General features: G+C 65.8%; 51 protein-coding genes, 1 tRNA gene and 1 pseudogene (2 of these 53 only partly in view). 18 read left to right on the top strand and 35 right to left on the bottom strand.

Annotation, left to right across the window (positions count from 1 at the left end):
- From P0M04_RS11460 to recQ, 3 genes are all read left to right on the top strand, one after another.
- Window positions 1–46, top strand: the end of a protein-coding gene (locus P0M04_RS11460) for a YkgJ family cysteine cluster protein (RefSeq protein ID WP_259450605.1). The gene continues 227 nt to the left of window position 1, outside the view; only the last 46 of its 273 coding nucleotides appear in the window; its start codon lies beyond the left edge, outside the window; its stop codon occupies window positions 44–46.
- Between the two features lie 108 nt (window positions 47–154).
- Window positions 155–988, top strand: coding sequence for an undecaprenyl-diphosphate phosphatase (locus P0M04_RS11455; protein ID WP_259450604.1), 834 nt, complete (start codon window positions 155–157; stop codon window positions 986–988).
- A gap of 22 nt (window positions 989–1,010) precedes the next feature.
- The gene (recQ, locus tag P0M04_RS11450; protein ID WP_259450603.1) at window positions 1,011–2,831 is read left to right on the top strand and encodes a DNA helicase RecQ; all 1,821 of its coding nucleotides are present in this window, start codon (window positions 1,011–1,013) and stop codon (window positions 2,829–2,831) included.
- A gap of 3 nt (window positions 2,832–2,834) precedes the next feature.
- Here recQ and trmB read toward each other — a convergent pair whose 3' ends face one another.
- A complete protein-coding gene (gene trmB / locus P0M04_RS11445) occupies window positions 2,835–3,515 on the bottom strand; it encodes a tRNA (guanosine(46)-N7)-methyltransferase TrmB (protein WP_259450856.1) in 681 nt (226 codons plus the stop codon).
- Window positions 3,516–3,700: 185 nt separating this feature from the next.
- Between trmB and P0M04_RS11440 the strand changes: the two genes are divergently transcribed.
- Both P0M04_RS11440 and P0M04_RS11435 read left to right on the top strand, forming a co-directional pair.
- A complete protein-coding gene (locus P0M04_RS11440; RefSeq protein ID WP_259450602.1) occupies window positions 3,701–4,342 on the top strand; it encodes a PEP-CTERM sorting domain-containing protein in 642 nt (213 codons plus the stop codon).
- A gap of 85 nt (window positions 4,343–4,427) precedes the next feature.
- On the top strand, window positions 4,428–5,546 hold the full coding sequence (locus P0M04_RS11435; RefSeq protein WP_259450601.1) for a succinylglutamate desuccinylase/aspartoacylase family protein: 1,119 nt from the start codon (window positions 4,428–4,430) through the stop codon (window positions 5,544–5,546).
- Between the two features lie 119 nt (window positions 5,547–5,665).
- On the opposite strand, the gene P0M04_RS11430 is transcribed toward P0M04_RS11435, so the two are convergent.
- The 3 genes from P0M04_RS11430 to P0M04_RS11420 form a co-directional block, all read right to left on the bottom strand.
- Window positions 5,666–8,350, bottom strand: coding sequence for a bifunctional diguanylate cyclase/phosphodiesterase (locus P0M04_RS11430; RefSeq protein WP_259450600.1), 2,685 nt, complete (start codon window positions 8,348–8,350; stop codon window positions 5,666–5,668).
- Between the two features lie 116 nt (window positions 8,351–8,466).
- Window positions 8,467–9,009, bottom strand: a complete 543-nt coding sequence (locus tag P0M04_RS11425) for a response regulator (protein WP_259450599.1) — start codon at window positions 9,007–9,009, stop codon at window positions 8,467–8,469.
- Window positions 9,010–9,142: 133 nt separating this feature from the next.
- Window positions 9,143–11,158, bottom strand: a complete 2,016-nt coding sequence (locus P0M04_RS11420) for a hybrid sensor histidine kinase/response regulator (RefSeq protein ID WP_259450598.1) — start codon at window positions 11,156–11,158, stop codon at window positions 9,143–9,145.
- A gap of 322 nt (window positions 11,159–11,480) precedes the next feature.
- On the opposite strand from P0M04_RS11420, the gene P0M04_RS11415 reads away from it, so the two are divergent.
- Window positions 11,481–11,984, top strand: coding sequence for a PEP-CTERM sorting domain-containing protein (locus P0M04_RS11415; protein ID WP_259450597.1), 504 nt, complete (start codon window positions 11,481–11,483; stop codon window positions 11,982–11,984).
- 62 nt (window positions 11,985–12,046) lie between these two features.
- On the opposite strand, the gene P0M04_RS11410 is transcribed toward P0M04_RS11415, so the two are convergent.
- The 4 genes from P0M04_RS11410 to P0M04_RS11395 form a co-directional block, all read right to left on the bottom strand.
- Window positions 12,047–12,120 (bottom strand) — tRNA-Gly (locus tag P0M04_RS11410).
- Between the two features lie 45 nt (window positions 12,121–12,165).
- Window positions 12,166–13,173, bottom strand: coding sequence for an acyltransferase family protein (locus P0M04_RS11405; protein ID WP_281042405.1), 1,008 nt, complete (start codon window positions 13,171–13,173; stop codon window positions 12,166–12,168).
- A 47-nt stretch (window positions 13,174–13,220) separates the two neighbouring features.
- On the bottom strand, window positions 13,221–14,543 hold the full coding sequence (locus tag P0M04_RS11400; RefSeq protein ID WP_259450595.1) for a putative O-glycosylation ligase, exosortase A system-associated: 1,323 nt from the start codon (window positions 14,541–14,543) through the stop codon (window positions 13,221–13,223).
- 20 nt (window positions 14,544–14,563) lie between these two features.
- Complete coding sequence (locus P0M04_RS11395; protein ID WP_259450594.1) at window positions 14,564–14,710, bottom strand: hypothetical protein; 147 nt, start codon at window positions 14,708–14,710, stop codon at window positions 14,564–14,566.
- Window positions 14,711–15,077: 367 nt separating this feature from the next.
- Here P0M04_RS11395 and epsC point away from each other — a divergent pair, with 367 nt between their 5' ends.
- Window positions 15,078–16,001: a serine O-acetyltransferase EpsC gene (epsC, locus tag P0M04_RS11390; protein ID WP_259450593.1), complete on the top strand. Its 924-nt coding sequence runs from the start codon at window positions 15,078–15,080 to the stop codon at window positions 15,999–16,001.
- A gap of 1 nt (window position 16,002) precedes the next feature.
- On the opposite strand, the gene P0M04_RS11385 is transcribed toward epsC, so the two are convergent.
- The 4 genes from P0M04_RS11385 to P0M04_RS11370 all read right to left on the bottom strand — a co-directional run bounded on the left by P0M04_RS11385 (window position 16,003) and on the right by P0M04_RS11370 (window position 20,895).
- Window positions 16,003–17,004 (bottom strand): TraB/GumN family protein, encoded by a 1,002-nt coding sequence (locus P0M04_RS11385; protein WP_259450592.1) that lies wholly within the window; start codon window positions 17,002–17,004, stop codon window positions 16,003–16,005.
- 16 nt (window positions 17,005–17,020) lie between these two features.
- Window positions 17,021–18,052, bottom strand: coding sequence for a TraB/GumN family protein (locus P0M04_RS11380; protein ID WP_259450591.1), 1,032 nt, complete (start codon window positions 18,050–18,052; stop codon window positions 17,021–17,023).
- A 114-nt stretch (window positions 18,053–18,166) separates the two neighbouring features.
- Window positions 18,167–19,666, bottom strand: coding sequence for a UdgX family uracil-DNA binding protein (locus tag P0M04_RS11375; protein WP_259450855.1), 1,500 nt, complete (start codon window positions 19,664–19,666; stop codon window positions 18,167–18,169).
- Entirely contained in the window at window positions 19,666–20,895 is a 1,230-nt protein-coding gene (locus P0M04_RS11370; RefSeq protein WP_259450590.1) for a putative DNA modification/repair radical SAM protein, read from the bottom strand. The genes P0M04_RS11375 and P0M04_RS11370 overlap by 1 nt, the downstream gene beginning before the upstream one ends.
- 168 nt (window positions 20,896–21,063) lie before the next feature.
- Here P0M04_RS11370 and P0M04_RS11365 point away from each other — a divergent pair, with 168 nt between their 5' ends.
- Complete coding sequence (locus P0M04_RS11365; RefSeq protein ID WP_259450589.1) at window positions 21,064–21,882, top strand: alpha/beta fold hydrolase; 819 nt, start codon at window positions 21,064–21,066, stop codon at window positions 21,880–21,882.
- On the opposite strand, the gene P0M04_RS11360 is transcribed toward P0M04_RS11365, so the two are convergent.
- From P0M04_RS11360 to P0M04_RS11350, 3 genes are read right to left on the bottom strand one after another with little or no spacing between them, the layout of a single operon-like run.
- Window positions 21,864–23,444: an SEL1-like repeat protein gene (locus tag P0M04_RS11360; protein WP_259450588.1), complete on the bottom strand. Its 1,581-nt coding sequence runs from the start codon at window positions 23,442–23,444 to the stop codon at window positions 21,864–21,866. The two genes, P0M04_RS11365 and P0M04_RS11360, sit on opposite strands and share 19 nt — an antisense overlap.
- Window positions 23,445–23,450: 6 nt before the next feature.
- Complete coding sequence (locus P0M04_RS11355; RefSeq protein ID WP_259450587.1) at window positions 23,451–25,670, bottom strand: putative bifunctional diguanylate cyclase/phosphodiesterase; 2,220 nt, start codon at window positions 25,668–25,670, stop codon at window positions 23,451–23,453.
- Between the two features lie 7 nt (window positions 25,671–25,677).
- Window positions 25,678–27,774: an HDOD domain-containing protein gene (locus P0M04_RS11350; protein WP_259450854.1), complete on the bottom strand. Its 2,097-nt coding sequence runs from the start codon at window positions 27,772–27,774 to the stop codon at window positions 25,678–25,680.
- Between the two features lie 416 nt (window positions 27,775–28,190).
- On the opposite strand from P0M04_RS11350, the gene P0M04_RS11345 reads away from it, so the two are divergent.
- Entirely contained in the window at window positions 28,191–28,580 is a 390-nt protein-coding gene (locus tag P0M04_RS11345) for a hypothetical protein (protein WP_259450586.1), read from the top strand.
- Window positions 28,581–28,593: 13 nt separating this feature from the next.
- The gene (locus P0M04_RS11340; RefSeq protein WP_259450585.1) at window positions 28,594–29,037 is read left to right on the top strand and encodes a DUF2846 domain-containing protein; all 444 of its coding nucleotides are present in this window, start codon (window positions 28,594–28,596) and stop codon (window positions 29,035–29,037) included.
- Window positions 29,038–29,040: 3 nt separating this feature from the next.
- Here P0M04_RS11340 and P0M04_RS11335 read toward each other — a convergent pair whose 3' ends face one another.
- From P0M04_RS11335 to P0M04_RS11290, 10 genes and pseudogenes are all read right to left on the bottom strand, one after another.
- On the bottom strand, window positions 29,041–30,315 hold the full coding sequence (locus P0M04_RS11335; RefSeq protein WP_259450584.1) for a multidrug effflux MFS transporter: 1,275 nt from the start codon (window positions 30,313–30,315) through the stop codon (window positions 29,041–29,043).
- A 2-nt stretch (window positions 30,316–30,317) separates the two neighbouring features.
- Window positions 30,318–31,492, bottom strand: a pseudogene (locus tag P0M04_RS11330) (THUMP domain-containing class I SAM-dependent RNA methyltransferase).
- 117 nt (window positions 31,493–31,609) lie between these two features.
- Window positions 31,610–32,023, bottom strand: a complete 414-nt coding sequence (locus tag P0M04_RS11325; RefSeq protein ID WP_036234455.1) for a CopD family protein — start codon at window positions 32,021–32,023, stop codon at window positions 31,610–31,612.
- Between the two features lie 238 nt (window positions 32,024–32,261).
- Window positions 32,262–33,527: a glutamate-5-semialdehyde dehydrogenase gene (locus P0M04_RS11320; RefSeq protein WP_259450583.1), complete on the bottom strand. Its 1,266-nt coding sequence runs from the start codon at window positions 33,525–33,527 to the stop codon at window positions 32,262–32,264.
- Window positions 33,528–33,549: 22 nt separating this feature from the next.
- Window positions 33,550–34,566 (bottom strand): DNA polymerase III subunit delta, encoded by a 1,017-nt coding sequence (gene holA, locus P0M04_RS11315; RefSeq protein WP_259450582.1) that lies wholly within the window; start codon window positions 34,564–34,566, stop codon window positions 33,550–33,552.
- Between the two features lie 15 nt (window positions 34,567–34,581).
- Entirely contained in the window at window positions 34,582–35,103 is a 522-nt protein-coding gene (locus tag P0M04_RS11310; RefSeq protein WP_259450581.1) for an LPS-assembly lipoprotein LptE, read from the bottom strand.
- Window positions 35,104–35,106: 3 nt separating this feature from the next.
- A complete protein-coding gene (leuS, locus tag P0M04_RS11305) occupies window positions 35,107–37,752 on the bottom strand; it encodes a leucine--tRNA ligase (protein ID WP_259450580.1) in 2,646 nt (881 codons plus the stop codon).
- Window positions 37,753–37,812: 60 nt separating this feature from the next.
- A complete protein-coding gene (locus P0M04_RS11300; RefSeq protein ID WP_259450579.1) occupies window positions 37,813–38,139 on the bottom strand; it encodes a barstar family protein in 327 nt (108 codons plus the stop codon).
- A 184-nt stretch (window positions 38,140–38,323) separates the two neighbouring features.
- A complete protein-coding gene (gene dapB, locus P0M04_RS11295; protein WP_259450578.1) occupies window positions 38,324–39,133 on the bottom strand; it encodes a 4-hydroxy-tetrahydrodipicolinate reductase in 810 nt (269 codons plus the stop codon).
- Between the two features lies 1 nt (window position 39,134).
- Window positions 39,135–39,752, bottom strand: coding sequence for an outer membrane protein assembly factor BamE (locus tag P0M04_RS11290; protein WP_259450577.1), 618 nt, complete (start codon window positions 39,750–39,752; stop codon window positions 39,135–39,137).
- An 81-nt stretch (window positions 39,753–39,833) separates the two neighbouring features.
- Here P0M04_RS11290 and fur point away from each other — a divergent pair, with 81 nt between their 5' ends.
- A complete protein-coding gene (gene fur / locus P0M04_RS11285; protein ID WP_036234473.1) occupies window positions 39,834–40,262 on the top strand; it encodes a ferric iron uptake transcriptional regulator in 429 nt (142 codons plus the stop codon).
- 15 nt (window positions 40,263–40,277) lie between these two features.
- Here fur and hrcA read toward each other — a convergent pair whose 3' ends face one another.
- Complete coding sequence (gene hrcA / locus P0M04_RS11280) at window positions 40,278–41,291, bottom strand: heat-inducible transcriptional repressor HrcA (protein ID WP_259450576.1); 1,014 nt, start codon at window positions 41,289–41,291, stop codon at window positions 40,278–40,280.
- 60 nt (window positions 41,292–41,351) lie between these two features.
- Complete coding sequence (locus tag P0M04_RS11275; protein WP_259450575.1) at window positions 41,352–42,062, bottom strand: HAD family hydrolase; 711 nt, start codon at window positions 42,060–42,062, stop codon at window positions 41,352–41,354.
- A 232-nt stretch (window positions 42,063–42,294) separates the two neighbouring features.
- On the opposite strand from P0M04_RS11275, the gene P0M04_RS11270 reads away from it, so the two are divergent.
- Window positions 42,295–42,897 carry a hypothetical protein gene (locus P0M04_RS11270; RefSeq protein ID WP_259450574.1) on the top strand — a complete coding sequence of 201 codons (603 nt, stop codon included), beginning with the start codon at window positions 42,295–42,297 and terminating at the stop codon, window positions 42,895–42,897.
- A gap of 23 nt (window positions 42,898–42,920) precedes the next feature.
- Window positions 42,921–43,628, top strand: coding sequence for a hypothetical protein (locus P0M04_RS11265; RefSeq protein WP_259450573.1), 708 nt, complete (start codon window positions 42,921–42,923; stop codon window positions 43,626–43,628).
- Window positions 43,629–43,994: 366 nt separating this feature from the next.
- Here P0M04_RS11265 and P0M04_RS11260 read toward each other — a convergent pair whose 3' ends face one another.
- Window positions 43,995–44,165 carry a hypothetical protein gene (locus tag P0M04_RS11260; RefSeq protein ID WP_259450572.1) on the bottom strand — a complete coding sequence of 57 codons (171 nt, stop codon included), beginning with the start codon at window positions 44,163–44,165 and terminating at the stop codon, window positions 43,995–43,997.
- A 20-nt stretch (window positions 44,166–44,185) separates the two neighbouring features.
- Complete coding sequence (locus tag P0M04_RS11255; protein ID WP_259450571.1) at window positions 44,186–44,380, bottom strand: hypothetical protein; 195 nt, start codon at window positions 44,378–44,380, stop codon at window positions 44,186–44,188.
- 215 nt (window positions 44,381–44,595) lie between these two features.
- On the opposite strand from P0M04_RS11255, the gene P0M04_RS11250 reads away from it, so the two are divergent.
- Entirely contained in the window at window positions 44,596–45,351 is a 756-nt protein-coding gene (locus P0M04_RS11250; RefSeq protein ID WP_259450570.1) for a hypothetical protein, read from the top strand.
- A gap of 6 nt (window positions 45,352–45,357) precedes the next feature.
- Here P0M04_RS11250 and P0M04_RS11245 read toward each other — a convergent pair whose 3' ends face one another.
- A complete protein-coding gene (locus tag P0M04_RS11245) occupies window positions 45,358–46,092 on the bottom strand; it encodes a hypothetical protein (protein WP_259450569.1) in 735 nt (244 codons plus the stop codon).
- A 95-nt stretch (window positions 46,093–46,187) separates the two neighbouring features.
- Window positions 46,188–47,465: a S8 family serine peptidase gene (locus P0M04_RS11240; protein ID WP_259450568.1), complete on the bottom strand. Its 1,278-nt coding sequence runs from the start codon at window positions 47,463–47,465 to the stop codon at window positions 46,188–46,190.
- A gap of 92 nt (window positions 47,466–47,557) precedes the next feature.
- Between P0M04_RS11240 and P0M04_RS11235 the strand changes: the two genes are divergently transcribed.
- Window positions 47,558–48,046 carry an RNA polymerase sigma factor gene (locus P0M04_RS11235; protein WP_056123962.1) on the top strand — a complete coding sequence of 163 codons (489 nt, stop codon included), beginning with the start codon at window positions 47,558–47,560 and terminating at the stop codon, window positions 48,044–48,046.
- The gene (locus P0M04_RS11230; RefSeq protein ID WP_259450567.1) at window positions 48,043–48,753 is read left to right on the top strand and encodes an anti-sigma factor family protein; all 711 of its coding nucleotides are present in this window, start codon (window positions 48,043–48,045) and stop codon (window positions 48,751–48,753) included. Before P0M04_RS11235 ends, P0M04_RS11230 begins: the two co-directional genes overlap by 4 nt.
- Before the next feature lie 3 nt (window positions 48,754–48,756).
- On the opposite strand, the gene rsmA is transcribed toward P0M04_RS11230, so the two are convergent.
- From rsmA to P0M04_RS11210, 4 genes are read right to left on the bottom strand one after another with little or no spacing between them, the layout of a single operon-like run.
- Complete coding sequence (gene rsmA, locus P0M04_RS11225) at window positions 48,757–49,536, bottom strand: 16S rRNA (adenine(1518)-N(6)/adenine(1519)-N(6))-dimethyltransferase RsmA (protein WP_259450566.1); 780 nt, start codon at window positions 49,534–49,536, stop codon at window positions 48,757–48,759.
- Between the two features lie 4 nt (window positions 49,537–49,540).
- The gene (gene pdxA, locus P0M04_RS11220; RefSeq protein WP_259450565.1) at window positions 49,541–50,587 is read right to left on the bottom strand and encodes a 4-hydroxythreonine-4-phosphate dehydrogenase PdxA; all 1,047 of its coding nucleotides are present in this window, start codon (window positions 50,585–50,587) and stop codon (window positions 49,541–49,543) included.
- Window positions 50,588–52,015, bottom strand: coding sequence for a peptidylprolyl isomerase (locus P0M04_RS11215; RefSeq protein WP_259450564.1), 1,428 nt, complete (start codon window positions 52,013–52,015; stop codon window positions 50,588–50,590).
- 46 nt (window positions 52,016–52,061) lie between these two features.
- Window positions 52,062–54,176 (bottom strand): LPS-assembly protein LptD, encoded by a 2,115-nt coding sequence (locus tag P0M04_RS11210; protein ID WP_307734401.1) that lies wholly within the window; start codon window positions 54,174–54,176, stop codon window positions 52,062–52,064.
- 462 nt (window positions 54,177–54,638) lie between these two features.
- Between P0M04_RS11210 and P0M04_RS11205 the strand changes: the two genes are divergently transcribed.
- Together P0M04_RS11205 and murU are read left to right on the top strand one after the other, a co-directional pair.
- A complete protein-coding gene (locus tag P0M04_RS11205) occupies window positions 54,639–55,697 on the top strand; it encodes an aminoglycoside phosphotransferase family protein (protein WP_259450562.1) in 1,059 nt (352 codons plus the stop codon).
- 10 nt (window positions 55,698–55,707) lie between these two features.
- Window positions 55,708–55,710: the 5' end (the start) of an N-acetylmuramate alpha-1-phosphate uridylyltransferase MurU gene (gene murU / locus P0M04_RS11200; protein ID WP_259450561.1), read on the top strand. 723 nt of this gene lie beyond the right edge of the window; the window shows 3 of its 726 coding nt (coding positions 1–3); its start codon is at window positions 55,708–55,710; the stop codon falls past the right edge of the window.

Below are 55,710 nucleotides of genomic sequence, written 5' to 3'. Positions count from 1 at the left end.
GCACGCGATGTTTTTCCTGGCCGAACTGGAGCGCTTGACAGCCTGACATGGCGACACGGTAACTCGACGGCAGTCCCCTTCCTCATGGTAAGCTTGCGGCCCGCGCAATACCTGCCGCGCACGCGTCCCCAACCCTACCGTACCGCATACACCAATGGATATCATTCTCGCCCTGAAAGCGATCATCATGGGCCTCGTCGAGGGCTTCACCGAATTCCTGCCGATCTCGTCCACCGGACACCTGATCCTGGCCGGTAGTCTGATCAATTTCACTGGCGAAGTGGCCCAAGTGTTCGAAATCGCCATCCAGGCCGGCGCGATCCTGGCCGTGATGTGGGAATACCGTGCGCGCCTCGGTGCCGTGCTGGGTGGCATCACGTCCGATCCGCGCCAGCAAAAGCTCGTCATCAACCTGATCGTCGCGTTCCTGCCGGCGGCCGTGCTGGGCTTCCTGTTCAGCAAGGCGATCAAGGCGCACCTGTTCGCGCCGGTGCCCGTGGCCCTGGCGTTCATCGTCGGTGCGTTCGTGATCCTGTGGGCGGAACGCCGCCACAAGGTGCTGCCGGGCGCGCACCGCATCCAGACCGTGGACGACATGACCGTCCTCGACGCGTTCAAGGTCGGCTGCGCCCAATGCTTCGCGCTGATCCCTGGCACGAGCCGTTCGGGTGCGACGATCATCGGCGGGATGCTGTTCGGCCTGTCGCGCACGGCTGCGACGGAATTCTCGTTCTTCCTCGCGATTCCGACCCTGCTGGCCGCGACCGTATACTCCGTCTTCAAGGCGCGCCACGACCTGCATGCGTCCGACCTGCCGCTGTTCCTGATCGGCGGCGTGGCGGCGTTCATTTCCGCCTTCCTGTGCGTACGTTGGCTGTTGCGCTTCATCAGCACGCACGACTTCACGGGCTTCGCCTGGTACCGTATCGTGTTCGGTGTGGTCGTTCTGATCACCGCCCATTTCGGCTGGGTGGTCTGGGCCGAATAATCAGAAAGCAGCAAGCACCATCATGACGAGCGACATCGAGCAACGCGCGCTGCAAATCCTGCAGACGGTCTTCGGCTATCCCGCCTTCCGCGGGCAGCAGGCCGACATCGTCGAGCACGTGGCGTCCGGCGGCGATGCGCTCGTGCTGATGCCCACCGGCGGCGGCAAGTCGCTGTGCTACCAGATTCCCGCGCTGCTGCGCGACGGCGTCGGCGTCGTCGTCTCCCCGCTGATCGCGCTGATGCAGGACCAGGTCGACGCGCTGGCCGAAGTGGGCGTGCGCGCCGCGTTCCTGAACTCGACGCAGACGTTCGAAGAGACCCTGCGCATCGAACGCATGGTGCGCACCGGGGAGCTGGACCTCGTCTACGTGGCGCCCGAGCGCCTGATGACGCCGCGCTGCCTGGAACTGTTCGAGTCCGCGCACATCTCGCTGTTCGCCATCGACGAGGCGCACTGCGTGTCGCAATGGGGCCACGATTTCCGGCCCGAATACATCCGCTTGTCGATCCTGCACGAGCGCTTCCCGCACGTGCCGCGCATCGCACTGACGGCGACCGCCGACCAGCTCACGCGCGCCGAGATCGCCCAGCGCCTGCAGCTGGACGAGGCGCGCCAGTTCGTGTCGTCCTTCGACCGCCCGAACATCCGCTATTCCATCGTCGAAAAGACGAACGGCCGCAAGCAGCTGCTCGACTTCATCACGGCGGAACACCCGGGCGACTCCGGCATCGTCTACTGCCTGTCGCGCAAAAAGGTCGAGGAGACGGCGGAATTCCTGAACGAGAACGGCATCCGCGCCCTGCCCTACCACGCGGGCATGGAGTATTCGCTGCGGGCCGACAACCAGGCGCGCTTCCTGCGCGAAGACAACATCGTGATGGTGGCGACCATCGCGTTCGGCATGGGCATCGACAAGCCGGATGTGCGCTTCGTCTGCCACCTCGACCTGCCGAAATCGCTGGAAGGCTATTACCAGGAAACGGGCCGCGCGGGCCGCGACGGCCTGCCGTCCAACGCGTGGATGGCCTACGGCCTGCAGGACGTCGTGCTGCAGCGCCGGATGATCGACGAATCCGAGGCCGACGAGAATTTCAAGCGCGTGCTGTCGTCCAAGCTCGACGCGATGCTGGGGCTGTGCGAGACGCTCAGCTGCCGCCGCATGCGCCTGCTCGAATACTTCGGCGAGCGCTCCGGTCCGTGCGGCAACTGCGACACGTGCCTCATTCCGCCGACGTCGTTCGACGCGACCGTGCCCGTGCAAAAGCTGCTGTCGGCCATCTACCGCGTCGACCAGCGCTTCGCGGCCGGGCACGTGATCGACGTGCTGCGCGGCGTCTCGTCCGAGCGCATCGTCCAGTGGCACCACGATAAATTGACCGTGTTCGGCGTCGGCGCCGAGCGCGGCGAGCAGGAATGGCGTGCCATCGTGCGCCAGACGATCGCCCTCGGCCTCGTCACCGTCGACCACGACGCGTTCAGCTCATTGAAGCTGACGGAAGCGGCGCGGCCCGTGCTGAAAGGCGAGCAGAAGGTGCAGTTGCGCCAGTACCAGAAGCCCGTGAAACCCAAGCGCACGTCCACGCCGCGCGGCAGCTACGAGGAAGTCGAGCTGTCGAAGTCGGAACAGGCCATCTTCGACAAGCTGCGCTGGTGGCGCGTGGAGACGGCGCGCGCGCACGGCGTGCCCGCATACGTCGTGTTCCAGGACGCCACCCTGCGCGAGATCGCCAAGGTCAAGCCGGTGTCGCTCGACCAGTTGCGCGGCGTCTCGGGCGTCGGCGAGAAGAAGCTGACGTCCTATGGCGACGAGATCGTCGGGATCATCAGCGAAATGGTGTGACCGTTACTTCTTCGTGAAGACAAGGTCCCACACGCCGTGGCCGAGTTTCAGGCCGCGGTTCTCGAACTTGGTCAGCGGCCGGTACGACGGCTTCTCCGCATAGCCCTCGGCCGTGTTCTGCAGCGCCGGCTCGTTGCCCAGCACTTCCAGCATCTGGACCGCGTAATCTTCCCAGTCGGTGGCGCAGTGAATATAACCGCCCTGCGCCAGCTTCTGGCACAGCAGTTGGACGAACGGCGGCTGGATCAGGCGGCGCTTGTTGTGGCGCGCCTTGTGCCACGGGTCGGGGAAGAAGATGTGCACGCCGGCCAGCGTCCCATCGGCGATCATGTTGTTCAGCACCTCGACGGCGTCATGCTGGATGATGCGCAGGTTCTGGATGTCCTGCTCGCCGGCCAGTTTCAGCAGGCTGCCCACGCCCGGCGTGTGCACTTCGACGCCGACGAAATCCTTGTCCGGCGTCGCCTTGGCGATGTGCGCCGTCGTGTCGCCCATGCCGAAGCCGATCTCCAGGATCAGCGGCGCGGTGCGGCCGAACGGGGCGTGGAAATCGAATTGGGCCTTGCGGTACTCGATCAGGTAATGCGGGCCGTACGCTTCCAGCGCGCGCGCCTGGCCGGTCGACAGGCGGCCGGCGCGGGTGACGAAACTGCGGATGCGGCGTTCGGTCGGGTCGTAGAGCATGGCGCGGCCCTGCTCGTTGGTAGGCGTATCGGAAGACATGATCGGTTTGGACTGGACTGAAAGGGTCGACATTATAGCCCAAGCCCTATCGGAAACATGGGCACCGACGCAGCCTAAAAATTACTTCTTGACATGTAAATTGCCAATGTGAAAACATTCGGTTTTTACCTCAGAGAAGAACCGCGATGATTTCCTTTGTACGCAACCTGTCGATGGCCGCCTGCCTGGCCGCGCTGTCCCTGCCCGCCGCCGCGGGCGTCGCCAACATCTGGACGAACGACACCTATACGGATACGGGCGCGCTGGGCCAGACCTGGACCGTCTCGTGGTCGGGCTGGAATGCCTACGAAATGGGCAGCGACGTCGCGATCGAGGGCCCGGACCTGGGATACAGCTTCCGCTCGCCGCGCCCCGGCGACGCGTACAACGGCACCCCGACGCAGACCTATGTCTTCGCCACGACGGCTGCGCACAGCGGCGACCTGGCGCTGGTCATCGATCTGTCGTCGAACGGACTGTGGGCCAACTCGGCGACCGACATGTACATCTGGCAGGGCGATACCGATCACAAGACGCGCCTTGCGGGTGCCACCGGCGACGCCGTCGAACGCGCGGACGTGACGCTGAACCTGACCGCAGGCCAGGCATGGGGCTTCATGGCCGTCAGCGGCAGCATCGGCGACGACACCCATTATTCCGGCAACCTGTACGGCAACTTCAACGTGACCGCCGCCGGCCCGTCCGGCGACGTGCCGGAGCCGGCATCGCTGGCCCTGCTGGGCCTGGGCGCCCTGGGCGCAATCGCTGCGCGCCGTCGCAAGGGCTGAGCGCAGCGTCCGGCGCGGCCGGGTGGAATGGAGCGGGGTGCGGAGCCGATCTCGGACATAATGACGTGTCACCGAAGGAGCCCGCATGCAGACCATCATCCATCCCATCGCCACCGAGGACAACGTCGCGGCCTACCGCCTGACGTCCTTCCACTACGGCGCACCCGGCAGCGGAAAAAAGGTCTACATCCAGGCCTCGCTACACGCGGACGAGGTGCCCGCGATGCTCGTCGCGCACGTCCTGCGCCGTGAGCTCGACCGGCTGGATGCGGAACACAAAGTCACCGGCGAGATCATCCTGGTGCCGGCCGCGAATCCGATCGGGCTGTCGCAGGTGATCCACGGCGCGCCGTTCGGGCGTTTCGATCTCGCCACCGGCACCAATTTCAACCGCTCGTACCGGCACGTGGCCGCGGCGTTGAAGACGTCGCTTGAGGACAAGCTGGGTTCCGACCCCGCCGCCAACGCAGCTCTCGTGCGCGAGCACGCGCGCCGCGAGGTGGCGGCCTGGCTGCCGAAGAACGCGACGGAAGAACTCAAGAAGACGCTGCTGGGCATGGCGATCGACGCCGACATCATGCTCGACCTCCACTGCGACAACGAGGCCGTGCTGCACATGTACACGGGCACGCCGCTGGCCGAACGGGTGAAACCGCTGGCCGCGCTGATGGGCGCGCACGCTGTGCTGCTGGCGACCGAATCCGGCGGCGAGCCGTTCGACGAAGCCTGCAGCCGCGTATGGTGGGAACTGGCGGAACACTTCGGCGACCGTTTCCCGATTCCCTCCGGCTGCGTGGGCGTGACGGTCGAGCTGCGCGGCGAGAACGACGTGCGCTACGACCTGGCCGAGCAGGACGCGCACGCGCTGCTGCAATACCTGGCGCGCGAAGGCGTCGTCGACCTGCCCGTCGAGCCGCTGCCGGCGCCGCTGTGCGAGTCGACACCTTTGGAAGGCGTGGAACCGCTGCATGCGCCGCATGCGGGCGTGCTCGTGTTTTTGAAACAGCTGGGCGACCAGGTGCAGGCGGGCGACGCCGTCGCCGACATCGTCGACCCGGTCAGCGGCAGGACGACGACCCTGCGGCCCACGCAGTCCGGCGTGCTGTTCGCCAGCACGGCGCACCGGCACCTGCTGCGCGGGATGCACGTCTGTAAGATCGCGGGGGCGGATGCGTGGCGGACGGGGAGTCTGCTGGGCGCCTGAACGGAAACGCATGCACCGTCGCCCCTGCGAAGGCAGGGGCCCAAGTTTCATGCGCTGCGACGGCGCTTGCAACATTGGGTCCCCGCCTTCGCGGGACGACGTAGCAAGCGTTACGGGTGTTATGCGGCCAGCGCTTCCTTGAACAGGTACCGCTGCGCCAGCAACGGCGCGATGCCCGCCGCCGGCAGCGGCCGTGCGACGAAATACCCCTGCACCTCGTTGCAGTTCAGCGCCCGCAGGATCTGCAACTGCTCCTCGTTCTCGACGCCTTCCGCCACGACTTCCATCCCGAGCGCGTGCGCCATCGACACGATCGCCTGGAAGAACACCGTACCCTCGCGCGAGCGTCCCAGCTCGGCCGTGAACGAGCGGTCGACCTTCAGCACGTCCATCTTCATGCGCTGCAGTTGCGACAGCGACGAGTAGCCGGTGCCGAAATCGTCGACGTGCAGCTTGACGCCCAGCGCGCGGATCGCGGCCAGCTCGGCGAGGATCTCGGCCTGGTCGCCCATCATCGCGGATTCCGTGATCTCTACTTCGACCAGGCCGGCCGGCACGGCGTGGCGGGCCAGCGCGTCTTCCAGCTCGCGCTGCACGCTGCCGCGCAGGAACTGCTTCGGCGAGACGTTGATCGACACGGGCACCGGCACGCCGCCGTGCGCACGCCAGGCGGCCAGCTGGGCGCAGGCCTGGTCGATGACGATGGCGCCGATCGGCACGATCAGGCCGCTGGACTCGGCCAGCGGGATGAATTCGTCCGGGCGGATCATGCCCAGCTGCGGATGCTCCCAGCGCAGCAGCGCTTCCATGCTCAGGAGCTCGCCCGTGCGCGTGTCCACGCGCGGCTGGTAGTGCAGCACGAACTGGCGCTTGTCGATCGCTTCCAGCAGGCGCTGGCGCAGCTGGGTGCGCGTCTTGAGGATGTTCGACTGCGCGGGGTCGAAGAAGCGGTACTGGCCCTTGCCCTCGGCCTTGCCCGCGTACATGGCGATGTCGCCGTGGCGGATCAGGGTGGCCGCATCGAGGCCGTCGCGCGGGTACACGGCGATGCCGACCGAGGCGCCGATCATGTGCTGGTCGTCCGCGATCGGGAACGGCTTGCTGAAGGCGTCGACAATGCGCCCGGCGACGACGCCCACCTGCTGGTCGCTGTCGAAGGGGCTCAGGAGGACGACGAATTCGTCGCCGCCGAAGCGCGCCACGCTGTCGCCCGGACGCAGTTGCGACAGCAGGCGCTCGGCCGCCAGCTGGAGCAGGCGGTCGCCGACGGCGTGGCCGTGCGTATCGTTGACCTGCTTGAATTCGTCGAGGTCGATGAACAGCAGCGCCGCACCGTGGTCGCCGTCCTCCGCGCGCGCCAGCGCCACCGGCACGAAGTTCAGGAACCAGTGACGGTTCGGCAGGCCCGTGAGGCTGTCCTCGTTGGCCAAGCGCGCGAGCTGGGATTCGTGTTCCTTGCGCTCGCTGATGTCCTGCAAGGTGACGGCGAGGTTGTCGCCCACGCGCACGATGCGGCGGTGGCCCCAGCGGATGTTCAGCCGGTTGTTGTCGGGCATGCGCCGGTCTTCCTGGTGGAAGCCGACGGCCAGCGCCGTGCGGTAGTTGGCGGCCAGGTCGTCGAAGGACTTGCCGTGGTGGAGCGTCGACAGCAGGCTGCCGACGAGCTGCGCGCGCGTGCTGCCGTAGAAGAAGGCGCCGCGCTCGTTGCAGTCGACGATGCGGAAGTCGACCGTCTGGCCCTTGCGGTCGCGCACCGGCGCGACCATATAGAAGCCGTCGTTGCCGCTTTCCGTGGCCGTGCGGTAGGCGCGCTGGATCTCGGCCCGCTCGCGCGCCCGCGCCGCCGCGCGCAGCGACAGCATGCTCGCGCCCAGCGCCAGCAGGGTCAGCACGGCGGTCGCCACCAGCGCGTGGTTGCGGCTGTCCGTCCAGTAGGCATCGGCCGCTTCCAGCACGGCCGTGTGCGACAGCGCGACCAGGGCCACGAGCGGATACGCGCCGGAACGGCGCCAGCCCAGCACGCGCGGCTCGCCGTCGGCAAAGCCGCCCTGTCCCGCGACCAACTGCACGCCGCGCGCCACCGGCCAGCGGTCGGCGTTCGCCGGCAGCAGCGAGGCGGTGCCCATGGCCCGCACGGTGCCGCTGGCGTCCTGCTCGACGCGCAGGGCGTTGTCGGTGCCGACCAGCGCCAGCAGGCTGCCCGGCCCCAGCGTGGGCGAGCTGACGAACGACGTGAAATACGCGGCGTCGACGGCCATCAGCAGCACGCCGTCGAACCCGTCGTCTTGCGTGTCGAGCCGGCGGGTGAACAGGATCGTGCCGCGCGCTTCTTCCAGTTCCGGCGGCGGCGTGCCGATGCGCAGGGCGGTCGAGATGGCGTTGCGGTGCTGGACGAAGAAGTCGGCCCGGGACAAATTCAGCCCGCGCTGGTGGATGCGGCTCGAGGAGCGGACCGCGCCGTCGGGCCCGATCACGCTCACGTTGACGAAGGCGGCGTCGGTGAACATGCCGTCGCGGCGCATGTTCTCGATCAGGCTGCGGTCGTGTGCGTGCTCCCAGCTGTGCTTGAGCTGCATGGTGATCTGGTCGACCTGGGCGACCGAGCGCGTGACGTACTGCTCGTAGGCTTCGGCATACGCGTCGGCTTCCTTGAACGCCTGCTCCCCGGCGCGCCGGCGTTCCGCGCCGGCATGCAGGATGGTGGCGGTCCAGAGGGAAGCACAGACGAGCAGGGCCAGCGCGGGCCACAGCAGCGCGAGGAATCGGTGGGTGCGCGGGGCGGTGTGCGCACTGGACTTGGACATGCGGGTTCCGTCAGAAGGGCGTGCCGGGATGCACGCTCAATTACTGTTCAGCAACTCGCAGTGTAAGAAGTGAAAGTGACAGGATGATGACAGGCCCCAGAGTTCAGAGCCCCACCTCAGGCCGGGGTCCCCTTCGCCAGCGCCTTCGCCAACGCATCGACGTCGGCCGGCTTCACGAAATGGTAATGGAAACCCGCGGCCTTCGAGGCGTCGCGGTCCTGCTGCTGGCCATACCCCGTGAGCGCGATGAACAGCGCCCCGGCCGCCCGCGGCAGCGCGCGGATCTGGCGCGCCAGTTCGTGGCCGTCCATGCCCGGCAAGCCGATGTCGAGGACGAACGCGTCGAAGGACTGTTCACGCGCGACGGCGAGCGCCTGCAGCGGGTCGTATTCGACGGCCGTCTCGTGGCCCAGCACTTCCAGCAGCATCGCCACGGTTTGCGCGGCATCGGCGTTGTCGTCGACGACGAGCACGCGCCGCACGCCCGGCTGCGCCGCGGTTCCGCGCGCCATGTCGGCCGGCACGGACGCCGGCACCGGATGCGCCGGCCGGGACGCCGCCGCGTCCCCCATGCCCGGCCCCACGACCTGCGGCGCGGCCTGCCCGCCGCGCCGTTCGAGGAGGCTGCTGACTTGCGGTTCTTCGATGGTTTCGTACATACGCTGGTCCCCGTATTCGCCCGCTTTTACCATGGTACGAAAATACGCCGCCCCGGCGCGCAACGCACGCGGGAGGCATGCACCTAGGATAGCGCTCCTTGTTCCGCGCGGCAATACGCGCACGCGTGAACGTTCAGCGCCGCGCTTCCGCCTGGGCCAGCACCTCGTTGACCTCGTTCAGGTCGGCCGGCTTGACGAGATAATGGTCGAAGCCTGCCTGCTGCGCCTCCTCGCGGTCCTGGTTCTGGCCGTAGCCGGTCAGGGCGACGAGCGTGGCGCCCGCGTTCTCGGGCTGCGCGCGCAGGCGCCGCGCCAGTTCGTAGCCGTCCATGTCGGGCAGGCCGATGTCGAGCAGCAGGACGTCCGGATGCTCGCTTCTCGCCCGCGCCAGCGCCCCGCGCGCGTCGTATTCGACGCTGACCGCGTGGCCCTGCACTTCGAGCAGCGCGGCCAGCATCTGGGCCGCGTCGGCATTGTCGTCGACGACCAGCACGCGCAGACTGCCATTGTCCGGGGCCGTGCCCGCCGCTGCCCCGCCGCCATCGTTGGCCGCCTCCGCCGGCGCGCGCGCCGCGCACGGCAGGCAGATCGAGAACTCGCTGCCCTGCCCCAGCCCCTCGCTGTGGGCGTGCACGGTGCCGCCGTGCAGCGCGACGAGGCTTTTCACCAGCGCCAGGCCGATCCCGAGCCCGCCCTGCGACCGGTCCGGCGTGCGCTCGGCCTGGGTGAACAGGTCGAAGATGTACGGCAGGACTTCGGGCGCGATGCCGACGCCGTTGTCGCGCACGGACACGGTCACCTGCTCGTCGCCCACGGTCACGGCCAGCACGATGCGGCCACCGGGCGCCGTGTACTTGGTGGCGTTGTTGAGGATGTTCGAGATGACCTGCACGAGGCGCGTGCGGTCGCCCGTCACGTGCGCCGGCTGGCCCGAGAGCTGCAGGGTCAGCGCATGGCGGCGCGCGTCGATCAGCGGCCGCACCTGCTCGACGGCGGCGGACACGATCACGTTCAGGTCCAGCTCGTCCCTCTCCAGGGTGACGAGACCGCGCGTGACGCGCGAGACGTCCAGCAGGTCGTTGACGAGGTCCGTCATGTGCTCGGCCTGGCGCACGATGATCTCGCTGGCGTTGGCCACGCTCTTGGCGTCCAGCCGGCCGAGTTTCAACAGCTGGGCCGCCGTCATGATGGGCGCGAGCGGATTGCGCAGTTCGTGCGCCAGCATCGCGAGGAGCTGGTCCTTCTGGCGGTTGGCGGCGCGCAGTTCGTCCTCGACGAGCTTGCGGTCGGTGACGTCGCTGCCTTCCACGAAAATGCCGCTGACGGCCCCGTTCTCGTCGCGGATCGGCTGGTAGACGAAGTCGATGTAGCGCTCTTCCAGCGGCCCTTCCGGCTCGCGCTGCAGGCGCACGGGCAGCGCATGGCCGACGAACGGTTCGCCCGTCGCGTACACGCGGTCGAGCAGTTCGAGGAAGCCCTGGCCGACGATTTCCGGCAGCGCCTCGCGCGCGCGCCTGCCGACGATCTGACGGTGGCCGACCAGCTGCATGTACGACTGGTTCGTGAGCTCGAACACGTGCTCGGGACCGCGCAGCACGGCCATGATCCCCGGCGCCTGCGAGAACAGGCCGCGCAGCCGCTCGTTCTCCTCGTTGCGGTATTTCTCGGCGAGCACCTGGTCGGTGACCTCGACGCACGCGCAATAGATGCCGGCGATGGCCCCGTTCTCGTCGCGCGCGGGCGAATACGAAAACGTGAACCAAGTCGGTTCGTCGTAGCCGTGGCGGTTCATTACGAGGTACAGGCGGTCGGCATACGTGGCCTCGCCGCGCAGCGCGCGCTCGATCAGCGGGCCGATGTCGTGCCAGATCTCGGACCAGATGTCGTGGAACGGCCTGCCCAGCGCGGCCGGATGCTTGTCGCCGAGGACCTCGCGATACGGATCGTTGTACAGGAAGGCGAGTTCCGTCCCCCACGCAACGAACATGGGGAGTTTCGAGTTGAGCATCAGGCCGACCACCGTGCGCAGCGCCTGCGGCCACGTGCGCGGATGGCCCAGCGGCGACGTCGACCAGTCGTGTGCGCGCATCATCGCGCCGACTTCGCCGCCGCCGCTCAGGAACATCAGGGCGCCGGCGTGCTCGGGCATGTCCGGAGGGGTGATACGTTCATCAGACTGGCGTCCGTGTTCTTGCATGATTGATACTGGATGGAGCGACAACACCAGTGTGCCATAAGGGCTAGCCGCAGGGCGCGCACGGCGGGACGGCCGGGCCGAAACGCATTACGGGTAAAGACCGGCACCTTTTTTAATGCAGCTCAACCGAAGCCGGCCATGTGTCGGCTTTTTTTACATGCATATCTGCAATTAAAATTTCCCCTTGGATAAGTCCTTATAAATGCTAGGAAATAGATTTCTGGCACGGAAGATGCTTTTACCGTTTCATAACGATAATTTCCTGGAGAGTCTCATGAAAAAACTTTTCTCTGCCATCGCCCTGCTGGCCGTCAGCACCTCCGCGAGCGCCAACCTCGTCACGAACGGCGATTTCGCCGCCGGCGGCAGCAACTGGACGCTGACGGGCAATACCGGGTATTCCAACTTCAATAACAGCCGGTGGAACGACGGCGCCGTGGGCAGCAATGCCTTCCTGAACCAGGTCATCGCCACGATTGCCGGCGAAACCTATACGATCAATTTCGACATCGCGGTGAGCTGGGGCTCGATGGCCGTGGCACTGAATGGCACCCAATTCTTCAGCACCTCGACCGGCGGTCACTTTACGACGTCGTTCATCGCCGCGGCGGACAATGCCACGCTGAGTTTCATCACCCGCAACGACCCCGGCTATAACTCGCTGGACAACGTGGTCGTCGACCACGTCACCCGCGCCGTTCCGGAACCGGCCTCGCTGGCACTGCTGGGCCTCGGCCTGGCCGGCCTCGGCGCGCTGCGCCGCAAGCGCCAGGGCTGATCGCACGCGACTGTCGCTCCATAAAAAAATGCCTGCTGATGCAGGCATTTTTTATTTCAGACTGGAGCGGGTGAAGGGAATCGAACCCTCGTCGTAAGCTTGGGAAGCTTCTGCTCTACCATTGAGCTACACCCGCGTTGCCCGCATTCTACGCGGGTTTTGCATGGATTGACAACGTTGCCTAGCGCGTCGACAGGCGGCGCCGGAAGTATTTTTGGGACGGCATGTCCACGGCGTGATGCAGGAGCACCGACAGGACGAAGACGACCACGAACGACAGCCACAGGTACAACTGGTCGATGTGGTGCGGGTCGGACATGAAGACGGCTTTCAGCAGATCGTAGACGAGGTAATGCACCATGTACGTCGAATACGAGATTTCCCCCAGATAGACGAGCACCGGCGTGGACAGGATGGCGGTCATCCACGAGGTCGTCACGCTCAGGTACGCGATCAGGAGCGCAAAGATGATCGGAATCAGCGCGTAATCGGGCGTCGGCGTCGTGGCGTACAGCACGCACAGCGCGACGAAGCCCGCGAGCGCCACCCGGGCATTGCGCACCAGGAAATCCCGGTGGTTGACGAACAGCGAGCCGACGAACACGCCCATCAGGAATTCGAACATGGTGCGCACGAGGGCCATATGGGAAATGTCGGCGCCGATGGAATGGAGCCCGCTCAGCGAGTAGATCACGTGCAGGACGACGGCGGCCAGCGCAATGCTCAGCAGGTGCGCGACGATACCGCCGCGCAGCTTGCGCAGGCTGTATGCCATCAGCGGGAAGAACAGGTAGACGAACCATTCCGAACTGATCGACCACGACGGCACGTTCCAGGTGAGATCGCCACCGAACCACATGTGCACCAGAAACATACTCTGGACAAATGCGCCCCAGGTATAGGATTCCGGCGCGGTGTGGCTGGTCGACAGGAACGTGAAGGCGCCGAAGAGGATCAGGTAGCCCGCCAGCATGACGACGTGCAGCGGATAGATGCGCGAAAACCGGTTCCAGTAAAATTTGCCGACGCTGTGCGGAAAATTCGTCGACAGCGAGGCGTGATAGCTCAGGAAGATCACGAAGCCGCTCAGGAGGAAAAACAGGTCGACGGCCAGGTAGCCGTGCGAGATGAAGTGCTTGACCGGCAGCGGCACCGAATCATCCATCAACGCGAGGGAATGGTAAAACACCACCCACCAGGCACAGATCCCCCGCAATCCTGCAAGTTGGTTGAGCTTCACGATAACCCACGTCCTTTTGTCTTGAGTTCATCCCGCACCACGCGCGCCACATACTGGTCGAGTGCCACGGTCAGGCTGACGATGTAGAAAATGTAGGGCTGGTAGGCGATGCCGACGAACGAACCGCCGGCGAGGAATACCATGATCATGGTCACCATGGCATTGGCCAGGGCGGACACCCACCCCAGCCCGGGATCGTCTTTCCAGGTTCTCTTCAATTTGAAGAGTTTCATGAGCGCCAGCGCGATCATCAGGTAATACATGATGAAACCGGGGATGCCCTGTTCGCCCAGCACTTCGAAATAGATGCTGTGGAAAGCCTTGCCGCCGATTTGACCGTCCGGCAGATACTGCGTTTCGCCGTCGGGCCCGGCACCGAGAATACGGTTATGCAGATAGGCATCGAATCCGCCGCCCAGCGGATGGCTGCCTACATACTCGACCGTCCACTGCCACACCTTGATCCGGCCCATCGCGGACCCGTCGGAATTATAGGTTTCGATGGTCGACATGCGGTTGCCCCAGCGCGTCGACGACAGATCGAGATTCATGATGACGATGGCGGTGAGCGCAAAACCGGCAATCCACCACATTTTCTTTTTCGACTGTGCCAGCGACATCAGGCACATCACGCCGACCGCGATGATCCCCGTGCGTGCCGTCGTGCCGACCACCGCGGACAGCGCGATGACGATCATTCCCAGGAACAACGCTTGCGTCAGCTTGTTCCGCGGAAATATCATCGTATAGCGCATCAGGAACATGATCAGCGGGATCAGCATCACGCACACCACCGCCAGCGTGCTGCTCTCGGACAGGCCGGTGTTACCCGTTCCCAGCACGGCCAGCGTGCCGTAACCGCCGCCGCCGAGCAGCGTCTTGATGCCGGCCGAAAACAGGATCGTCCCCGAGGAAAACACGAACACCAGCAGAAACGCTTCGATCTGCACCCGCGAACGGAAGATATACGGAATCAGCAATGCAAAGATGACGACCTTCGATGCCCAGTCCCATTTCGACCAGGCTTGCGTCGGAAACGTCGACAGGGCGGTCGTAAACGTTATCCACACGAGGAACAGCGCGATCAGGGTCAAAATGGGGCCGAACTTCGGCGGCGCCTTCTTGTCTTTGGCGGCGAACAGCACCAGCGTGACCACCGCCGCGATGAACGACAGCGGCTGCCCATTGATGATCGAATAGGCGAGCTGCTGGGGCCGGACGATGTCGACCCAGATGAACCCGAGCGCGGCGGCAAACGGGGCGTAGGCACCCGCCACCATGAAAGCGGCAAAGACCGCCGACAAGAAAAGACTCTGCATAGTATGACGCCGAATTATTGTTATTTGCGGAAGCTCTTCTTCACCGGCGGAGGCGGTTGCTGGGCGTCTTTGGAAAACCAGGGAAGCAGCTTGTCGAATTTGATGGCCCGGATGACCGTATACACGACGAGCGAGCTGAAGAGCAATATTGCTGCAGTATCAATCATGCCTGACCTTAGAGAGGTAGCTATTCCGTACCGATGAGTTGCCTTAACGAACGGGCGTTAGAATAGCATGCAGGCCACGGCCGCACCGTTGCCTAAACGGACTTTGTATTATCAGGCCGTCTCTAAACCGAGCGCAACACTCTTTCCTGTCGCGTATCATCGCGTCAACACTATCCTTTGCAAACTGCCGTTGACGGCACACAAGCCACCTCGAACCCGCTTAGATGTTTTGAGCATGAGCTAGTGTCGAAAAATTCGTTGGGCTACCCATGGACGGGCTCGTATATTGAACACTCGTCCATCAGCACAGCGGAGGCACCGTGAAGCCATATCTTTCCTACGGGCACTACCTCCGGGAGCACGAATAATGGCCGACTTCGACATCGGCGCGATCGTGCGCGACTTGAACGAAGCGCGCCGGCAATGGCGCCAGGCCCATCGTCCGGCCGGCGAAGTGCGCGGCATCGAGTTTCCGTCACGCGAAGCGCTGGCGACCATCGTCGGGCAGCTGAAAGGCGTGCTGTTTCCGCTGCGACTGGGGCCGCCCGACCTGCGCCAGGAAAGCGAGGATTTCCATGTCGCCCACGCCCTCGACACCGCCCTGCACGCGCTGCTGCGCCAGGTGCGCATCGAACTGCGCTACGGCGCCGCGCTGCGCCACCTGACCCATACCGACATCGAACCCCAGGCGCTCGACGCCACGCGCGCGTTCGGCGCTGCGCTGCCCGGCATCCGCACCCTGCTCGACAGCGACGTGATCGCCGCCTTCCAGGGCGACCCGGCCGCACGCAGCGTCGACGAGGTGCTGCTGTGCTATCCGGGCATCCACGCAATGATCCACCACCGCCTCGCGCACTGCCTGTACGGGCTCGGCCTGCCGCTGCTGGCGCGCATCATCGCCGAGCAGGCGCATGCGGAAACAGGCATCGACATCCACCCGGGTGCGACGATCGGCGCCGGCTTCTTCATCGACCACGGCACGGGCGTCGTGATCGGCGAGACGGCCGTCATCGGCCAGCGCGTGCGCCTGTACCAGGCCGTCACGCTCGGCGCCAAGCGCTTCCCCGCGAATGTCGACGGCACGTTGCAGAAGGGCTTGCCGCGCCATCCCGTCGTCGAGGACGACGTCGTCATCTATGCCGGCGCCACCGTGCTGGGCCGCATCACGATCGGCAAGGGCGCCGTCATCGGCGGCAATGTCTGGGTGACGCACGACGTACCGCCGGGTGCCCGCGTGGCCCAGGCCGCGTCGCGCGAGGACGGCCTGGGGGTGCCGGGCGAACCTGCGTAGTTCATCTGGGACTTTCGACCGTGTAACCCCTGGCCTGCAGCCCGGCGAGGTAGCTCGTCGGGCCGACGATGTCCTGGATCTCCAGCACGGCGAAGGTGGTGGCGTTGCTGGCCAGCGCATTTTCCGCCGCCTTCAGCCAGGACGTGCGCAGACGCTGGCGCACCTGGCGCAAGGCCGCGGCATCCTTCGCGATCGAGCTGTTCATGACGGCGTCCAGGCACGCATCGCGGCGCTCGGCGAAATTCAGCCCGCGGATCTCGGCGATGTCGCCGTTGGCCCAGGCATTCGCGCGCACGCGCATCGTTTCGAGATCGGTGTCCAGGGTGTCGAGCGTCTTCGTGAAGCAGACGAGGTCGTCCACCTGCGAATTCTTGAAGTCCCGCACGAGCTTGCGGGGGTCGTCGACCATCACGTCGTAGCCCGAGTCGGTCATGTTGACCTTGTTCTTTTTCGCGATGTCCTCGATCTTGCCGAGCACCTCGTTGCCATAGGAGAGGCCGCTTTTCTTGAGGCCGGCGAGCAGCAACTCCTCGCCCGCGAAGACGGGACGATAATGCTCGATGCCGTCGTCGTCGCCGATGTATTTGGCCTTCAATACCGTCCAGTGCGCGTAGACGTCGGCCGGGACGACGTCGTGCAGGACCGCATTGTCCGGATTGCGCTTGATGCCGATGAGGCTCGGCAACGCCGTCAATCCGCTGAAGAAACCGATATGGGCTTTCGCGACGGGCGGCATCAGGACTTCCTGTGACTTCGCCACGAGACGCTCCACGCGCGACGCATCCCACTCCATCTTCCGCGGCAGCGGCGCATATGTCCCGAAGACCCACATCACGTGCGTTCCCTTCGACACCTTCCACACGCCCGGGCCGGGTCGGCGGCCTTCGACGACGACGGTCGCGGGGATGGCGTTCGGGTCGACGGCCTGCTCCAGGGTCTGCGCGAACGCCGGCAGGGCCAGCAGGCCCAGCCAGAGCACGTATCGGTTGGTTCTCTTCCTCATGGGCGTGATGTCCTTGTTATCTTGGGCTCTCGACCGTGTAGCCTTTCGCCTGCAGGTCGGCCAGGTAATTCGCCGGACCGACGAGGTCCTTCATCATCAGCAGCGCGAACGTCGACGTGTTATTGGCCAGCGATTTTTCGGCCATCTTCATCCAGTTGGCACGGATGCGTTCGCGCAGGTTCTGGAAGGCCGGCGTCGTCTTCGCCAGGTCGCTGTTCAGCAGTGCATCGCCGCATGCCTCGTCGCGTGCGGCAAAGTCCAGGCGGGCAATGTCGGCGATGTTGCCGTTGGCCCACGCGTTGGCACGGACCCGCATCGTCTCGATGTCGGTGTCCAGGCGGTCCAGCGTCTTCGTGAAGCAGCTCAGGTCCGCCATCTGCGTCTTCTTGAATTCCTTCAGCGTGCGGCGCGGATCGTCGAGTTCGAGCTGCAGGATGGTGGGCGTCAGCTTGACCTTGTTCTGGCTGGCGATCTTGCCGATTTCGCCGCGCACGTCGTTGTTGGGCGCGAGGCCGTTCTTCTTCAGGCCCGCGTGAAGCAGTTTGTCGGCCGCGAAGACCGGCCGGTCGCGCTCGATGCCGTCGTCCTTGCCGATGTATTTGTCTTTCAGGACTTGCCAGTGCGCATACGCGTCGGCCGGCACCAAGTCCTGCAGCCGGGCGCCGTCCGGATTCTTTTCCATGCCGATCATGGACGGCAGCAAAGTCAGACCCCGGAAGAACCCGACCTCGACGTTGGCGCCGGGCGGCAGCAGCACTTCCTGCGACCTGGCCACGAGACGTTCGACGCGCGACGCATCCCATTCCATCTTCTGCGGCAGCGGGGCGTAGAGGCCGAACACCCACATCACGTGGTCGCCCTTCGAGACTTTCCAGACGCCGGGACCGGGCCGGCGGCCTTCGACGACGACGGTGGCGGGGACGGCATCGGCGGCCTCGACGGTAACGGGCTGGGCTGTGGGTGCGGGTTCAGGCTGGGGCGTGGTCTGGGCCAGAACCGGCAGGGTCAGGAAACTCAGGTAAAGCGCACATGCATATCGTTTGCTCATCGGGCATCCCATCGTTGTTGTTGTGTGCGCAAAAGATTAGCGCCACGGATGAGCTTAGCCTATCGGGCAACGAAGTGTTACAACTTTGACATGCATATGTCGCAACAGCAATATTCACGCGTCGGGTACGTCGACCGGCCGCTCCAGGAGCTCGTGCGCCAGTTTCAGGCCCTCGACCATCGTGTTGAACGCCTCGCGCTTCGCCTCCTCGCCCGGCACGCGCAGCACGTACGACGGGTGGTACGTCGTGACGACCCAGTGCCCCTCGTGGCGCAGCGGTTTGCCGAGGGAATTCTTGAGCGTGACGTTGGCCGTGCGCAGCACGGATTTGAGCGCGGTGGCGCCCAGGGCCACGATGACGGTCGGCTTGACGCTCGCCAGCTCCTTGTCGAGCCAGTAGTGGCAGGCCTCGATCTCGCGCTGGACCGGCGTCTTGTGCAGGCGGCGCTTGCCGCGCGGCTCCCATTTGAAATGCTTGACGGCGTTGGTGACGTAGATCGTGTCGCGGTCGACGCCGGCCGCCTCGCACACGCGGTCCAGCAGCTTGCCGGCCGGGCCGACGAACGGTTGTCCGGCGAGATCTTCCTGGTCGCCCGGCTGCTCGCCGACGAACATGATCTTCGCGCGCCTTGGTCCCTCGCCGCCGACGGCCTGGGTGGCGAACTGCCACAGCTCGCAGCGCCGGCATTCGTCCAGTTTCGACGGCTGCTGGCGTTCCGGCTGGGCGTCCTCGGGGGCGATCGGGATCGTCGTGCCCTTGCGCTGGCCGACGGCTTCGTACTGGCCCACCTTGCGTGCGCCCAGCGCCGCTTCGCTGACCATGTGCGGCACGATCTTCGCCTCCGGCAGGTTCTTCCACCGGTCCGATTGGATATGCTGGTGCATCACGTTCGTGTTCAGGCGGGCGGGGTTGAACACGCTGCGGTAATACGTCAGCCACAGGGCCTCGCCAGTGTCTTCGAGGTCGGCCGCATCGCGCACGAGTGGTCCGGTATTGTGCAGCGTCTGGCCATCCCACAGGACGCTCGCCTCCGGTGTGGCGATCATCCAGCTGACCTTGCCCATGCGGGAAATAAAATGCTCGGCGACCTGGGGCAGCACGTCGTGGCGCGGCTCGTACCAGGCGACGAAGCGCGGCGGGCCGGCTTCTTCCGGGCGCTCGCGGAAGCGGATGTAGGCATGCATGTCGTGTTCCTCGCGGTGGACCGCCTTTACCATCGCGTGCAGCCGTGCGCCATCCTCGTCGGCCGGCGACTGCACGTCGTGCTCGCCCTGCTGCCAGCGCCAGATCACGCGGTACAGGAAAGCCCAGCGGTCCGGCACGCGGCAGCAGGCGGCCGACTGCAGCATCTCCATCAGCGAACGCGGGATGTGCGGCGCAGGGTGCAAAGGCTCGGTCGGCGGTATGGAAGGATTATGCGGTGCCCCGGCGGCGGCCGGCGCACCCGTGAACAGGTCGCCGCCCGCCAGCAGGTCGCCCATGTGCGGCGCGCCCCACGTCACCTGGTCGGGCGGTATGCCGTGGACGAGCAGTTCGCGCGCCGCTTCGCGCCACTCCGCGAACGTCTCGACCAGCACCGGCTGCCCTGTCCGGACCAGCGCATCCGCAGTCATCACGCCGCCTGCAGTTCCGGCCACAGGTTCATCTGCTGCGGGGCGTCGGCCAGGTTACGCCGCAGCAGGTCGGTCGATGCGGCGCCCTGCGCCGGCCTGTAGTCCGCCGTGATCACGAACGGCGCCAGCTTTTTCAGGCTGCAGCGCAGGCGCGACAGGTCTTCCCAGCGGATGCGCCGCAGCCGCCGCAGATCGATCAGGCGCTTCGCGGTGCGCAGTCCGATACCCGGCACGCGCGCGATCATGGACTCGTCCGCGCGGTTCAGGTCGAGCGGGAAGTGGTCGCGGTTCGCGAGCGCCCAGCCCAGCTTGGGGTCGATGTCCAGCGCCAGGTTGCCGGCCTGCGGCATCAGCTCCTTCGCCGTGAAGCCATAGCCGCGCAACAGGAAGTCGGCTTGATACAGCCGGTGCTCGCGCAGCAGCGGCGGCGGCGCGGACGGCACGCTGGACGGGCTTTGCGGGATCGGGCTGAAGGCCGAGTAATACACGCGTTTCAGCTTGTAGCTGCCGTACAGCGTCTGCGCGGTATTCAGGATCGTCTGGTCGTCGCTGGCATCCGCGCCGACGATCATCTGCGTGCTCTGCCCCGCCGGCGCGAACGTGGGCGCCTTGGGGTGGTCGTCCTTTTCGTCCAGCTTCGTGCGGATGGAACCCATCGCCAGCTTGATCGTGTGGACGTTCTTTTCGGGCGCGAGCTTCGTCACGCTGTCCTGCGTGGGCAGCTCGATGTTCACCGACAGGCGGTCGGCATAGCGGCCGGCCAGCTCGATGAGGCGCGGATCGGCATCCGGGATCGTTTTCAGATGGATATAGCCGCGGAACTGGTGCTCTTCGCGCAGGCGGCGCGCGACCTCCACCAGTTGCTCCATCGTGTAGTCGCTCGACTGGATGATGCCGGAGCTGAGGAACAGGCCGTCGATGTAGTTGCGCAGGTAAAAATCGCGCGTGAGCTTCACGACCTCGTCGACGGAAAAACGGGCGCGCGGCACGTTCGACGTGCGCCGGTTCACGCAGTACTGGCAATCGTAGACGCAGAAGTTCGTCAGCAGGATCTTGAGCAGCGACACGCAGCGCCCGTCCGGCGTATAGCTGTGGCAGATGCCCATGCCGTTCGTCGCCCCCAGCCCGTCCTTGTCGACGGAATCGCGCCTGGGCGCGCCGCTGCTGGCGCAGGACGCGTCGTACTTGGCTGCATCGGCCAGGATCTCGAGCTTGTCTTTGAGTTCCATCGTGGGATAAATACTGTATATATGAACAGTATATCGCGAATCGACCCCGCCGTGCCGTGCGCGAACGCACTGTTGCAGGGTTTGCGCCAGATCAAAGTGCGTTCATCTGGCTTTGATTTCACAATGGTAATATCGATGGATTGCTTCACGCTTCGACCAGGATTTGCCATGTCTGTACAGTTCCGCAACAACGTCCACGTCATCGGCACCGGGTCCACGACGATGGTGTTCGTGCACGGTTTCGGTTGCGACCAGACGATGTGGCGTTTTGTGGCGCCGGCGTTTGCCGAGCGCTTCCGCGTCGTGCTGTACGACCTGACGGGCAGCGGCCTCTCCGACTGGGCGGCCTACGACCGCACGAAGTACGCCAGCCTGCACGGCCACGTGGCCGACTTGCTGGACGTGCTCGATGCCTGCGTGGCCGGCCCGACCGTCGTCGTCGGCCACTCGGTGGGCGCGTCGATCGCGCTGCTGGCGACGGTGGCCGCACCGGAGCGCTTCGTGGCCCAGGTGCTCGTCGGACCGTCGCCCTGCTACATCAACGACGACGACTACATCGGCGGCTTCAACCGCGAAGACATAGACGGCCTGCTGCAGGCGATGGAGGCCAACTTCATCGACTGGTCGCGCAAGATGGCGCCTGCGATCATGGGCGCGCCCAACCGCCCGGAACTGGGCCAGGAACTGACGCGCAGCTTCTGCCGCAACGACCCTGCCATCGCCAAGCATTTCGCGCGCGTGACCTTCCAGACCGATATCCGCGCCGAGGTGGAGCGCTCCACGGTCCCCGCCCTGATCCTGCAATGCAGCGACGATTTGATCGTGCCGCGCGAAGTGGGCGAGTGGCTGCACGAGCACCTGGCGCACAGCACGCTGCAGGTCATCGACAACGTGGGCCACTGCCCGCACCTGAGCGCGCCGACGGCGAGTTCGGTCGCGATCGAAACCTTCCTCGCGCGTACGCTGCGCTACGCCGCACCTATGTAACCGTTGGCCTGCGCCAGCAACGCAGGTTCCATGCGCGCCGCCACGCGCCGGATGTAACCGGCGGCAGGTGCGATACCTGCGGCGCCCGCGCGGTGCAGCCATGCATAGGCTTCGACGAGATCGAGCGGCACGCCCTGCCCCGCCGCATACATCACGCCGAGGTTGAACTGGGCGCGCGCGTGGCCCTGGCGCGCGGCGCACAGGTACCAGAAATGGGCGGCCTCGTAATCGCGCTCGGCGCCGTGACCGCTGTCGTGGCGCAGGCCCAGCGCGAACTGCGCGAGCGCGTGGCCCTGCTCGGCCGCCTTGCGGTACCACATCGTTGCCTGGCGCGGATCGACCGTTCCCGTGTCGTCGCGGTCCAGCAGTTGGCCCAGCGCGTACTGCGCGGGCGCGTACTCCTGGTCGGCTGCCTTGCGGTACCAGTACGCGGCTTCGCGCTCGTCCTGCTGCACGCCGTTGCCGCTTTCAAAACGCAGCGCGAGATCGAACTGCGCGCGCAGGTGGCCCTGCTCCGCGGCCTTGCGATACCAGTCCAGCGCGATCGACGGATCCTGCGCCACACCGTGGCCCGCGTCATACAGTTGGCCCAGATGGTACTGCGCGCCCGCGAAGCCTTGCGCCGCCGCGAGGGCATACCAGTGCGCGGCCTGTGCGTGATCCTGCTCGACACCCTGGCCGCTCATTGTCCCCATTTCGTAACGCAGGCCCAGGTTGTCCTGCGCAGCAGCGTGCCCCTGCTCGGCCGCGCGCCGGAACCAGGCCAGCGCCAGCTGCCGATCGCGCGCGACGCCGTGGCCGGCATCGTAGATCAGCGCGAGGTTGAATTGCGAGCTGGCGTGGCCCTGTTCTCCCGCGCGGCCATACCACAGGATCGCCTTCTCGCTGTCCTGCGGCAGGTCCTGGCCCTTGTCGTAGCGGAGGCCCAGGTTGAACTGGGCCGGCGCATAGCCCTGCTCCGCAGCCTTGCGGAACCAGTGGATGGCCTGCTGCACGTCGCGCGCGATGCCCTGGCCGCTGTCGTACCGGAGCGCGAGATTGAACTGTGAGCGGGCGTAATTCTGTTCGGCGGCCTTGCGATACCACTCGACGGCCAGCGCGACGTCCTGCGCGACGCCCTTGCCGCCCTCGTACATCATGCCGAGATTGTGCTGGGCGCCGGGATCGCCCTGTTCGGCGGCCTTGTTAAACCAGTGCAGCGCCTCGTGCACGTCGGCTGGCGTGCCCTGCCCTTTCGCATACAGCCAGCCCAGGTTGTACTGGGCCTGCACGTAGCCCTGCTCCGCGGCTTGCCGGTACCAGTACAACGCCTGGCCCAGGTCCTGCGCCACGCCTTGCCCCTTCTGGTACATCACGCCGAGGTTGTACTGCGCCTGTTCGAGGCCGCTGCTGGCGGCCATGCGGTACCACGCGACGGCAAGCTCGAAATTGCGCGGCACGCCCTGGCCGTTCACGTACATGAAGCCCAGGCTGTGCTGGGCCGTGGCGACGCCGCGCTCGGCCAGCGCCTTCACCCGCAGGAACTCAGCGGTGTGGCGAGCGTCGATCTCGCTGGGGGTCATAACGCATCAGGCCTGGAAGGCGAGTACGTTCGACGCACCCGCCGGCAGCCCCTGCGTACGCAGCACGTCGATGAAGCGGCCGAGCGGCATCGGGCGGTGGTACAGGTAGCCCTGCATCGTCAGGCAGCCGTTGGCGCGCAGGTAGCGTGCCTGCGAGTCGGTCTCGACGCCTTCCGCGATCAGGTTCAGGCCCAGGCCGCGCGCGATCGAGATGATGGCCAGGACGACCGGATAGTGCCCGTGTTCGTCGTGGATCTCCTTGACGAACGACTGGTCGATCTTGATCGTGTGGACCGGGAAGCGGTGCAGGTAGGCCAGCGACGAATAGCCGGTGCCGAAGTCGTCGATCGCGACGGAGACGCCCAGCTGGCCGAGTTTGTTGAGCTGCTCGATCGCGTGCTGCGGGTTGCGGATGCAGATGTTCTCGGTGATCTCGACTTCGATCTGGCTCGGCGCGATCCCGTAGCGCAGCAGCGCGTTGCGCATCTTTTCGTAGAAATCGCCGCGGTCGAGGTATTGCGGCGACAGGTTCAGCGACAGCCGCACCTGGTTGCCGATGTTCTTCCACTGCAGCATGTCGCGGCACAGGGCGCCGATCATCCAGTCCGAGATCGGCAGCATCAGGCCGTTCTCTTCGGCGAACGGCAGGAATTCGCCCGGCGACACGATGCCGCGCGTGGGGTGGTTCCAGCGCATCAGCGCCTCGGCGCCGACGATGCGGCCGCTGATGGCGTCGATCTGCGGCTGGTAGTACATCTCCAGCTCGTTGTTCTCGAGCGCGCGGCGCAGGCTCTGTTCCAGCGCGATCTTCTGGTGCGACACGTCCTGCATCGACGGGTCGTAGAACGCGTGGCCGTTCTTGCCTTGTCCCTTGATCTGGTACATGGCGATGTCGGCGTGGCGCAGCAGCTCGTCGATCGATTCGCCGTGGACCGGATAGACCGCGATGCCGATCGACGCCGAGATGTGCACGGCGTGGCCGTCCAGGTCGAACGGCTCCTGCAGCACTTCGAGGAATTTGTCGGCCACCATGCGCGCGTCGTCGCGGTCGCGCAGTTCCGGCAGCACGATGGTGAATTCGTCGCCGCCCTGGCGCGCGAGCGTGTCGCCTTTTCGGAGGCATTCCTTCAAACGGCCGGCGGCCTGCTGCAGCAGTTCGTCGCCCTTCACGTGGCCCAGCGTATCGTTGACGAGTTTAAAACGGTCCAGGTCGATGAACATGACGGCGAGTTCCGTCTGCTTTCGCTTGGCCTGGATGACGGCGAGGCCGAGGCGGTCCTTGAACAGGATGCGGTTCGGCAGGTCGGTCAGGATGTCGTGGTAGGCCTGGTACGAGATGACTTCCTCGGCGCGCTTGCGGTCCGTGATGTCGCGCGCGACGCCGTACGTGCCGTAGAACTCGAGCTTCCTGACTTCCTGATCGGGCACGTGCATGCCGATCGCGTTCAGCGAGATCGTCATCAGGGTGTTGTTGAACGTGCGTTCCTGGTTCGCGCCCGCGTGGCACTTCAGGCGCAGCTCGACGTTGCGCGAGGCCCGCTCGTCGACGCGGCGCTCGTTGAAGACGTAGCGCGCGCGCTCCAGGTCTTCGTCGTGCACGAGGATCGAGTAATGCTGGCCGATGAGTTCTTCGCGCTTGTAGCCGAGCAGCTGGTAGGCGCGGTCGTTGATGAAGGTGAACTTGCCTTCGTGGTTCAGCGTGTAGATGATGTCCGGCGACGAATCCACCAGGTAGCGGTACATCTTTTCCGAGTTTTCCAGCTGGCTCGCGATGCGCGCGTTGGCCTGCTCGAGGCGGCGCTGCTTGAGCGCGTTCGCGACGGTCTTGAGCAGTTCCTCGCGGCTGTACGGCTTGCGCAGGTAATCGTAGGCGCCCCGTTTCAGCGCGCCGATGGCGGCGTCGATGCCGACCTCGCCGCTCATCACGATGACGTCTGCGTCGATGCCCTTCTCGTTAATGAAGTCCATGATCTCGTGGCCGCCGATGTCGGGCAGGCGCAGGTCGAGCAGCACGAGGTCGAAGCGCAGGCGCGACAGGTGCGCGAGGGCTTCGCTGCCGGTGGCGGCCGTGACGAGCTGGTAACCGCGGCCCTGCAGCAACTCGTACAGGGAGGCGAGCAGGCGCGGTTCATCGTCGACGAGCAGGAGTCGGGGCTGGTCGATGCCGAGCGAGGATTGCGTGTCGTGGGGGCTGGACGACGTGGCGCTGGCGGAGAATGGATTCATTGTTACCTTATACGGATCCAAGCGCGCGCACCGGCGAAATGGCCGGGGCGCCGGCGCCGGCATGCGCCGGCAGCAGGATTTCAAAACTGGTGCCGGTCGTGCCGCTGCGGCAGGCGATATGCCCGTTCAGCTTCTTGACCAGGCTGTGCACGATCGACAGGCCGAGACCGTGGTGCGGTCCCTCCTTGGTGCTCTTCACGGCCGAGAACAGATTGGCCAGCACCTCGCGCGACAGGCCCGGACCGGTGTCGGAGACGACCAGTTCCAGGTACAGCCTGCGCTCGCGGTTCACGTGCCCGCGATTGGCGATCTCGATGCGGCCGCCGCTGCCGGACAGCGCCTCGATCGCATTCTTGACGAGGTTCACGAGGATCTGCTTGAGGATGTCCGGATCGCCCTCGATGCGGCTCTCGGCGTCAAGCATGTTCACGACGATTTCCACGTTCGCCGGAATGAAATTCGTCGTGCGGAACAGGCGCAGCACGTCGTCCACGACGCGGGCCACGTCGGCCGCCGGCGCACTGTCGACCTTGGGCTGGATCTCGGTCAGGCTGCCCACCAGCTGGCCCACGCGGTCGATCTCCTCGTTCAGGATCGACAGCTCGGCGCTGACGGGTTCCTGGCGTTCCAGCTTGCTGTCCAGGACCGACAGGTAGTTCTTGATGATCGACAGCGGGTTGTTCACTTCGTGCACGACGCGCCGCGAAGCCTCCCTGTATTCCTCGGCCACGTGGGCGAGCTGGCGGCGCGCGTGGCCGCGCTCCGACATCGCTGTCTCGAGCGCGCCCGCGGCCTGCGCGCCGAACGCCTGCAGGAAGCGCTCGCGCTTCTGGCACGCCGGCAGCTGCCAGGCCGCGACGCCGCCGATCATCACGCCGAGACAGCGCGCACCCGCGACGAGCGGCAGGCACACGAGCGACTCCGTGCCCAGCATGCGCAGCAGCTGTTCTTCCGCGAGGCCGAGCGGACGGCCGTCGCGGCGGATGAAACCGAGGCGGCGGTCCAGCGCGGCCTGCGCGACGGCGCCGCCCTTCGCCAGCGGTACCGTAAATTCTGCGATGCGCTGCTGGTTCGCGGTCGGCGCGCCCACGAGGGCCTGGCCGGTCGGATTCTCCAGCAGCACGACGGCGTTCTCGAAATCGAACAGGATGCGCGCCGAGCGCGTCATCGCTTCCAGCAGGCCCGATTCGCCTTGCTGGCGCGCGAACGTCTGGCCGACTTCGGACACGAGCACGAGGTTGCGGACTTCCTCGGACAGGCGCTGCTGCACGGGATCGACGGGCGGCGGCGGCGCGAACGCGGCCGGCACGGGCAGATCGTCGGCACCCGCGAGATCGATGCCGAGATGGATCGCGGCCTTCTCGACCTGGCGCGCGGCGAGGCCCAGCAATTCGTCCGGCGCGTCCGGCCCCAGGCCGCACAGCGCGCGCGCCTCGTCCACGAGGGCGTCGTCGTTGGCGTGACTCGCCAGCACGTGGGCCACGCGCACGATGCGGATCAGGGGATGCGCCGCTTCCAGGCGTTCGCTCGGCTCGTGGTGGTACAGCACGGAATCGGCGAGGAAGGAATCGAGCTGCCAGCGCTCGATCAGCCAGGCGCCCGCTTCCGCGTGCGTGATCTGCAGCGTGCGCTGTTCGACGGCACACAGGTCCTCGTCGTCGCGCGCCGTGAAGTTGAAGGCGTATTCCTTGGGCGCCGTCGCGAGCAGCGCCAGGCGGCCGACGTTGTGCAGCAGACCGGCGAGATAGGCTTCTTCCGGCTGCGAATACTCGATGCGGCGCGCGACTTCGCGCGCCAGCACGGCGGCCGTCAACGAGTTCTTCCAGAACGCCCGCAGGTCGGTGGCGCTGGAATTCGGGAAGCTGTTGAAGGTCTGGAAGACGGAGTCGCTGATGACCAGCGTCTTGATCATGTCCGTGCCCAGCGCCACCATCGCCTGCTCGAGGTTCGGCTGGCGGCTGTTGCGGTGGTACGCGGAGCTGTTGGCGACGGTGAGGATCTTGCCGGTCATGCCGGCATCCTTGGCAACCAGCGCGGCCAGTTCGGGCATGCCCAGATCGTCCGCCTGCAGGTGTGCAAGCAGCTTGATGAGGATCTGGGGCATGGCCGGCAAGCGCGCGATCAGCAGGCGATTGCGGATGTCCTGGTCAGGTTGATGTATGGATTCAAGCACGGCCGCCAACTTGGTTTTTGGGTAATGGCCGCCCTCCCTTGTGCGGAAGCTGCCACAGTTGCGTTCTTGCGGTCCCTGGAACAGAGCAATTCTTACATCGTTATTCCAAGCATGAAAAACTTATCTTAGCATATATACATTTCTGGCCGGGAACAATATTTTCCTACAAAAGTGACGTGTTTTAGAGTCATACTTCGAGTCGCTCGTATTGACAAAAAACAAATTTATCTCGAAAAACGATTGCTCAACATCATGTTTGCCATGAAAGCACACACGAGGGAGAAATTATATTGCGATAGTGACTTTGTGTGAGTATTTACGCAAGAAACAACCATTACCATCGCGCCATGAAATTTCTCGGCGCCCGATCTTGTTGCCTGCTCCTTGCACTGACACTGACGGCGTGTGCGGCGGTCCGGCATTCACCGGCGCGGCTCCAGCCTCTCGCCCTGTCCGGCCAGCCAGCCACGCGTGTACTGGCGCAAGCAACCCGCATCACCCTCGACACCGGTTATACGCGCACGCTCAAGGCTGGTGGCAGATGGCGGGCCGCCGGCACCGTCGACCAGGGTGACGTCTACCGCCCCGTTGGGGACGTGTTCACGCTCGAGGGCGCACACATCCACGAAGCCTGGCTGGTCGTGCGCGACGGCGTGCTGGTCGGGTTTTACCTGCCCGCCGAACACGGCTATTCACCGCTCGGCGCGACCGCGCCGCTTCGCTTTACCAACCCTTGATCAGGAACCCCGGATGAAACTGCACCTCATTGCCATGCCTCTTTTCGCCCTCGTGCTGGCCGGCTGCGCCGCCAGCGGCCCCAAGTTCGCCCAGCAGGAAGCGAGCACGCCCAAGCTGGGCGCCGAGCAGGGCCGCGTGTATTTCTACCGCACCGACAGCATGCTGGGCGCGGCGATCCAGCCGCAGGTGATGCTCGACGGCGCGACCGTCGGCAAATCGCAGCCGGGCGGCTATTTTTATGTGGACGCCGCGCCCGGCAGCCACGAAGCCGTCACCAGCACGGAAGTCAGCAACAAACTCAGCTTCGCCCTCGACAAGGGCGAGGTCAAGTACGTGCGCACCAGGGTGTCGATGGGCCTGATGGCCGGGCACATCGTGCCGGAACTGGTCGGCCCGGACGAGGCGCAAAAAGAACTCGCCACGCTGAGCTATACCGGCGGCGCGAAGGCCAACTGACCGTCAGGCCAGCGCCTTGTACCGGCGATACTGGCGTGAGGTCATCCAGCACGCCAGCGACGCCAGCGCGAACGCGGCCTGGCCGAGCGCCATCGCCAGCACGGAATGCGTCAGCGCCGGCGCGATGATGCCGGCGACCAGTGCACCCATCAAGGTCGTCACGAACGACTGGCACGACGCCACCGTGCCGCGGATGTGCGGGAACAGGTCGAGCGCCAGCAACGTGGCGCTGGGGTTGATGATCGAGCTGCCGAAGTTATAGAAGAACATCGGCAGCACGGTCCACGGCAGCGCCGGCGGCAGCACGGCGTGGTACGCGACGGAGCCGGTGACGGCCGCCAGCATGAGCGCATAGCCGATCGCGATCTGGCGCGAGAACGTCATCTTCCCCGCCAGGCGGTTGGCGGCCAGCGCGCCCAGGAAGATGCCGCTCACTGCCGGCACGAACAGCCACGCGAAATCCGACGGCCCGAGGTGCAGGTGCACGGGCAGCAGCACGGGCGCGCCCGCGATGAACAGGAACATGCCGCCGAAGTTGAACGCGACGATCCCGGACTTCATCTGGAACAGCACGGAACTGAAAATGTCCGAGTAGCTGCGCGCCAGGAAGCGCGGGTTGAACGGCTGGCGGCGCTCCACCGGCATCGTCTCCGGCAGGTGCTGCCAGCACACCCACCACAGCACGACGGAAAAGGCCAGCAGGCCGAGGAAGATCGAACGCCAGTCGAACGCGGCCACCACCCAGCCGCCCAGCACGGGCGCGATGGCCGGCGCGATCGAGAAGATCATCGTCACCATTGACAGCAGCCGCGCGGCCGGCGCATCCGAATACAGGTCACGGATGATCGCCCGGCCCACGACGACGCCGGCGCCGGCCGAGACGCCCTGCATGATGCGGAAGATCCACAGGTAGTGCACGGAATGCGCGGACGCGCAGCCGAGCGTGCCGACCGCGAACACGATCAATCCGACGAGGACCACGTTGCGCCGCCCGAACGCGTCCGACAGCGCGCCATGCCACAGCGACATCCCGGCGAAGGCCAGCATGTACGCCGTCAGCGTCTGCTGCACTTCCAGCCCGGTCGCGTTCAGCGACGCCTGGATGGCCGGGAACGCGGGCAGGTAGGCGTCGACCGAGAACGGCCCCAGCATCGACAGCGCGGCCAGCAGCGTGGCGAGGCCGCCGGCCGAGAGCATCGCGATCTTGTGCGGTGCCGGCAGCGGGATCGGGGTGACGGGGTCTTTCGGTAGATTGTCCGGTTCGGGTTCGGGCAGCATCGTTATTCTTCTTTCGGTTTTGCCGCGTCGCGGCGATTGAAGCCGGCCACCATGTCGAAGCGGAACAGGCGGCATTCGAGGGCGCCGTTGAAGAACGGGGTCTTGCGCGATTCCTTCAGGCGCAGCATCTTCGGCAGGCCCAGGTCGGCCGTGAACAGGTACACCGTCCAGCCGGCGAAGCGCTGCTTTAGGGTGGCGGAGAGCTGCTGGTAGAAGCCGACGGCCATCTCGTCCTGCGGAATGGTGGAGTCGCCGCGCACGCCGATCCGCTCGCCGTACGGGGATTGGTCACCAGGAGGCCTGGCTCGCTGGTGGGCGGCTGCACCTGCTGCGCCTCGATCTGCTTCAGCGGCACCTCGAACAGGATGCCGGCCGAGCGCAGGTTATGGCGCGTCATCGCGACCATGTCGCCGGAGATGTCGGAGCCGAAAATGGTTGGCGTCTCCGGCAGCGGGTTCGGCTTGATCGCCGTCTTCATCTCCTGCCAGGCCTTGGTATTGAAGTTCCTGAATTTCTCGAACGCGAAGCGGCGGCGCGCGCCGGGCGGGATGCCCTGCACCATCTGCGCGGCCTCGATCAGGATCGTGCCCGAGCCGCACATCGGATCGAACAGCGTCATGCCCGGCTTCCAGCCCGCCACGCGCAGCAGGCCGGCGGCGAGGTTTTCGCGCAGCGGCGCGTCGCCCGTCTCCTCGCGCCAGCCGCGCTTGAACAGCGCTTCGCCGGACGTGTCGAGGTAGATCGTGAAGTTGCGCTGGTCGAGGAAGCCCATGATGCGCATGTCCGGCGTGCGCGTGTTGACGGACGGGCGGCGGCCGAACTGGTCGCGGAAGCGGTCGCAGACGGCGTCCTTGATCTTCAGCGTGGTGAACTCGAGGCTCGTCAGCGGCGACTTGATTGCGGTGATGTCGACGCGGATCGTGTGGTCGACGCTGAACCAGTCTTCCCACGGCTGTTCGAGCACGAGGTCGTAGATGTCGTTTTCGTTGGCGTAGGTGCGGTTGGCGATGCGCAGCAGCACGCGCGACGCGATTCGCGAATGCAGGTTGATGCGGTACGCGTCGGCGTCCGTGCCCGAGCAGTGCACGCCGCCCGGCACCTGGTTGTGCACCTTCAGCGACGTGCTGCCGGTGGTTTGTGCGATCTCGGCCAGCTCGTCGGCCAGTGCCTGTTCCATGCCGCGCGGGCAGGGGCAGAAATAAGAAGTCATGGGGGTACCCTTTATCCGTTGGTTAAAAACGAAGCGGCCGGGGATGTAGGCCCGGCCGCCAATCAAACTTGTTGAATCTTCAGGTCAGAACGGCTTTACGACGACCAGGATTACGATGGCCAGCAGCAGCAGAACCGGAACCTCGTTGAACACGCGGAACCACTTATGGCTGCGCGTATTGACGCCGCGTTCGAATTTTTTCAGCAGCGAACCACACGCATGATGGTAGCCGATCACGAGGATCACGAGCGCCAGTTTTGCATGCAGCCAGCCGCCCTTGATGCCGAAGCCCAGCCACAGCCACAGGCCCAGCAACAGCGCCGGCACCATCAGGATCGTCGTGAAGCGGTACAGGCGGCGGCCCATGCCGAGCAGGCGCTCGACTACTGCAGGGTTGCTTTCCTGGGCCAGGTTCACGTAGATGCGCGGCAGGTAGAACAGGCCGGCGAACCACGAGGCGACGAAGACGATGTGCAGCGCTTTGATCCAGAGGTACATGCAATTCCTTTATTCAAGAGCTCCAATTCGGGGTCGTAGCACGTTTTCGCAAAAATTCGGGGTCAGAGCACTTTTTAGTGCAATGGCTCTTGAGAATCAACGGGCGCCAAGAGATCGACAAAGTCCCTCTGCCCCGCCTCGCGGATGCAGGCTGCCGCAATTAGAGGCACGTAGGAACAATTGTCCTCAAATGTGCTCTGACCCCGAATTTTCCGAAAAATGTGCTCTGACCCCGAATTTATTTGCGCACTTCGCCGTGGCCAAAGACCACGTATTTCAGCGACGTCAGGCCTTCCAGCCCAACCGGCCCGCGCGCATGCAGCTTGTCGTTCGAGATGCCGATCTCCGCACCCAGGCCATATTCGAAGCCGTCGGCGAAGCGCGTCGACGCGTTGATCATCACCGAGGCCGAATCCACCTCGCGCAGGAAGCGCATCGCGTCCGTGTAATCCTCGGTAACGATGGCGTCGGTGTGCTTCGACGAATACGTGTTGATATGCTCGATGGCCGCGTCGATGCCGTCCACGATCTTCACGGCGAGGATCGGCGCCAGGTATTCCGTGCTCCAGTCCTCTTCCGTCGCGGGCGTCAAATGCGGATAGCCCTGCAGGATCGCCAGCGCTTCCGGATCCGCGCGCAGTTCCACTTCCTTCGTCGCGTACAGCTCGGCCAGTTGCGGCAGCACGGTCGGCGCGATGGCGCGGGCGACGAGCAGCGTCTCCATCGTGTTGCACGTGCCGTAGCGGTGCGTTTTCGCGTTCATCGCGATCGGCAGCGCCTTGGCGATGTCCGCTTTCGCGTCGATGTAGACGTGGCAGATGCCGTCCAGGTGCTTGATCATCGGGACGGTGGCTTCCTTCATCAGGCGCGCGATCAGGCCCTTGCCGCCGCGCGGGACAATCACGTCCACGAATTCCGGCATCGTGATCAGGGCGCCGACGGCGGCGCGGTCCGTCGTCTCGACGACCTGCACGCCGTGCTCCGGCAGGCCGGCGCCGCGCAGGCCTTCGGCCACCAGCGCGGCCAGCGCGCGGTTGCAGTGGATGGCTTCCGAGCCGCCGCGCAGGATGGCGGCATTGCCGCTCTTGATACACAGGCCGGCCGCGTCGACGGTCACGTTCGGGCGCGCTTCGTAGATGATGCCGATCACGCCCAGCGGTACGCGCATGCGGCCCACCTGGATGCCCGTCGGGCGGAATTTCAGGTCGGTGATTTCGCCGATCGGATCGGGCAGCGCGACGATCTGGCGCAGGCCGTCGACCATCGTGGCGATCGCCTTGTCGGACAGCGCGAGGCGGTCCAGCAGCGCCGGTTCCAGGCCGGCGGCGGCCGCCGCTTCCATGTCGCGCGCGTTGGCGGCGCGCAGCTGGTCGGCGTCGCGCTCGATGGCGGCGGCGATCAGGAGCAAGGCCTGGTTGCGGGTGGCGCTGTCTGCGCGCGCCATGCCGCGCGAGGCCGCGCGCGCCTGGCGGCCGATTGTTTGCATGTACTCGGTGATGTCCATCGTGCTTCTTCCAGTGAATTCGTTATGTCGATGCGACTTTCAACGCCAGCTGCAGCATCGCATCCCACGCATCGCCCGCGAACTGCTTCGCGCGCAGGCCCTTGACCATCTTGTCGACCTGCGCCGCCTGCTGCAGCGCCGTTTCCAGGGTCGGCAGCGAAATCCTGCGCAGCGCCGGTTCCATCATGCGCTCGCGCGGGCCCCAGATGCGATATTCCTTCAGCAGGGCCCCCAGCGGGCGTCCCTGCGCCATCCCTGCCTTTAATTTTAGCAGCGTGCGGATTTCTTCGGAGACGGCCCATAAAACCAGCGGCAACGCCTCGCCCTCGCCTTTCAGCCCTTCCAGCATGCGCACGAGGCGGGCCGGGTCGCCGGCCAGCATCGCTTCCGACAATTTGAAGACGTCGTAGCGCGCCACGTTCAGCACGGCGTCATGCACCTGCTCGTATGTGAGCTTGCCCGGCTCGTACAGCAGGCCGAGCTTCTGGATTTCCTGGTGCGCCGCCAGCAGGTTGCCCTCGACGCGGTCGGCGATGAAGTCCAGGCTCTGGCGGTCCGCGCTCTGGTTCTGGCTTGATAAGCGCATGCCGATCCAGCCCGGCAGCTGCGCCCGTTCCACGTTCGGAATCTCGACGTAGACCGCCGCCTGCTGCAGCGCCGCCACCCACGACGCCTTGGCCGTCTGCCAGTCCAGCTTCGGCAGGGTGACCAGGGTGAGGTTGTCGGGATTCAGGTCTTTCGCATAGTTCTGCAGGGCCGCGCTGCCGTCCTTGCCCGGCTTGCCGCCGGGGATGCGCAGCTCGATCAGCTTCTTGTCGCCGAACAGCGACATGGCCTGGTTGGCGGCCAGCAGCTCGCCCCATTTGAAGTTGCGCTCGACCGTGAGCACGTCGCGCTCGGAATACCCTTGCGCGCGCGCGGCACGGCGGATCTTGTCCGCCGCTTCCAGCGCGAGCAGGTGCTCGTCGCTCGTGATCACGTACAGGGGCGCGAGCCCCTTGGCGAGGTGCCCGTCGAGCGCCTCAGGCCGCAACTGCATGGTGTTCCTTTTTAGTTAAGTCGCTGGTTTGATCGACGCGAGGCGGCGGATGATCTGCTGCACGAGGTCCGCCTGCATGTCGCGGTACAGCAGCGCTTCTTCCGATTCCTTGGCCAGCACCTGGGTCTCGTCGAACGCCATGTTCCGGCGCAGCGAGATCTGCGTGGGCGGCACCAGTTCCGCGCCCTTCGCGTCGCGCACGGTGAACGACATCGTGTACGTCAGCAGGTATTCGCGCACGCGGCCCAGGCTGTTCAGCGACAGGATGGACTTGTTGCGCGACTCGCCCAGCAGCACGAACTGCGCCTCGGCATCCGTCGCCTTGTCGGCGATGACCACCTGGTCGGACGCGCGCAGGTTGCGCTTGAGTTCCGTGCCCAGCGCGGACGTGTCCGGGAAGCCGAGATAGATGCTGTGGAACGGCATCGTGTAGCTGCCGTTCGAACCGCGCAGCTGGAAGCCGCAGCCTGTGGTGACACTTGCCACCAGCAGGGCCGCGACCGCGCGCACCGCCAACTTCCGGGTCAGGGCGCGCATGGCTTACACCACGATGTTGATCAGTTTGCCGGGGACGACGATGACCTTCTTCGGCGTGCCTTCGACGAACTTCTGCGCCGCTTCCGACGCCAGCGCGGCGGCTTCGATGGCGGCCTTGTCGGCTTCCTTCGGCACCTTCACCGAACCGCGCAGCTTGCCGTTCACCTGGATCATCAGCTCGACCTCGGCCTGTTCCAGCGCGGCCGGATCCACTTCCGGCCAGGCCACGTTCAGGATGTCGCCGTACTTGCCGGCGTAGCCGAGTTCCTGCCACAGCGCGTGCGTGATGTGCGGCGCGACCGGGTTCAGCATGCGCAGGAAGATCGACAGGCCTTCCGTGATCACGGCGTCGCTTGCAGCGCCTTCCGCCAGCTTCGCCGACTCCAAGGTATTGAGCATCTTCATGCAGGCCGAGACGACCGTGTTGTACTGGATGCGCTTGAAGTCGTAGTCGGCCTGCTGCAGCACCTTGTGCACTTCGCGGCGCAGCGTCTTCTGCGATTCGTCGAGCGTCCCTGCCTGCTGGCCGGCCAGTGCGGCGGCCACGCGCTCGCGCTGGGCATAAGCGAATGCCCAGACGCGGCGCAGGAAACGGCTCGCGCCTTCCACGCCCGATTCCGACCATTCCAGGGTCTGCTCCGGCGGCGCGGCGAACATCGTGAACAGGCGGGCGGTATCCGCGCCGTACTGCTCGATCTGCGCCTGCGGGTCGATGCCGTTGTTCTTCGACTTCGACATCTTCTCGGTGCCGCCGATGACGACCGGCTGGCCGTCTTCCTTCAGCACCGCCGATTGCGGACGGCCGCGCTCATCGAACGTCAGGCTCACGTCGGCCGGGTTGTACCAGGTCTTCTTGCCGGATTCCTCTTCGCGATAATAGGTCTCGTTCAGCACCATGCCCTGCGTGAGCAGGTTGACGAACGGCTCGTCGAATTTCACGAGGCCGAAGTCGCGCATGACCTTCGTCCAGAAGCGCGCGTACAGCAGGTGCAGCACGGCGTGTTCGATGCCGCCGATGTACTGGTCCATCGGCATCCAGTAATCGTTGCGGGCCGGGTCGACCATCGCGTCGTTCGAACCCGGCGACGTATAGCGCATGTAGTACCAGGACGAGTCGATGAACGTGTCCATCGTGTCCGTCTCGCGGCGTGCCGGCGCGCCGCAGCACGGGCAGTCGACCTTCAGGAACGCTTCGTGTTTCTTCAGCGGGTTGCCGGAACCGTCCGGGACGCAGTCTTCCGGCAGCACGACCGGCAGGTCCTTCTCGGGGACCGGCACCGTGCCGCACTTCTCGCAGTGGATCATCGGGATCGGCGTGCCCCAGTAGCGCTGGCGCGAGATGCCCCAGTCGCGCAGGCGGAACGTGACCTTCTTGTCGCCCAGCTCCAGGTTCGCGAGGTCGCCCGCGACGGCGTTGACGGCCGCCGTGTAATCCAGGCCGTCGTACTTGCCCGAGTTGATGACGACGCCGCGTTCCTTGTCGCCGTACCACTCCTGCCAGCCGTCCAGCGAGAACGTCTCGCCTTCCACGGCCACCACCTGCTTGATCGGCAGGTCGTATTTTTTCGCGAAGCCGAAGTCGCGCTCGTCGTGGGCCGGCACGCCCATCACGGCGCCGTCGCCGTAGGTGATCAGCACGTAGTTGCCGACCCAGACCGGCACCTGCTCGCCGGAGATCGGATGCGTCACGAACAGGCCGGTCGGCATGCCCTTCTTTTCCATCGTCGCCATGTCGGCTTCGATGACGGAACCCTGCTTGCACTCGGCGATGAACGCCTGCAGTTCCGGATTGTCCTTGGCCGCGTGCTGGGCCAATGCGTGTTCCGGCGCGACGGCGCAGAAAGTCACGCCCATGATCGTATCGGCACGCGTCGTGAAGACGTACAGCTTGCCCTCGTTGATGAGCTCACCCTGCTCGTCCATGATCACGTGCGGGAATGCGAAGCGCACGCCGGTCGACTTGCCGATCCAGTTGGCCTGCATGATGCGCACGCGCTCCGGCCACCCCGGCAGCTTGTGTTCGACGTGGTCCAGCAGTTCGTCGGCGTAGTCCGTGATGCGCACGTAGTACATCGGGATCTCGCGCTTTTCGACGGTCGCGCCCGAGCGCCAGCCCTTGCCGTCGATGACCTGCTCGTTCGCGAGCACGGTCTGGTCGACCGGGTCCCAGTTCACGGTGCCGGTCTTCTGGTAGATGATGCCCTTCTCGAGCATCTTGAGGAACATCCACTGGTTCCACTTGTAGTAGTCCGGCTTGCAGGCGGTCATCTCACGCGACCAGTCGATCGCGAGACCCATCGACTCCATCTGGCCGCGCATGTGGGCGATGTTCGAATAGGTCCACTGGGCCGGCGGCACGTTGTTCGCCATCGCCGCGTTCTCGGCGGGCATGCCGAAGGCGTCCCAGCCCATCGGCATCAGCACGTTGTAGCCGTTCATCCGCAGGTAGCGGTACATCACGTCATTGATCGTATAGTTGCGCACGTGACCCATGTGCAGCTTGCCCGACGGATAGGGCAGCATCGAGCAGGCGTAATACTTGCCTTTCGGGAAACGCGGGTCGTTCTCGACGGCTTTATACGCGTCGATCGACTTCCAGTAGGCCTGCGCGGCCTGTTCGACTTCGGCTGGACTATATTTTTCTTGCATGATGTTCTGCAGACTGAAAGAGGTGAGCAGAACATTATATCGTGTCACATGACAAGCGACCTATCGCAGTTCGAGCTCCAGCGCCGCCTTCTCGCCATAGTCCTCGTAGCGCTCGTTGATGCCGATAATGCAAAAGGCCATCTCTTCCAGCACGTCCGGCGCCCGTTCGCGCAGGGCCTCCGAGTGCGTCACGACGATGTGCAGCACCTCGTCCTTCTTCAGGCGGACGCTGCTCATGCCGTCTTCGTCGCGCAGATAGCTCAGGCAATCGACCCAGGAATCCATCGTGTGCGGGTACGAATCGGGAAAGCCGAACGCACGCTGGCTCTCGACGTGAAAGCTTTCCGCATCGGTGATCGCGGCGCCGTTGAGCTCGACGGTGGCCATGGAAAGTCTCCTGTTAGGTAACGTAAAACAACGTCGCCCCTGCGGAGGCAGGGGCCCAAGTTCTGCAGGCGTTGTCGATCCGCGTACGAAATTGGGTTCCCGCCTTCGCGGGAACGACGGAGATATATGCCAGTATGCCAGCAGATCGCCGGCAAAGCCGTCCAGTTCGGCGGGCGTGTGCGGGTCAGGCCTTGAGGCCGAGGACGTCCTGCATGTCGTACAGACCCGTTGCCTTGTCGGCAATATACCGCGCGGCGCGCAGCGAGCCCTGGGCGTAGCTGACGCGGCTGCTGGATTTGTGGCTGATCTCGATGCGCTCGCCGATACCGGCGAACAGCACGGTGTGGTCGCCCACGATGTCGCCGCCGCGCACGGTGGCGAAGCCGATCGTCGACGGGTCGCGCTCGCCCGTCACGCCTTCGCGGCCGTAGACGGCACATTCCTTCAGGTCGCGGCCGAGGGCGTCGGCGATCACTTCGCCCATCTTGAGCGCGGTGCCGGACGGGGCATCGACCTTGTGGCGGTGGTGGGCTTCGACGATCTCGATGTCATAGCCCTCGGAGAAATTCTTGGCCGCCATTTCCAGCAGCTTCAACGTGACGTTCACGCCGATGCTCATGTTCGGGGCGAACACGATCGCGGTCTTTTCGGCGGCGGCGCGGATGGCGGCCTTGCCGGCGTCATCGAAACCGGTGGTGCCGATGATCATCTTGATGCCGTGCGCGGCGCAGTATTCCAGGTGGTGCAACGTGCCTTCCGGGCGCGTGAAATCGATCAGGAAGTCGGCGTCCGCCAGGCCCTTGGCCAGGTCGGACTGGATCACGACACCGGTCAACTGGCCGGAAAACGCGCCGGCGTCCGAATTGATGAACGGGTTGCCTTCGCGGTCGAGGGCGCCGGCCAGGACGGCGTCCGGTGCGGCGGCGATGGCTTCGATCAGCATGCGGCCCATGCGGCCGCTCGCGCCGGCAACGGCGATTTTCAGTTGGGTCATATTATTGTCCTCCGCCGCCTTTCGCAGCCTCGTCGCGCTTGCGCTTGAGCTCGTCCAGCGATTCCTGCTCGGTCTTGGTTTCGTATTTCGAGATGCCGATCAGGCGATTGATGTATTCGCGTTCCGTCGGCAGGTTGCCGCCGTCGAAGTGGTCGACCTTGTCGTCCTTGAAGTAGACGGTGACGCGGCTGGTGGTCAGCTCGCCGTTGCCGCGCGCAAGGTAGAACGGGTAATCCCAGCGGTCCTTGTGGAAGGCGTCCTGCAGCAGCGGGGTGCCGAGAATGAATTTCACCTGGTCGCGGGTCTGGCCGACCTTCAGCTGGTTCAGCATTTCCTGCGACACGAAATTGCCCTGCTGGATGTCCGGGCGGTACGGCGAGAAGATCCAGAGGAATTTCTGCAGCTGGGTGACGGTCGTCGTCTGCGCGCCCGAATTCGCGATTGCCGCCGACTTGCCGGCATCGGCGGCGACCGCGGCGGGGGCGGTGCTCACCGGCTCGGCCGGCTTGGTCTGGTTACGCCAGGCCGCGCAGCCGGACAGCGCCAGCGTCATGCAGGCGAGGCCGGCCACGAGCGCTGCCCGTGCGTGGGAACGATGGAAAACGGCTTTAGTGCGCATATCTGACCTTAAAATCGATGAGGCGGGAGCTTGTAAAACGCTATATCATAAAGCACTCCGCCCATATCCGAGTAACAAAACATGAGCAACAATCCAACCGACCTGAAAGCCAGCGGCCTGAAAGCGACCTTGCCTCGGCTGAAAATCCTGGAAATTTTCCAGAACAGCGCGGTGCGGCACCTGACGGCGGAAGACGTCTACAAGACCCTGCTGAACGAAAACATGGACGTGGGCCTGGCGACCGTCTACCGGGTGCTGACCCAGTTCGAACAGGCCGGCCTCCTGAACCGCAATCACTTTGAAACCGGCAAGGCGATCTACGAGCTGAATGCCGGCTCACACCACGACCACCTCGTGTGTCTTGACTGCGGCCACGTGGAAGAGTTCTACGACGACGAAATCGAAAGCCGCCAGCAGAAGATCGCCAGCGAACGCGGCTTCAAGATCGCCGAACACGCCCTGGCCATCTACGGCCACTGCCAGAAGACGGATTGTCCGCACCGGCATTGAAGCCCGGCGCTCCCGTCAGGAGTGACTCAGCGCATTCGACAGCAGCTTGGCCGTGATGTCGACGATCGGGATCACGCGCTCGTAGGCCATGCGCGTAGGCCCGATGACACCGAGGGTGCCGACGATCTTGCCGTTCACTTCGTACGGCGCGGTGACGACACTCATCTCGTCCATCGGCACGAGCTTCGATTCGCCGCCAATAAAAATCTGCACGCCGCCGGCCTTGCTGGACACGTCGAGCAGCTGCATGAGGCCCGTCTTCTGCTCGAACATCTCGAACATCTGGCGCAGCGAGCTCATGTTGGACGACAGGTCGGCCACCGAGAGCAGATTGCGCTCGCCCGCGATGACCATGTCGTCCGTCTCGGCCAGCGCTTCGCTGCCCGCCTCCACCGCGGCCTGCATCAGGCGCCCCATGTCGTCGCGCAGCTGGCGCAGTTCGCCCGTCAGGCGCGCGCGCACCTGGTCGAACGACAGGCCGGCGAAATGCTGGTTCAGGTAATTCGCGGACTGGATCAGCTGCGCCGGCGAATAATCGACGTCGGTCAGCAGCAGCCGGTTCTGCACGTCGCCGCGCGGGTCGACAATCACGAGCAGGATGCGCTTTTCCGACAGGCGCAGGAATTCGATCTGCTGGAACGCCGATTCGCGCCGCGGGCTCTGCACGACGCCGGCGAACTGCGACAGCGACGACAGCATCTGGGCCGCGTTCGCGATCACCTTCTGCGGCTGGTGCGCGGGCAGGCGCATGCCGGCTTCCACCGCATTCTCGTCGATCTGCTGCACGGTGAGCAGGGTGTCGACGAACAGGCGGTAGCCGCGCGGCGTCGGAATACGGCCGGCCGACGTGTGCGGACTGGCGACGTAGCCCATTTCCTCGAGGTCGGCCATGATGTTGCGGATCGTGGCCGGAGAGAGATCGAGGCCGGAGATCTTCGACAGCGCGCGCGAACCGACCGGCTGGCCGTCGGCGATGTAGCGCTCGACCAGGGCTTTCAACAGGGTTTGTGCACGGTTATCGAGTTGCATGGTCTAGCCAGGATTTCGTTTCATTTATGTCATTATGCACGTTCGATCGACGGTTGTGCTTTATCCGTGCTCGCGCTTGAGCCAGTCCAGCAACTCGTCGAAGTCGCGCACGATCGCATCCGGCACCACCTCGTGCTCCAGGTGCTTCGTCGACCCCGTGCGGTTCATCCACACGGCGCGCAGGCCGGCGCGCTGGGCGCCCTGCACGTCGAGCAGCACGTCGTCGCCGACATAGACCGCATCCTCGGGTGCCACGCCCAGTTCCTTGCAGGCGGCCAGGAAGATCGCCGCGTCCGGCTTGGCCACGCCAAACTGGGACGCCGCCACCGACACCTTGAAATGGTGCGACAGGCCGATCGTGCGCAGGTCGGCGTTGCCGTTCGAGATCGAGCCGACCAGCACGCGGTTCTTCAGTTTCAGGAGGCCCGGCAGCACGTCATCGTACGGGATCACGGCATTGCGCGCGGCGAAGAACTGCGCCATCGCGTGCTCGACCTTGGCGGCATCCTCGCCGGCCTGCTGGAAGGCGTCGACGAGGCCGGCATAGCGCAGCTTGCCGAGGTCGAGCTGGAACTCGGGCTTGCGCGCCAGCAGTTCCAGGCGCGCCTGGCGCAGGGTGTCGATCGTGAAGCGCTCCGCCACGCGCGGCGCGTGCTCGCGCAGCCAGGCGAACAGCTTCTCTTCGGCCTGGAGGATCACGGGAGCGATGGGCCACAGCGTGTCGTCGAGGTCGAACAGGATGGCTTTGGGCCAGGCGCGGCGCGGGTTCATGGTCGGGATTGCGGCTCCGGAAACGAAGCTTGGAGAGTGGAAAGGGGCGGTCCAAGCATAACGAGGGCAGCGCCGAAAAGCAATGGCGCCCCGGACACGGGCTCATGGTTACACCGTGATACAAAGCCAAATAGGGCCGCGGCTTGCCAAATGCACTAAAATGATGGGTATTTTTCTATTCAGCCGTACCGGCGCAGCGTCCGCGCGCCACCCATTCCACTGTGGAGATTTTATGAAGAGCTCGATCCTGCGTGCCGGCGTTGTAGCGCTGGCATGCGCGCTGGGCCTGTCCGCCTGCGGCGGCGGGAGCGGCGACCTGTACCTGACCGGCAGCGTCTATAACGTCACCAAGGACGGCCTGGTGCTGACGAATAATGGCGGCAACGACCTGGCCGTGACGACGCCCTACACCTCGTTCCAGTTCAGCGACCGCATCTCGACCGACGACCAGTTCGACATCAAGGTCAAGGCTGTCCCGTCGAACGTCGCCAAGGTCGAGGATTGCGTCGTCAACAACGGCAGGGCGCGCGCCAACTATTACACGATCGCGCAGATCAGCGTGACCTGCACGATCCGCAAGCGCGCACTGACGGCGGCCATCAACAACCTCACGACCAGCGGCCTCGTGCTCATCAACGGCTCCGACAAGCAGACCGTCGCGGCCGGCACGAAAACCGTGACGATGTCTCCCGTGAACGAAGACGGCGCCTACGGCGTCACCGTCCTGACCCAGCCGACCGGCCAGACCTGCACCGTCAGCGGCGGCAGCAGCGGCAACGGCTCGGGCATCATGGGCGCGACCGAAACCACGACCGTCACCGTCACCTGCGCTTAAATCTGGAATCTGGAGAGACCCACATGAAGTTTTCCCTCGCGCGTCCGGCCCTCGCCCTCGCGGTCCTGGCCACGCTGGCCGCCTGCGGCGGTGGCGGCAAGGCCACGTTCCCGATCAACGTCACGGTCAGCAACCTGCAGTACTCGGGCCTGGTCCTGAGCACGAACGGCCAGGACCTGACCGTCAATCCGCCGGCCACGGCCGGCCAGGATGTCGTCCTGACCTTCCCGAACCAGCTCGAATACGGCCAGGAATATGAGGTCATCCCGAAAGGCGCGACCGTCGTCAACCACACTGCCTCCGGTGGCGCCCAGCCGAAGCACCAGACCTGCTCGCAGAGCCTGTTCCCGGCGTACGGCACGGCCGGCCAGCTGGCCAAGATCGACATCCGCTTCGTCTGCTCGATCAACACCTACGAGCTCTCGGGTACCGTCAAGGGCCTGACCGGTACCGGCCTTGTCCTGGCAAACGGCAGCACGACCGGCACCATCGCCGTCAGCCCGGTGCTGGACGCCAACCAGAAGCCGACCGGCGCCGACATCCAGCTCTTCATGAATCCGGTGCCGTACAACACGACCTATGGCGTGACGGTCCTGACGCAGCCGACCAACCCCGCCCAGACCTGCAAGGTCACCGGCGGCGCGAACGGCTCGGGCGGCGGCACGATGGACGATGCGGCGGAAGCGGCCGGTGGCGTGAAGAACCTGGTCGTGACCTGCGTCAATAACTAAGCCTCGAGAGAATGGATGAGATATCGCAAATTCTTATAACGAATATGCGAAACAAAAATTGGACTGATATGCTGTAGCGCAGCATAATAGTACCTGTCTCCTCCAACTCTCCTCAGAAAGAATTGGATTTAAGCCCGCCTCAACAGCGGGCTTTTTTTTCGCCCATGCGGCAAAGGGCAGGCAATAATCGTCCCTGCGGCGGCCTGCCGTCGCGGCGGATCAAGGTCTGCGGGGTACCGGCGGAGGTGCCGGCCAAGTTTCTGTATCTTCTGGTGCGATGGCCTCTGGGGCCAAGGTCGAACGGCGCTCTCGAGCTGCGCGTTCTTCGTCTTCACTGCCGGGCGGCAGCTGCTTCGATATGGCGTGTTACAGGCGCTTCGCGGTGACCTTGACGACGGCCATCTGCTGGCCTTCGATCGTCACTTGCGCATCGTAGCGCTCATGCTTGGCGATGCTGGCGGCGTGCGCGGCGCTGGTGACGCCCACGAGGACGGCGGCGGCGAGGAAGATGGCTTCCATGTTTTTCAGGATGTTCATTTGCGTTCTCCTTGACGTGTTCAGATGGCGGCTTTGTCGACGGCGCCCAGGCGCTTCGCGGTCACTTTGACGACGGCCATCTGCTGGCCTTCGATCGTCACCTGCGCGTCGTAACGCTCGTGCTTGGCGATGCTGGCGGCGTGTGCGGCGCTCGTCACACCCACGAGGACGGCGGCGGCGAGGAAGATGGCTTCCATGTGTTTGAGGACGTTCATTTTGGCTCTCCTTGAAGGTTTCGTTTCGTTGATGGTGTCACTTTAGGCGCGCGCCCCCTTCCCTTCCACCGGTGTGCGACGAAACGCAAAAAACACGGGATAAAAGGTGTAAAAGGCGGATGGTGCGTTGCCGCATGCGCGGCGGACGCATGAGAACGCTCAACAACCGGGCCGGACTCGCTGGCGATACTCGTCGAGGGCACAAAGGGGGGAACATGGATCGGCAAAACATCCTGGAACTCGAGGCAGACGGGGCCGGAACGCACTTGGCGACGGTGCGGGCCTGGAATGCGCTGGCGCTGCGCACGCTCGGCGCCGCGCCATCCGCGCGTGCGCTCGCCCTCGTGCATACCTGCATGTACAACGCGTGGGCGGCCTACGATGACAACGCCCGCCAGACCGCGCATGGCGTGGCCGTGCGGCTGCCACATGCCGCGCGCGACGCCGCCAGCAAGGCCGCCGCGATGGGTCATGCAGCCCATGCCGTCCTCGCCGGCCTGGACGCCGACGCCGGCACGGAGGCGGGTCCGTTCACGCCGGAGGGCATCGGCCGCACACAGGCGGCGGCGATCCTCGACGTCCGCCACCGCGACCAGCCGTTCGCGCTGATGCCGGCCGAGGTCCGCCCGGCCGTCGCCGCACGGCCGCTGGCACTCGTCGAGGTCTGGTGCGACGTGGCGCAGCGCGTGTCCATCCGTGACGGACATGACGACGACCGCGACGTGCTGCTGTTTTTCGCGCTGGCCAATGCGCTGGCCGACGCGGACGACGCCGCGCGCGACGGCCCTGGCGCCGCCTTTGCGGCCGCCGAGGTGCTGCGCCGCTTCACGGGCAGCGACCGCCTGGACGCGGCCGCCACGTTCACGGACGTGGCCCGGCAGGCGGGCGCTGGCCCCGCTCAGGAAGTGGGAAGAAAGATCGGCGCGCGCGTGTTCGACAAGGCGCGCCGGTACTGGCAAGGACGGCTGTAACGCGTCTTACGGACGCGACGTGGTACCGGACGACTGGCTCGCGCCGGTGCCCGAGCCGCCGGCGCTGCCTTTCGCCGAACCGCTCGCGCTGCCCTCGACGGCCACGCTGCCGTTCATGGACGACGCCGTGTCACGGACCGAGCCGACGGCGCCACGCGCGGTCCCTGCCGCCTCGCCACGGGCCGCGGCCGCGCGGTCGCGTGCCTGGCCTGCCGCACCGCGGACGGTCCCTGCCGCTTCGCTGCCGGAACTCGCCATACGCTCGCGTGCCTGGCCCGCCGCTCCGCCCAGCGCACCGGTGATGGCACCGCTATCGACGCTCGCCGAGCCGGAGCCGTCTGCGCGGCCCGATGCCCGGCCACTACCCGCATCGACCGATGCCGAACGCTCGGCGCCGGCCGTGCCGGCGAGGCTGCCGGTGAGGTTGCCGGTACCTGCCAGCAGGCCCGGCCGCTGTGCCGGTGCGGCGCTACCGGACGCACTGTCCGCCGCCTGCTGGCTGGCGGCGCGGCTCGCGCGGCCGGCCGCCTCGCCGCGCACGCCATCCGCCGTATCGCGCAGCGTGCCGCCCATCGTGTGCATACGGCCCATGTCGTTCATCCGGCTCATCCCTCCCAGGCCGCCAACGGAACCGCCCAGCGAGCCGCCCAATGAACCGCCGAGCCCGCCGCCGAGCAGTTGGGCGTGGGCCTGGGTGGCGAGACCGAGGGCGAGGACGAGGGCGAGGTATTTGGCTTTCATGACTGTTCTCCTTGTGATGGGGCGGTGCATCTCACCGCCGATACAAGGAAAACGGATGGGCTCGCCGTTTTCTTCCATCCCTTCGAAAAAAATTTTCAGCGCAGGTCCGCCGGGTCCGTGCGCAGGCTCGCGCCGACGATGCCGTAGCCGGTCTCGTCGTTCGCGACGGCCCCGCCGGCCTCGCGCGCGAGCGCATCCACGGCACGCGCGGCGGCGGCCCGGTCCGGCCGGGGCAGGCGCTGCGCCAGCAGGGCCGCGACAATGGGCGCCGCGAACGACGTGCCGCGCACCTGGCGGTACGGCGGCGTGCCCGGCGCGGCACTCACCATCTGGCTCCCCGGCGCGGCGAATTTCACCTGCGGTCCGCGCGCCGCTTCCGGCAGCGGCCGTCCGCGCCGGTCGACACCCGTCACGCCCACGACGCCGGGGTAACTGGCCGGGTACAGCGGCGGCGCCGCCGGCCCATCGTTGCCGACGGCGGCCACGAGCAGGTGTCCGCGCGCCTGCAGCGCGGCGACGGCGCGCGCCAGCAGCACATTGGCCGGGCCGACGAGGCTGATGTTGACGACGCCGACGGCCTGCTGGTCCAGCCAGCCCAGCGCGGCGGCGATGCGGTCGGCCGCGCCGCCCACCGGGCTGCCGCAGTACACGTCGGCCGCGTACAGGCTGGCCCCCGGCGCCGCGCCGCGCAGGTGGTCGGAGCGCCCGACCATCAGCGCCGCCACCGCGGTGCCGTGCGGCGCGGGAATCTCCTGGCCGCCGCAGCCCCAGCGCACGATCGCGGCGTCCTCGAACACGGGGTGGGCGCCGTCGACGCCGCTGTCGACGAGGCCGATGCGCACGGCAGCCCCCTCACCGGCGCGGGTGCCGCCCGCTTCTCCACTGCCCGTGTAGACGTGGTTGAAGTCGTAACTGCCTGCCGGATCGATCGCGCGCAGCCGCTCGACCATGGCCGCCGTCGACGCGCCGGACGGCAGGCGCAGCACCACCATGCGCTCGCCCAGCCCCGGCAGCATCTCGTCGCGCACGACCGTCGCGCCGGCGTCCCGCGCCGCCTGCAGGGCCGCCTCCGACGGCGCGCCCGCCAGCACCTCGCCGCGCAATGCAGGCTCGCCGCGCGGGTCGGCCTCGACCTGGTCCGGATGGTCGCGCAGCAGGCGCCGGACGGTGTCGAGGCGCAGGCTGCCGAGATCCGGCAACGGCGCGCGGTCGAGCAACCGGTCGACCGGGCGCCGCAGCCCGTCCAGCCCCAGCGGACCGATCCGGTTCGGCAGCGGCAGCGACGGCAGGCCCAGTTGCGCATGCGCGGACGCCATGCTGCACAGGAGCGCCACGGCAACGACACCACGCATATTTACAAGGGGGAATTTCATGGGCGGATCATATATGATTAACCGGAATACCTGATCAACGAACGGCGCAGGGAAGAAAATCCATGTGCGGATCGTTTACCTGAAGAGACACCATGCTTGCCGACGACATCGCCGCCCTGCTGCCCCGCATGCGCCGCTTCGCGCGGGCGCTGACCTTTCATCGCGAAGACGCGGACGACCTCGTCCAGATCGCGATGGAGCGCGCGCTCGGCCGCAGCGAGCAGTGGGAACCGGGGACGCGGCTCGACAGCTGGCTGTTCCGCATCATCAAGAACGCGTGGATCGACGAAGTGCGCAGCCGGACGCGGCGCGCGGAGTTGTTCGCGCCCGAGGAGGAAGGCGAACATGTGGGCGACGACACGGCGCAGGCGCACCAGCAGCGGCTCGCGCTCCAGAAGGCGATCAGCCTGCTGTCCGAGGAGCACCGGCTCGTCGTCGGCCTCGTGCTCGTGGACGGCCTGCCGTACAAGGAAGCGGCCGACGTGCTCGAGATCCCGGTCGGGACCCTCACCAGCCGCCTCGCGCGCGCCCGCGACGCCCTGCAGCAACTCCTCGCCGACCCGACACGAAGGACACCATGACGTATTCCGATGACACCCTGATGGCCTATGCCGACGGCGAGCTCGATCCCGCCGAACGGGCCGCCATCGAACAGGCGATGCGCACCGATCCCGCCATCGCCGCCGCCGTGGAGCGCCACTGCGCCCTGCGCATGGACGTGGCCGCCGCGTTTGCCGGCATCCTCGACGAGCCCGTGCCCGCGCGGTTGCAGCCGCCCGCGCCTGCGAACGTGGTATCGCTGGAAGCGGCGCGTGAGAAACGAACTGAGCGCCGGGGCTGGTCGTGGCCGGAATGGGGTGCGCTGGCGGCCACGCTCGTCGTCGGCGTCCTTGCCGGGAAAATGATCCCCGGCGGCGGTCCCGCCATCGCCGGCAACGGCAACCAGGTGGTGGCACGCGGGGAACTGGCGTCCGCGCTCGACCGCCAGGTCGGCGGCAAGACCGATGGCACGGTGAAGGTCGGTGTGAGCTTCGCCGCCCGCGACGGCGCCTATTGTCGCGGCTTCGTCATGGGCGCGTCGGCCGGCCTCGCGTGCCGGGAAGGCGGACAATGGCGGATTCCCGTGCTGACCGAGGCGGAGAAGGAAGCGTCGGGCGGCTACCGCCAGGCCGGCAGCGCGTTGCCGCCGGCCGTGCTGGACGCGATCGACGCGCGCATCGCGGGCAAGCCGCTCGACGCTGCGGGTGAGGAAGCGGCGCGGGCGCGCGGCTGGCAGCCCGGCCGATAAATGTCAGGCTTGCGGCTTGAGGATGTTGGCCAGCGCCACGTACTGCTCGAGCCCCACGGCTTCCGGACGGGCGCCCGGGTCGATGCCCGCGTCGACGAGCTGCTGTTCGGTGAACATGCCGGCCACGCAGTTGCGGATCACCTTGCGACGCTGCGAGAATGCCTTCTGCACGACGGCTTCCAGCGTCTTGGCATCGGCCGGCAGCTGGCGCTTCGTCGGCACCATGCGCACGATGGCGGAATCGACTTGCGGCGGCGGATCGAACGCCGTCGGCGGCACGATGAACAGCAGCGCCATGTCGTAGCGCCACTGGAGCATCACGGACAGGCGGCCATAGGCCTTCGTGCCCGGCTCCGCCACCATGCGCTCCACGACCTCTTTCTGCAGCATGAAGTGCTGGTCCTCGATGACGTGGGCGTAGTCGGCCAGGTGGAACAGCAGCGGGCTGGAGATGTTGTACGGCAGGTTGCCCACCACGCGCAGCTTCTTCCCTTCCGGGACGGGGATGCTGCCGAAGTCGAACTTCAGCGCGTCGCCCGAGTGAATGGTCAGCCGTTCGCGCGGATACGCTTTTTCCAGGCGCGCGACGAGATCGCGGTCCAGTTCGACCACGTGCATGTGGTCGAGCTCCTTGAGCAGCAGCGCCGTCATCGCGGCCAGGCCCGGGCCGATTTCGACCATGGTATCGCCGCGGCGCGGATCGATCCCTTCGATGATGTCGTGGAGGACGTGGTCGTCGGTCAGGAAGTTCTGGCCGAAGCGCTTGCGGGCTACATGTTTCATTGTCTTATGCGGGTTGTTGCTGTTGTGCGCGCACCATGGCGACGGCGACGCGGATCGCCTCTTCCATGCTGCCGCAATCGGCCTGGCCGAGGCCCTGGGCAGCGAGATCGAGCGCCGTGCCGTGGTCGACGGACGTGCGGATCAGCGGCAGGCCGAGGGTGATGTTGACGCCGCGGCCGAACGTGGCGTACTTGAGCACGGGCAGGCCCTGGTCGTGGTACATGGCCAGCACGGCGTCGGCATCCTGCAGGTATTTTGGTTGAAACAGCGTGTCGGCCGGATACGGGCCGCGCGCGTCGATGCCGCGGTTGCGGGCGTCTTCCAGCACAGGCGTGATCACGTCGATCTCTTCGCGGCCCAGGTAGCCGTTCTCGCCTGCGTGCGGGTTCAGCCCCGTCACGAGGATCCGCGGCGCCGCGATGCCGAACTTGCGCACGAGGTCCGCGTGCAGGATGTCCAGCACCTGCGTGAGGCTGTCCTTCGTGATCGCCGCGGGCACGTCTTTCAAGGGCAGGTGCGTCGTGGCCAGCGCCACGCGCAGATACGGTTGATCGTTCCCCGGCGAACCGGCCAGCATCATGACGACCTTGGGCGTATCCGTCTTCTCGGCCAGGTATTCCGTGTGGCCGGAAAACGCGACACCGGCATCGTTGATGGTGCTCTTCTGCAGCGGCGCCGTGACGATGGCATCCCACCAGCCGGCCCGGGTACCCTCGATCGCGAGATCGAGCGTGACCAGCACGGCGCGGCCGTTGGCGGCATCCAGCTTGCCCGGCACGACGTGCGCATCGAGCGGCACGTCGACGACGGGAATGATGTCCGGACCGAAGTGCGGCAGGCCGCTGTGGCGCAGGGCCAGCGTGGAGATCGCGGACAGGCGGATGCTTGGGTCGATCAGGCTCGCCGTGAGAGACAGGAAGGCGGCATCGCCCACGAGCACGCAGCGGGACTCGCCGCGCAGCGCCCACGCGGCGCGGATCGAGATCTCCGGACCGATGCCGGCCGGCTCGCCGACCGTGATCGCCAGCGTGGGACGTAGGCTCGAGGCCACTTACTTGTCCTCGCGGAACTCGACGTAGGCGCGGTCGCGGACTTGGCGGCTCCAGTCTTCCAGCGCTTCCTGGCGCTTGCGGTCGGTGAGGACCTGGCGCGCGGCCGAGCGTTCCTTCTCCTTCGACACGTCTTCCGCCTTGCGCTCGATGACCTGGACGAGGTGCAGGCCCAACGGCGTCTTGATGATGTCGGACACTTCACCCGGCTTCAGCGCGTTCATCGGGTTCTCGAATTCCGGCATCGCGTCGCCCGGGAACAGCCAGCCCAGGTCGCCGCCCTTCGAGGCCGAGCCGTCGTTCGAGAACTGGCGTGCCATGTCTTCGAACGTCGCCTGCTTGCTGTCGATCTTCTGCTTGATCTCGGCGAGCTTCTTGCGGGCGTCGTCCTCGCTCTGCGTCGGCGTGATCTTCAGCAGGATGTGGCGTGCGTGCGTCTGCTGCACGACGGCCTGGTCGGCCTTCTGCGCATCGGCCAGCTTGCGCTGGTCGACGAGTTTGATGATGTGGAAGCCGACGTTGGTGCGGATCACCGGCGTCACCTGGCCCGGCTTCAGCTTGTGCAGTTCGCTCGCGAAGATCGGAGGCAGGCGGTCCGGGTCGCGCCAGCCGACGGAGCCGCCTTTCAGCGCGTCCGGCGAATCGGAATACGTGGCGGCGATCTTGGCGAAGTCGGCACCCGTGCGCAGCTGGCGCGCCACTTCATCGGCGCGCGCCTTGCGGGCGGCGATCTGTTCGGGCGACGCGTTTTCCGGGATGCGCACGAGGATCTGCGAGATGTCCATCTCCACGCGGTCGGCGGCGGCGGCCTTCTCGGCGGCCATGTACGTGTCGATCTCGGCGTCCGTCACCTGGATCTTGCTGTCGACTTCATGCTCGATCAGGCGCTGCATCATGATCTCGTTGCGGATCTGCTCGCGGAACTGGGAGAACGCCAGGCCGTCCTTCTCCATCGCGTTGCGCATGTCCTGCACGGTCATCTTCTGGTTCTCGGCGATGCGGCCGATGGCGCGGTCGAGCGTCGTGTCGTCGACGCGCACGCCCATTTCCTTGGCCAGCTGGAGCTGGGCGCGTTCGGTGATCATCGCCTCGACGACCTGGCGGCGCAGGTCTTCCTCGGCCGGCATCTGGGCACCCTGCGCCTTCAGGCGCTGGGTGATCTCGGCCATGCGCTGCTCGACTTCGCGCTTGGTGATGACTTCGTCGTTGACGATCACGTACACGGAATCGATGACGTGGGCGCTGCTCGACGCCGGCGGCAGGAAGCCGGTGCCCGGCTTGGCGGCCGGCGCTCCGGTGGATGGTGCAGCCGCGGCAGGAGCCGCCGGCTTGGCCTGGGCCAGGACATCGCCGGTGGCGAGGGCGCACAGCAGCACCGCCGCGAGCTTGATCTGGTGCGGGCGGAGCGGAGACAGACGGGTAGTACGCATATTCAGGGAAGCACTCATTTCAGGTATCTGGTTGTCCATGGCCCGGTCAGGGGCGGCCGACGTTGGTGTTCAGCCGGGTGTAGCCGGGAATGCTCTTGTTGAAAGTGTCCAGCGCGTTACCGAAGCCCAGGCGCGACAGGCCGTTCAGCTCGAGCTGGAAGAAGCTCGTCGTCGAGACGGTCTGCGCGGCCGTCACGAAACGCTGCGCGCCCATGCGGAACACCCAGCAATCCGCCTTGTACTCGAGCCCCACGAGGCTCTCGAGCAGCTTGCGGTCGCGCACCGAGTAGCTGACCCGGCTCACGCCATACCAGCGTTGCGACAGCGGCCACTGGCCGGAGACGTCGGCGTTGCGGAAGCCGTTGGCGAGGCCGAAGGTGTCGCGCTGGAAGCGGTATTCGACGTTCAACACCTTCATCGGGGCCGGCTGCCACTGCATCCCGACGTTCGAGCTGTACAGGCTGCGCGCCTGTGCATCGTATTGTACGCCGCTGTCGAAGGTCCACGACTCCGAAATGCGGCCCGACGCCGCCACCAGCGCGTCCGACCGCTTCTGGTTGCTTTGCTCGTTCGCGTTCAGGCGCACGCGCGGATCGGCGAAGTAATAGCGGCTGCCGACCGCGAGGCGCAGGCGCTCGGCGCCGTTGGACTCGATGAAGCGCGAGACGATCGCCGCCGTCAACTGGTTCGCATCCGACACCTTGTCGGCGCCGACGAAGCGGTTTTCCGTGAACAGCTGGGCATAGTTGAAGCCCGCGATGCCCGTGTCGAAGTTCGGGATGTCGGCCTGGTCCTTGTACGGCGTGCGCACGTAGAACAGGCGCGGTTCCAGGGTCTGCGTGCCGTCCGGCCCGAACAGCGACGACTTGCGCTCGAACACGAGGCCGCTGTCCAGCGAGAACGTGGGCAGCACGCGCGAGATCTTGTCGTCCGCGCCGACGGCGTTGTGCGTCAGGTTGTACTGGGTCGCGTGCAGCATCAGCTTGGGCGTGACGAACCAGCCCGGATGCACCCACGGATAGCTCACCTGCGCCACCATGTTGGCACGGTCGCCCTGCACCTGCTTGTCGTCCGGGTGCGTGAAGCGCGTGGCTTCCGCGTCCACCGCCCAGTCGAAGCCGCCCAGCACGTCGTAGCGGCCGGCGTGGAAGTTAATCGTCGGCAGGCGGTTGTACGGCGTGGCCACGGTCAGGTCCGGATTCGCGACGGCGCCCGGGTCCTGCAGCACCTGGTAGCTCTGCACGCGGGCCGTCAGGTTCCAGTACTTGCCGTAGTAGTCGGTGCGCAGCTCGCGCAGCAGCTGGCGCTCCGCACTGGCCGCGACGGTGCGCGAGAAGTCGGACGGGTATTCGTTGTCGGACGCCGCGTGCGCATTCCAGCCGTACGTCCAGTTGGGCGCCAGGAACTGGTTGTGCAGCGTGTCGACCCACCAGCGGTTGCGGTGCGCCAGCCGGTCGTTGGCGAGATATTCGACGTGCGTCTCGCCGTGGTACGGGCCGCGGTCCGTCTCGCCCAGGTAGCGTCCCGTCGCGCCCAGCTGCAGGCCGCGCGCGAAGATGTAGCGCGGGAACACCGTCAGGTCGCGGTTGGGCGCGATGTTGAAGTAATACGGCACCATCAGTTCGGCCGAGCCCTTGGAACCGGCGCCGAGCGTGGGCGGCAGCCAGCCGGAGCGGCGCGCGCCGGACAGCGAGAACGACATCGCGGGCAGGCCGATGATGGGCACGTCCTTGAAATAGATGATCGTCTTGCCGGCCGTGCCGACGTCGCGGCCCTGGTCCAGGCGCAACGTGCTGGATTTAAGATACCAGTCCGGATCGGGGCCTTCGCACGTGCTGTACGTGCCGTCGACGACGACGGCCTGGTCCTCGCCCAGGAAGTTGATGCGCTGCGCCTTGCCCTGCGCATTGTTCAGCGCCAGGCGATATTCGGGGTGCAGCACCCAGCCTTTACCCGTTTCCAGGTTCAGCTGCAGTGCGTCGCCCTTGTAGCGGTCGCCGAAGCGCCACATCGTGATGTGGCCTTCCGCCGTGACCTCGTCGTCGACGCGGCGGTAGCACGCCGTGTCCGCCGTGACGCCGGTGGCGCCGCGCGTGATCTCGACGTTGCGCACCATGTTCAGGATGCGGTCCGGACGGCCGTCGAACTCCTCGGCGCGCATCGTGATCGGCAGGTCCTGCTCGTCGGGGCGGGGGACGCCGGTGTCGCCGTCTGAGCATACAGCGGTCCCGTGGCCACGGCCACGAGGGCGGACACAGCGGCGGCAATTCGCCGCGGCGGGAAAGGTAGGGCCGTCATCCAGCTCATGAAAGATCGCGTTGCACCATGGAGGGCGATTGTTTGGATTGAATCCCTTATTATAGGGGAATTCGTGCGGCACGGTCGCGTTAGTCGGCCCAGCGGTAATGATCCCTGATCGCGACGGCAGACCATAACCCTTTGATTTTCAAAGGGAAATGATTTTTACCGATAGATACAATTTTAACAATGGGATCTTTCCCACCTCGGCCCCGGATAGTCCGACGCACAGGGAAATGGCGTATCATTACACCCGAACCGCCCCTGCCCGATTGCATGGGCAAACTTACAACTCCAGTCACCAACCCGTTCACCGGGACGCTTCATGTCTTCTTCGCCTCAACACGTTCCCTCCGCCTCTGACAAGGATGCCCGCCTCGCCCAGCTGACCGAATGGCTCGTCTCGCTGGACCTGGTCGACGTCGCCAGCCTGCGCCCCGCGTCGGCCGATGCGAGTTTCCGCCGTTACTTCCGCCTCGATGTTGTGCCGGCGCTACGCGACAAGCTGGGTGATACGCTCATCGCCATGGACGCCCCGCCGGAGCGCGAAAACGTGCCGGCCTTTATCCACGTCGACGGCCTGCTGCGCGACGCCGGCGTCACCGTGCCCGCCATCGTGGCCCGCAACGTGGAAGCCGGCTTCCTGGTGCTGTCCGACCTCGGCACGACGACCTACCTGCAACGCCTGGACGTCGACAACGCCCCGTTCATGTACTCGGACGCCATCGACGCCCTCATCAAGTTCCAGATGGCCAGCCAGGCCGGCGTGCTGCCGGAATTCGACCGCGCGTTCGTGCTGCGCGAACTGAACATCTTCCCCGAATGGTTCATCGAGCGTCACCTGGGCGCGCAGCTGAACGACATCCAGCGCGCCCAGCTGGACAAGGTGTTCGAGGCGATCACGGCGAACGTGCTGGCGCAACAGCAGGTTTACATGCACCGCGATTTCCATTCGCGCAACCTGATGTTCCTCGACCAGGGCAACCCGGGCGTGCTGGATTTCCAGGACGCCGTCTTCGGCCCCGTCACCTACGACCTGGCCTCGCTGCTGCGCGACGCCTACATCCAGTGGGACGAGGAATTCGTGCTGGACTGGGTCGTGCGTTACTGGCAAAGCGCGAAGCAGGTCGGCCTGCCCGTCAATCCGGACATCGACGCGTTCTACCGCGACTTCGAATACATGGCCCTGCAGCGCCATCTGAAAATCCTCGGCATCTTCTGCCGCCTGAACTACCGCGACGGCAAATCCAACTACATGGGCGACCTGCCCACGGTGATGGACTACGTGCGCAAGACCGCCAACCGCTACACCGAACTCAAGCCGCTCCTGCGCCTGCTCGACGCGCTCGAGGACAAGGCGCCGCAGGTCGGCTACACCTTCTGAAGACAAGCCGATG

The sequence above is a fragment of the Telluria mixta genome, assembly GCF_029223865.1.
Taxonomy (GTDB): Bacteria; Pseudomonadota; Gammaproteobacteria; order Burkholderiales; family Burkholderiaceae_D; genus Telluria; species Telluria mixta.
Note: the sequence above shows the minus strand (reverse complement) of the source record. Positions and strands in the feature narration are given on the sequence as shown.

Coding starts and splice junctions, on each gene's coding strand:
- fur (WP_036234473.1), top strand. CDS start 39,834: ATGAGCAACAATCCAACCGACCTGAAAGCCAGCGGCCTGAAAGCGACC.
- P0M04_RS11290 (WP_259450577.1), bottom strand. CDS start 39,752: ATGCGCACTAAAGCCGTTTTCCATCGTTCCCACGCACGGGCAGCGCTC.
- P0M04_RS11380 (WP_259450591.1), bottom strand. CDS start 18,052: ATGAGCAAACGATATGCATGTGCGCTTTACCTGAGTTTCCTGACCCTG.
- P0M04_RS11250 (WP_259450570.1), top strand. CDS start 44,596: ATGGATCGGCAAAACATCCTGGAACTCGAGGCAGACGGGGCCGGAACG.
- P0M04_RS11325 (WP_036234455.1), bottom strand. CDS start 32,023: ATGTACCTCTGGATCAAAGCGCTGCACATCGTCTTCGTCGCCTCGTGG.
- P0M04_RS11425 (WP_259450599.1), bottom strand. CDS start 9,009: ATGTACGAAACCATCGAAGAACCGCAAGTCAGCAGCCTCCTCGAACGG.
- P0M04_RS11265 (WP_259450573.1), top strand. CDS start 42,921: ATGAAGTTTTCCCTCGCGCGTCCGGCCCTCGCCCTCGCGGTCCTGGCC.
- P0M04_RS11340 (WP_259450585.1), top strand. CDS start 28,594: ATGAAACTGCACCTCATTGCCATGCCTCTTTTCGCCCTCGTGCTGGCC.
- dapB (WP_259450578.1), bottom strand. CDS start 39,133: ATGACCCAACTGAAAATCGCCGTTGCCGGCGCGAGCGGCCGCATGGGC.
- leuS (WP_259450580.1), bottom strand. CDS start 37,752: ATGCAAGAAAAATATAGTCCAGCCGAAGTCGAACAGGCCGCGCAGGCC.
- P0M04_RS11300 (WP_259450579.1), bottom strand. CDS start 38,139: ATGGCCACCGTCGAGCTCAACGGCGCCGCGATCACCGATGCGGAAAGC.
- P0M04_RS11455 (WP_259450604.1), top strand. CDS start 155: ATGGATATCATTCTCGCCCTGAAAGCGATCATCATGGGCCTCGTCGAG.
- P0M04_RS11440 (WP_259450602.1), top strand. CDS start 3,701: ATGATTTCCTTTGTACGCAACCTGTCGATGGCCGCCTGCCTGGCCGCG.
- P0M04_RS11245 (WP_259450569.1), bottom strand. CDS start 46,092: ATGAAAGCCAAATACCTCGCCCTCGTCCTCGCCCTCGGTCTCGCCACC.
- hrcA (WP_259450576.1), bottom strand. CDS start 41,291: ATGCAACTCGATAACCGTGCACAAACCCTGTTGAAAGCCCTGGTCGAG.
- P0M04_RS11385 (WP_259450592.1), bottom strand. CDS start 17,004: ATGAGGAAGAGAACCAACCGATACGTGCTCTGGCTGGGCCTGCTGGCC.
- P0M04_RS11210 (WP_307734401.1), bottom strand. CDS start 54,176: ATGCGCGCCGAGGAGTTCGACGGCCGTCCGGACCGCATCCTGAACATG.
- P0M04_RS11215 (WP_259450564.1), bottom strand. CDS start 52,015: ATGCGTACTACCCGTCTGTCTCCGCTCCGCCCGCACCAGATCAAGCTC.
- P0M04_RS11270 (WP_259450574.1), top strand. CDS start 42,295: ATGAAGAGCTCGATCCTGCGTGCCGGCGTTGTAGCGCTGGCATGCGCG.
- P0M04_RS11335 (WP_259450584.1), bottom strand. CDS start 30,315: ATGCTGCCCGAACCCGAACCGGACAATCTACCGAAAGACCCCGTCACC.
- P0M04_RS11415 (WP_259450597.1), top strand. CDS start 11,481: ATGAAAAAACTTTTCTCTGCCATCGCCCTGCTGGCCGTCAGCACCTCC.
- P0M04_RS11350 (WP_259450854.1), bottom strand. CDS start 27,774: ATGCCCCAGATCCTCATCAAGCTGCTTGCACACCTGCAGGCGGACGAT.
- P0M04_RS11395 (WP_259450594.1), bottom strand. CDS start 14,710: ATGATTGATACTGCAGCAATATTGCTCTTCAGCTCGCTCGTCGTGTAT.
- P0M04_RS11230 (WP_259450567.1), top strand. CDS start 48,043: ATGACGTATTCCGATGACACCCTGATGGCCTATGCCGACGGCGAGCTC.
- epsC (WP_259450593.1), top strand. CDS start 15,078: ATGGCCGACTTCGACATCGGCGCGATCGTGCGCGACTTGAACGAAGCG.
- P0M04_RS11355 (WP_259450587.1), bottom strand. CDS start 25,670: ATGAATCCATTCTCCGCCAGCGCCACGTCGTCCAGCCCCCACGACACG.
- P0M04_RS11260 (WP_259450572.1), bottom strand. CDS start 44,165: ATGAACATCCTGAAAAACATGGAAGCCATCTTCCTCGCCGCCGCCGTC.
- P0M04_RS11400 (WP_259450595.1), bottom strand. CDS start 14,543: ATGCAGAGTCTTTTCTTGTCGGCGGTCTTTGCCGCTTTCATGGTGGCG.
- P0M04_RS11320 (WP_259450583.1), bottom strand. CDS start 33,527: ATGGACATCACCGAGTACATGCAAACAATCGGCCGCCAGGCGCGCGCG.
- P0M04_RS11360 (WP_259450588.1), bottom strand. CDS start 23,444: ATGACCCCCAGCGAGATCGACGCTCGCCACACCGCTGAGTTCCTGCGG.
- P0M04_RS11255 (WP_259450571.1), bottom strand. CDS start 44,380: ATGAACGTCCTCAAACACATGGAAGCCATCTTCCTCGCCGCCGCCGTC.
- P0M04_RS11370 (WP_259450590.1), bottom strand. CDS start 20,895: ATGGAACTCAAAGACAAGCTCGAGATCCTGGCCGATGCAGCCAAGTAC.
- P0M04_RS11240 (WP_259450568.1), bottom strand. CDS start 47,465: ATGAAATTCCCCCTTGTAAATATGCGTGGTGTCGTTGCCGTGGCGCTC.
- P0M04_RS11205 (WP_259450562.1), top strand. CDS start 54,639: ATGTCTTCTTCGCCTCAACACGTTCCCTCCGCCTCTGACAAGGATGCC.
- P0M04_RS11310 (WP_259450581.1), bottom strand. CDS start 35,103: ATGCGCGCCCTGACCCGGAAGTTGGCGGTGCGCGCGGTCGCGGCCCTG.
- rsmA (WP_259450566.1), bottom strand. CDS start 49,536: ATGAAACATGTAGCCCGCAAGCGCTTCGGCCAGAACTTCCTGACCGAC.
- P0M04_RS11430 (WP_259450600.1), bottom strand. CDS start 8,350: ATGTCCAAGTCCAGTGCGCACACCGCCCCGCGCACCCACCGATTCCTC.
- recQ (WP_259450603.1), top strand. CDS start 1,011: ATGACGAGCGACATCGAGCAACGCGCGCTGCAAATCCTGCAGACGGTC.
- P0M04_RS11375 (WP_259450855.1), bottom strand. CDS start 19,666: ATGACTGCGGATGCGCTGGTCCGGACAGGGCAGCCGGTGCTGGTCGAG.
- P0M04_RS11345 (WP_259450586.1), top strand. CDS start 28,191: ATGAAATTTCTCGGCGCCCGATCTTGTTGCCTGCTCCTTGCACTGACA.
- P0M04_RS11235 (WP_056123962.1), top strand. CDS start 47,558: ATGCTTGCCGACGACATCGCCGCCCTGCTGCCCCGCATGCGCCGCTTC.
- P0M04_RS11435 (WP_259450601.1), top strand. CDS start 4,428: ATGCAGACCATCATCCATCCCATCGCCACCGAGGACAACGTCGCGGCC.
- P0M04_RS11420 (WP_259450598.1), bottom strand. CDS start 11,158: ATGCCCGAGCACGCCGGCGCCCTGATGTTCCTGAGCGGCGGCGGCGAA.
- P0M04_RS11365 (WP_259450589.1), top strand. CDS start 21,064: ATGTCTGTACAGTTCCGCAACAACGTCCACGTCATCGGCACCGGGTCC.
- P0M04_RS11275 (WP_259450575.1), bottom strand. CDS start 42,062: ATGAACCCGCGCCGCGCCTGGCCCAAAGCCATCCTGTTCGACCTCGAC.
- trmB (WP_259450856.1), bottom strand. CDS start 3,515: ATGCTCTACGACCCGACCGAACGCCGCATCCGCAGTTTCGTCACCCGC.
- holA (WP_259450582.1), bottom strand. CDS start 34,566: ATGCAGTTGCGGCCTGAGGCGCTCGACGGGCACCTCGCCAAGGGGCTC.